This is a genomic window from Pseudomonas sp. MYb185, assembly GCF_002979975.1.
Taxonomy (GTDB): Bacteria; Pseudomonadota; Gammaproteobacteria; order Pseudomonadales; family Pseudomonadaceae; genus Halopseudomonas.
The window spans coordinates 56,599-110,602 of record NZ_PCQD01000011.1 but is presented as its reverse complement, the minus strand read 5'-3'; the positions used below and the strand labels follow the sequence as shown (position 1 = coordinate 110,602).

Genomic DNA, 54,004 nt, shown 5'->3' with positions numbered 1-54,004 from the left:
CTATGCCGATACTGCCCGGTTGGGCATGGATCGCTGGCTGGCCCTGGTGGCCGGTTATCAGCTGTGTGGGCGAGCCTGTGTAGTGATCGACCTGGGTACGGCGGTGACCACCGATTTCGTCGATGCCGGCGGCCGCCACCTTGGTGGCTATATTGCGCCCGGCAGCAAGCTGTTGCGCAGTAGTCTGCTCAATCATACGCGCCTGATACGCTATGGCGACAGCGTGCATGGGAACCTGGCCGAGCCGAGCCCTGGTACCACTACCGCGGAGGCGGTGGAGTTCGGCTGCGGATTGATGCTGTCAGGCTTCGTTCGTGAACAGTTGCGCATAGCCCACCAGCTGCTGGGGGACGATCCGGCGATCATTCTCACCGGGGGGGATGCGGCAAGCATGGCGCAAATCCTGCCGGAAGGGGCGCTGGTGATATCGGATCTGGTTTTCCGTGGCCTGGCCCTGGCCTGTCCCATGGAACTCGGACCATGAAATATGTATTCCTGTCGTTGTTGTTGCTGAATATCCTGTATGCCCTCTGGCAGTTGCAGGGCCGGCCGGATGACGGTCAGGAGCCAGTAGCGATCTCCTCGCCTGCTGCAGAGGTGACGCCGGTTGAGTCGCCGGTGGTGCAGGGAGAGCCGCAGCCGCGTTCCGCTGCTGCGCTATGCGTCAGGCTGGGTCAGTTCGAGACGATGGGGGAGGCTGAGCAATTGCGTCAGCGTCTGCTTGCTCTGGATATCGCCTCGCAGGTTCAGCCAAGGGAGGTGGTCAGTGGCACCGACTATTGGCTGGTGATGCCGGTGGTGGGAGGCGAGCGGCACGCCGTGATCCAGCTCTCGGCATTGCAGGAGCAGGGCATCGACAGTTTCCTCATCACCCGGGGTGAGTTGGCTGGCCAGTTGTCGCTCGGGGTATTCTCCCGGGAGGAGTATGCTCAGCTTCGGCAGGAACAGCTGCGTGAGCTGGGTCATGAGGTGCATCTGCACGCCATGAGCAAGAAGGATCAGCAGTTTGTGGTGGAAGTGAGCAGCGCAGCCAGGCGTTTGGTAGACCAGGCCATGCTCTCGCGCCTGCGTGCCGACTTCCCGTCGCTGCAGCATCAGTATCAACCGTGTACAGGCGTTGCTAATAGCCCGCGTATCCCCTAGAATAGCGGCCGCTCCAGCGTGGCATCCGGGAAATCGGAATGATGCGACTGGGCAAAGCCCTGAAACTTTTCAAGTTGCGGTTTTTTCTAAGAAAAGTGTTGACAGGGCGGCGCCAAGTGATGAAAATGGCGCCTCTTTTACGGAGGGGTTCCCGAGCGGTCAAAGGGATCAGACTGTAAATCTGACGGCTTAGCCTTCGAAGGTTCAAATCCTTCCCCCTCCACCAGATTTAGTATTGCCGGGCACAGGCTCTTGGCGGGTATAGTTCAACGGTAGAACCTCAGCCTTCCAAGCTGATGGTGCGGGTTCGATTCCCGCTACCCGCTCCAGTCCGGTAATGCGACGGTGTAAGCTCATGTAGCTCAGCTGGTAGAGCACACCCTTGGTAAGGGTGAGGTCAGCGGTTCAATTCCGCTCATGAGCTCCAGTAATAAGGCAGATATGCAAATATCTGCCTTTTATTTAATGGTCGCGTGACTCGCGCATTGCATTCAGCATAGGGGATCTCTCGAGATGGCTAAAGAGAAGTTCGAACGCAGCAAACCGCACCTGAACGTGGGCACCATCGGTCACGTTGACCATGGCAAGACCACTCTGACCGCTGCCCTGACCCGCGTTTGCGCCGAAGTGTTCGGCAGCGCCGGCACCTCCAAGGGTTACGATCAGATCGATAACGCCCCTGAAGAAAAGGCGCGCGGTATCACCATCAACACCTCGCACGTAGAGTACGATTCCCCGACTCGTCACTACGCGCACGTTGATTGCCCCGGTCACGCCGACTACGTCAAGAACATGATCACCGGTGCTGCCCAGATGGACGGCGCGATCCTGGTCTGCTCCGCTGCTGACGGCCCCATGCCGCAGACTCGCGAGCACATCCTGCTGTCCCGTCAGGTAGGCGTACCTTACATTGTCGTGTTCCTGAACAAGGCCGACATGGTTGATGACGAAGAGCTGCTGGAACTGGTTGAGATGGAAGTGCGCGATCTGCTGAGCACTTACGACTTCCCCGGTGACGACACTCCGATCATCGTTGGTTCGGCCCTGATGGCGCTGAACGGTCAGGACGACAACGGCATGGGCACCACTGCGGTCAAGACTCTGGTCGAGACCCTGGACAGCTACATCCCCGAGCCTGAGCGTGCCATCGACAAGCCGTTCCTGATGCCGATCGAAGACGTATTCTCCATTTCCGGTCGCGGTACTGTTGTGACTGGTCGTGTTGAGCGCGGTATCGTTCGCGTCCAGGAAGAAGTGGAAATCGTTGGTATCAAGGACACCGTCAAGACTACCTGTACTGGTGTCGAGATGTTCCGCAAACTGCTCGACGAAGGTCGTGCCGGTGAGAACGTCGGTGTTCTGCTGCGTGGTACCAAGCGTGAAGACGTAGAGCGTGGTCAGGTTCTGGCCAAGCCGGGCACCATCAAGCCGCACACCCAGTTCGAAGCTGAAGTGTACGTGCTGGGCAAGGACGAAGGTGGTCGTCACACTCCGTTCTTCAAAGGCTACCGTCCGCAGTTCTACTTCCGTACTACTGACGTGACCGGTTCCTGCGAACTGCCGGAAGGCGTGGAAATGGTCATGCCGGGCGACAACGTCAAGCTGGTTGTCACCCTGATCGCTCCGATCGCCATGGAAGACGGTCTGCGTTTCGCGATTCGCGAAGGCGGCCGTACCGTTGGCGCCGGCGTGGTTGCCAAGATCATCGCTTAATTAGCGATTGATCTTGAGAGGTTGAGCCGGTATGATTGCCGGCTCAACTGCGATTACAGGCCAGTAGCTCAATTGGCAGAGCGGCGGTCTCCAAAACCGCAGGTTGGGGGTTCGATTCCCTCCTGGCCTGCCAGATTATCTGGCAAAGACAAAACAGGATTGTACGATTGATGAGCACCAAGGCAGAAACTCACGATAGCCGCTTAGATGTCCTCAAGTGGATTGTCGTGGCTATACTCGTTTTTGTCGGCGTATACGGTAATCATTATTTCGCGGCTGAATCTGTTTTGTATCGTGCCGTAGCACTGGTTGTGCTCGGTTTGGTCGCTGGCTTCGTGGCCCTGCAGACCGAAAAAGGCAAGGCATTCTGGTCGCTGCTTAAAGAAGCGCGTATTGAAATACGCAAAGTGGTCTGGCCAACGCGTACGGAAACTACTCAGACAACCCTCATCGTCGTTGCAGTTGTGCTGATCATGGCCCTGGTCCTGTGGGGGCTCGATACCCTCCTGGGTTGGATTATTTCTAAGTTCATTGGCTAAAGGTGTTTCCGTGTCTAAGCGTTGGTACGTCATACATGCCTACTCGGGTTTCGAGAAGCACGTAATGCGCTCCCTGCAGGAGCGCATCAAGCTGGCCGGCATGGAAGATCAGTTTGGTGAAATCCTGGTGCCCACCGAGGAAGTGGTGGAAATGCGTAACGGGCAGAAGCGCAAGAGCGAGCGCAAGTTCTTCCCCGGTTACGTCCTGGTTCAGATGGAAATGAATGAAGGTACCTGGCACCTGGTCAAGGATACCTCTCGTGTACTTGGTTTTATCGGTGGTACTGCCGATAAGCCGGCCCCCATTACTGATCGCGAGGCGGAAGCCATTCTGCGTCGCGTGGCTGACGGCAGCGACAAGCCGAAGCCGAAGACACTGTTCGAGCCGGGTGAGGTGGTCAGGGTTACTGACGGTCCGTTCGCCGACTTCAATGGTGTTGTTGAAGAAGTGAACTATGAGAAGAGCCGTGTTCAGGTGGCTGTTCTCATTTTTGGTCGCCCCACGCCAGTGGAGCTCGAATTCGGCCAGGTCGAAAAAGGCTGAGTTCCATCGCCCGCCTGAACCCTGCAGTGCCTGAAGGCAGTGCGGGGTTTTGTTGTCAGTGGGCAATACATTAAGACGGGGAGCCGCGAGGCGTTATTACCCATTGGAGAAAACAGATGGCAAAGAAGATTCAGGCTTATATCAAGCTGCAAGTCAAGGCCGGTCAGGCTAACCCGAGTCCGCCGGTAGGTCCGGCCCTGGGTCAGCACGGCGTCAACATCATGGAATTCTGCAAGGCGTTCAACGCCAAGACCCAGGGTATGGAGCCCGGTCTGCCGACTCCCGTGATCATCACTGTCTACAGCGATCGCAGCTTCACTTTTGAAACCAAGAGTACTCCTGCTGCCGTTCTGCTGCTGAAAGCCGCAGGCGTCAAGAGCGGTTCTGCGCGTCCGAACAGCCAGAAAGTGGGTACCGTTACCCGCGCTCAAATCGAAGAGATCGCCAAGACCAAACAGGCTGATCTGACCGCTGCCGACATGGAAGCAGCTGTGCGCACCATCGCGGGCTCGGCCCGTAGCATGGGTCTGACTGTGGAGGGTGTGTAATGGCTAAGCTGACCAAGCGTCAAAAGGCGATCAACGAGAAGATTGATAGCACCAAGGTATACAGCTTTGAAGAAGCTGCCGCCCTGCTGGCCGAGGTTTCCAGCGTCAAGTTCGTCGAGTCCGTTGACGTAGCCGTCAACCTCGGTGTCGACCCGCGCAAATCCGACCAGGTTGTACGTGGCGCCACTCTGCTGCCCCACGGCACTGGCAAGACCGTTCGTGTTGCCGTATTCACCCAGGGTGCCAACGCTGAAGCTGCTCTGGCAGCCGGCGCCGACAAGGTCGGTATGGACGATCTGGCCGCTGAAATGAAAGCTGGTGATCTGAACTATGACGTAGTCATCGCTTCTCCTGATGCGATGCGTGTCGTTGGCCAGCTGGGTCAGGTACTGGGTCCGCGCGGCCTGATGCCGAACCCGAAGGTCGGCACTGTATCCGCCGATGTGGCCACCGCGGTAAAAAATGCCAAGGCTGGTCAGGTGCGCTACCGTACCGACAAGAACGGTATCATTCATTGCTCCGTAGGCAAGGTCGGTTTCGAGCCGGTCAAGCTGAAGGAAAACGTCGAAGCCCTGCTGGCTGACCTGAAGAGGGCCAAGCCGTCCACCTCCAAGGGTATCTACCTGCAGCGCGTGTCCCTGAGCACCACCATGGGTCCGGGCGTTCAGGTTGATCATGCTTCGCTGAACATCTGATTCAACGACGCGCCGCTTGCGGCGCGTCAACTATTGGGGTCCCTGCCAGTTGGGGGCTGTCCAAGACCGTAGGTGGCGCAAGCCTTAAACCCGGAGCAATCCCAGGCCTACGCAGATGGTGCTCACGATTCAGTGCAGGCTGGATCAGACACCAAAACATATCGCCTTAGGGCGATCAATGGTAAATCCAGGAGTAGAACCCGTGGCAATTAAGCTCGAAGACAAAAAGGCCATCGTCGCTGAAGTCAACGAAGCTGCCAAAGGTGCGCTGTCTGCCGTTGTGGTTGATGCCCGCGGTGTGAGCGTTGCTGCCATGACTGGTCTGCGCAAAGATGCACGTGAAGCTGGTGTTTATGTACGTGTTGTACGTAACACCCTGCTGCGTCGTGCCGTTGAAGGTACTCAGTACGATTGCCTCAACGACGTCTTTGTTGGTCCGACTCTTATCGCTTTCTCCAACGAACATCCGGGCGCTGCCGCTCGCCTGTTCAAGGAGTTCGCCAAAGGTCAGGACAAGTTTCAGATCAAGGCTGCATCGTTCGAAGGCAACTACCTTTCAGCTGAACAGATCGACATTCTGGCTACACTGCCGACTTACGACGAGGCAATCAGCCAGCTGATGAGCGTGATTCAAGGCGCTACCAGCAAGTTTGTTCGTACTTTGGCCGCTGTCCGCGATCAGAAGGAAGCCGAAGCAGCCTAATCGGCGCGCTGAATGCTTTTTCGTTTGCTTTTAATGTTTTGACGACCCAAGGGTTGTCCCCCAATACAGGAATATAGAGTCATGGCTCTGACCAACGAAGATATCATCAACGCAGTATCTGAAATGTCCGTTATGCAGGTCGTTGAACTGATCAGCGCAATGGAAGAGAAGTTCGGTGTATCCGCCGCTGCAGCCGTTGCTGCTGGCCCGGCTGCTGGTGGCGCTGCTGCCGCTGAAGAGCAAACCGAATTCAACGTTATTCTGACCGGCGCTGGCGAGAAGAAAGTCAACGTGATCAAGGCTGTTCGCGAGCTGACCGGTCTGGGTCTGAAAGAAGCCAAAGCCATGGTTGACGGCGCTCCGTCCACCATCAAGGAAGGTGTATCCAAGGACGAAGCCGAAGCAGCCAAGAAGTCGCTGGAAGAGGCTGGTGCAGCGGTCGAGCTCAAGTAAGCTTGCGCGACCTTGCACCGACAGTCTGATCAACGGTCAGATTGATGGCTGGTGGCCTGTGTGCCACCGGCCTTTTTCCGTTGCAGCACGATGTCTGGCTGCACGGATCCACTCCAGGCGAGTGAGCAAGACGAGGTCTTGCAAGCATTTTCAGGCTTTCCCGTCAGGGGGAGCCAATCAAGCAGGTGACCAAGCTGGGGAACGCTGATGGCTTACTCATATACTGAGAAAAAACGTATCCGCAAGGACTTTGGCAAACTGCCGCATGTGATGGATGTGCCCTACCTGCTGGCTATTCAGCTGGATTCCTACCGGGAATTCCTGCAAGCCGGCGTGGATAAGGATAACGTTCGTGATATCGGTCTGCACGCGGCCTTCAAATCTGTCTTCCCCATTATCAGCTATTCCGGTAATGCGGCGCTCGAATATGTCGGTTACCGGTTGGGTGACCCGGCTTTCGATGTAAAGGAGTGTGTGCTGCGCGGCGTGACCTATGCGGTCCCGCTGCGGGTAAAAGTGCGCCTGATCATCTTTGATCGCGAATCAGCCAGCAAGGCGATCAAGGATATCAAGGAGCAGGAAGTCTACATGGGTGAAATACCCCTGATGACCGAGAACGGTACCTTCGTGATCAATGGTACCGAGCGTGTGATCGTCTCCCAGCTGCACCGCAGCCCGGGTGTGTTCTTCGACCATGACCGTGGCAAGACGCACAGCTCCGGCAAGCTGCTGTATTCCGCCCGCGTGATTCCCTACCGCGGCTCCTGGCTGGACTTCGAGTTCGATCCCAAGGATGCGGTCTTCGTCCGTATCGACCGTCGCCGCAAGCTGCCGGCATCGGTACTGCTGCGCGCGCTGGGTTATCAGACCGAGGAAATCCTCGACATCTTCTACGATACCAACAAGTTCGAGGTGCATGGCGAGAGCCTGCAGCTGGAGCTGGTACCGCAGCGCCTGCGCGGTGAGATCGCCACCTTCGACATTACCGATGGCAAGGGCAAGGTGATTGTCGAGAAGGGTCGCCGGATTACCGCGCGTCACATCAACCAGCTGGAAAAGGCCGGCATCAACAGCCTGGAAGTCCCCTACGACTACCTGCTTGGCCGCACCATCGCCAAGACTGTGGTACATCCGGCGACCGGCGAGATCATCGTTGATTGCAATACCGAGATCAGCGTTGACCTGATCGATAAGCTGGTCAAGGCGCAGATCTCCCAGATCGAAACGCTGTACACCAACGATATCGATTGCGGTCCGTTCATCTCCGATACCCTGCGCATCGATACCACCACCAGCCAGCTTGAAGCCCTGGTGGAGATCTACCGGATGATGCGCCCCGGCGAGCCGCCGACCAAGGACGCCGCCGAGACCCTGTTCGGCAACCTGTTCTTCAGCAGCGACCGCTACGACCTGTCCGCAGTGGGCCGCATGAAGTTCAACCGCCGGATCGGCCGCGAGGAAATCGAAGGCGCCGGTGTGCTGAGCAAGGAAGACATCATCGAGGTCCTCAAGACCCTGGTGGATATCCGTAACGGCAAGGGCGTGGTCGACGATATCGATCACCTGGGCAACCGTCGCATCCGCTCCGTTGGCGAAATGGCCGAGAACCAGTTCCGTGTCGGTCTGGTGCGTGTCGAGCGCGCGGTCAAGGAGCGTCTGTCCATGGCCGAAAGCGAAGGCCTGATGCCGCAGGACCTGATCAACGCCAAGCCGGTTGCGGCGGCGGTGAAAGAGTTCTTTGGCTCCAGCCAGCTGTCGCAGTTCATGGACCAGAACAACCCGCTGTCCGAGATCACCCACAAGCGCCGTGTGTCCGCGCTTGGGCCGGGCGGTCTGACCCGTGAGCGTGCCGGCTTCGAAGTGCGCGACGTGCACCCGACCCACTATGGTCGCGTATGTCCGATCGAGACCCCTGAAGGTCCGAACATCGGTCTGATCAACTCGTTGGCTACCTACGCGCGGACCAATGAATACGGCTTCCTCGAAAGCCCGTACCGTCGGGTCAAGGACGCCCTGGTTACCGACGAGATCGTGTTCCTGTCGGCCATCGAAGAGTCCGACCACGTCATCGCCCAGGCCAGTGCCGAAGTGCGTGATGGTCGCCTGGTCGAAGAGCTGGTTGCCGTTCGCCACATGAACGAATTCAGTGTCAAGGCGCCGGAAGAAGTCACCCTGATGGACGTATCGCCGCGTCAGGTTGTGTCGGTTGCCGCCTCGCTGATTCCGTTCCTCGAGCATGACGATGCCAACCGTGCACTCATGGGTTCGAACATGCAGCGCCAGGCCGTACCGACCCTGCGTGCCGAGAAGCCGCTGGTGGGTACCGGTATGGAGCGCAACGTGGCACTGGATTCCGGTGTCTGCGTTACCGCCCGCCGCGGTGGTGTGGTCGACTCGGTCGATGCCAGCCGTATCGTTATTCGCGTGAATGATGACGAGGTCGAGGCCGGTGAGGCCGGTGTGGATATCTACACCCTGACCAAGTACACCCGCTCCAACCAGAACACCTGCATCAACCAGCGTCCGCTGGTGAAGAAAGGCGATGTGGTGGCGATCAAGGACATCCTCGCCGACGGCTCTTCCGTCGACATGGGTGAGCTGGCCCTGGGTCAGAACATGCGCGTGGCGTTCATGCCGTGGAACGGCTACAACTTCGAGGACTCCATCCTCGTATCCGAGCGTGTGGTTCAGGAAGACCGCTTCACCACCATCCACATCCAGGAACTGACCTGCGTATCGCGTGACACCAAGCTGGGGCCAGAGGAAATCACCTCGGACATCCCCAACGTCGGTGAAGCGGCGCTGGGCAAGCTGGATGAAGCCGGCATCGTCTACGTGGGCGCCGAAGTGGGCCCGGGCGACATTCTGGTCGGCAAGGTCACGCCCAAGGGCGAGACTCAGCTGACGCCGGAAGAGAAGCTGCTGCGCGCGATCTTCGGTGAGAAGGCTTCCGATGTGAAGGACACCTCCCTGCGCGTGCCGACCGGCACCAAGGGCACCGTCATCGACGTGCAGGTATTCACCCGTGACGGCGTCGAGCGTGACAGCCGTGCGCTGGCCATCGAGAAGCAGCAGCTGGACGAGATCCGCAAGGATCTGCAGGAAGAGTTCCGTATCATCGAAACCGCGGCGTTCGAGCGCCTTGGTAGTGCGCTGATCGGGCAGGCCGCCGAAGGCGGTGCCGGCCTGAAGAAGGGCACCGAACTGACCGCCGAGATCCTCGAGAGTATCGAGCGGGGCCAGTGGTTCAAGCTGCGCATGAGCGATGACGTTCTCAACGAGCAGCTGGAACGTACTCAGGCCTACCTGATCGATCGCCGCAAGATGCTCGACGAGAAGTTCGAAGACAAGAAGCGCAAGCTGCAGCAGGGCGATGACCTGGCGCCGGGCGTACTGAAGATCGTCAAGGTCTACCTGGCAATCAAGCGTCGCATCCAGCCGGGTGACAAGATGGCTGGTCGTCACGGTAACAAGGGTGTCATTTCGGTGATCATGCCGATCGAAGACATGCCCCATGACGAGAACGGCACGCCGGTGGATATCGTGCTCAACCCGCTGGGTGTACCGTCGCGGATGAACGTCGGTCAGATCCTCGAAACCCACCTGGGCCTGGCGGCCAAGGGCCTGGGCGAGAAGATCAACCGCATGCTGGAAGAGCAGCGCAAGGTGGCCGAGCTCCGCGAGTTCCTGGACGAGGTGTACAACAAGGTTGGTGGTCGTCAGGAGAACCTGGATGCCCTCAGCGACCAGGAGATTATCGACCTGGCCGACAACCTGCGTGCCGGTGTGCCCATGGCCACAGCGGTATTTGACGGTGCTGAAGAGCATGAGATCAAGCATATGCTGCGCCTGGCAGACCTGCCGGACAGTGGTCAGATGCGTCTGTACGACGGCCGTACCGGCAATGCCTTCGACCGTCCGGTGACTGTCGGTTACATGTACATGCTCAAGCTGAACCACCTGGTTGACGACAAGATGCACGCCCGTTCGACCGGTTCCTACAGCCTGGTAACACAGCAGCCGCTGGGTGGTAAGGCTCAGTTCGGCGGTCAGCGTTTCGGTGAGATGGAGGTCTGGGCCCTGGAAGCCTACGGCGCGGCCTACACCCTGCAGGAAATGCTGACTGTGAAATCGGATGACGTGAACGGCCGTACCAAGATGTACAAGAACATCGTGGATGGCGACCATCGCATGGAGGCCGGCATGCCCGAGTCCTTCAACGTGCTGGTCAAGGAGATCCGTTCGCTGGCCATCGATATCGACCTGGAATCCGAATAACCACCGACTGCCCACGTCTCGGGCGGAGTTGCTCCGCCCTTGAGACACTGCGAGGAGTATAGGCCTTGAAAGACTTATTGAACCTGCTCAAGTCCCAAGGACAGATTGAAGAGTTCGATTCCATTCGAATCGGCTTGGCATCGCCGGAGATGATCCGGTCCTGGTCCTACGGCGAAGTGAAGAAGCCGGAGACCATCAACTACCGTACGTTCAAGCCCGAGCGTGACGGCCTGTTCTGCGCCAAGATCTTTGGCCCGGTCAAGGACTACGAGTGCCTGTGCGGCAAGTACAAGCGCCTCAAGCACCGTGGCGTGATCTGTGAAAAGTGCGGTGTGGAAGTGGCCCTGGCCAAGGTGCGTCGCGAGCGCATGGGTCACATCGAACTGGCTTCCCCGGTCGCCCATATCTGGTTCCTGAAATCCCTGCCGTCCCGTATCGGTCTGCTGCTGGACATGACCTTGCGTGATATCGAGCGGGTGCTGTACTTTGAAAGCTATGTGGTGATCGAGCCCGGTCTGACCACGCTGGAGAAGGGCCAGCTGCTGAATGACGAGCAGTATTTCGAAGCGCTGGAAGAGTTCGGTGACGAATTCGACGCGCGCATGGGTGCCGAGGCGGTATTCCAACTGCTGACCGCCATGGATCTGGACCACGAGATCAGCCGGCTGCGCGAGGAAATTCCGCAGACCACCTCGGAAACCAAGATCAAGAAGCTGTCCAAGCGTCTGAAGCTGATGGAAGCCTTCCATGGTTCCGGCAACAAGCCGGAGTGGATGGTCATGACCGTACTGCCAGTGCTGCCGCCGGACCTGCGTCCGCTGGTGCCGCTGGATGGTGGTCGTTTTGCCACTTCCGACCTGAACGACCTGTACCGTCGGGTGATCAACCGTAACAACCGTCTGAAGCGGCTGTTGGATCTGTCCGCGCCGGACATCATCGTGCGCAACGAAAAGCGCATGCTGCAGGAGTCGGTTGATGCGCTGCTGGACAACGGTCGCCGTGGCCGGGCCATCACCGGTACCAACAAGCGTCCGCTGAAATCCCTTGCCGACATGATCAAGGGTAAGCAGGGTCGTTTCCGTCAGAACCTGCTCGGTAAGCGTGTCGACTACTCCGGTCGTTCGGTGATCGTGGTGGGTCCGACCCTGCGTCTGCACCAGTGCGGTCTGCCGAAGAAAATGGCCCTGGAGCTGTTCAAGCCGTTCATCTTCGGCAAGCTGGAACATCGTGGCCTGGCGACCACCATCAAGGCCGCCAAGAAGATGGTCGAGCGTGAATTGCCAGAAGTGTGGGATATCCTCGCTGAGGTGATTCGCGAGCACCCGGTACTGCTCAACCGTGCGCCGACCCTGCACCGTCTGGGTATCCAGGCGTTCGAGCCGGTACTGATCGAAGGCAAGGCGATTCAGCTGCACCCGCTGGTCTGTGCCGCCTACAACGCCGACTTCGACGGTGACCAGATGGCCGTACACGTGCCGCTGACCCTGGAAGCCCAGCTGGAAGCGCGCGCGTTGATGATGTCGACCAACAACATCCTGTCCCCCGCCAGCGGTGAGCCGATCATCGTGCCGTCGCAGGACGTGGTACTGGGGCTGTACTACATGACCCGCTCGCGCATCAATGCCAGGGGCGAGGGCATGGCGTTCAGCAGCATCGCGGAAGTCGAAATGGCCTACCGCAGCGGCCAGATCGAGCTGCATGCCATGGTCAAGGTGCGCATCACCGAGACCGTCAAGCACAAGGATGACAGTCTCGTCACCGAAACCCGTATCGTCGACACCACTGTCGGCCGTGCGCTGCTGTTCCAGGTGCTGCCATCCGGTCTGCCCTTCGCGCTGGTCGATCAGCCGCTGAAGAAGAAGGCGATCTCCAAGCTGATCAACACCAGCTACCGGGTGGTCGGTCTGAAGGAGACCGTGATCTTCGCTGACCAGCTGATGTATACCGGGTTCGCCTATTCGACCGTTTCCGGTGCCTCGATCGGTGTCAACGACTTCGAGATCCCGCAGGAGAAGGCGGAAATCATCGATCGCGCCACTGCTGAAGTGAAGGAAATCGAGGATCAGTACGCTTCCGGTCTGGTTACCGCCGGTGAGAAGTACAACAAGGTCATCGACTTGTGGTCCCGTGCCAACGATGAGATCTCCAAGGCGATGATGGACAACCTGAAGGTTGACCGGGTCATCGACCGGGAAGGCAACGAAGTGGACCAGGAGTCCTTCAACTCCATGTACATGATGGCCGACTCCGGTGCCCGGGGTTCCGCGGCGCAGATTCGTCAGTTGGCCGGTATGCGTGGTCTGATGGCCAAGCCGGACGGCTCGATCATCGAGACGCCGATCATCGCCAACTTCCGTGAAGGTCTGAACGTACTGCAGTACTTCATCTCCACCCACGGTGCCCGTAAGGGTCTGGCCGATACGGCATTGAAGACTGCCAACTCCGGTTACCTGACCCGTCGTCTGGTCGACGTGGCCCAGGATCTGGTGATCACCGAGGTCGATTGTGGTACTGACCAGGGTCTGGTCATGAAGCCGCATATCGAAGGTGGCGACATCGTCGAGCCGCTGGGTGAGCGCGTATTGGGGCGTGTCATTGCCCGCGATGTGTTCAAACCGGGTACCGAGGAAGTGATCGTCTCCGGTGGCACGCTGATTGACGAGCAGTGGGTTGAATTCCTGGAGCTGAACAGTGTGGACGAGGTGATTGTCCGCTCGCCCATTACCTGTGAAACCCGCTACGGTGTATGTTCCACCTGCTACGGCCGTGACCTGGCCCGCGGGCACCAGATCAACATCGGTGAGGCGGTGGGTGTCATCGCGGCCCAGTCGATCGGTGAGCCGGGTACCCAGCTGACCATGCGTACGTTCCACATCGGTGGTGCCGCCAGCCGGACCGCCGCCCAGGACAGTATTCAGGTCAAGAGTGCCGGTACCATCCGTCTGCACAACCTGAAGCACGTAACCCGCGACGACGGCGCACTGGTGGCGGTGTCCCGCTCCGGTGAGCTGGCTCTGGCGGACGAGTTCGGTCGTGAGCGCGAGCGCTACAAGCTGCCCTACGGTGCGGTGATCTCCATCCATGAGGGTGATCAGGTCCAGGCCGGCCAGGTAGTTGCCAAGTGGGATCCGCACACTCACCCGATCGTGACCGAGATCGCCGGTACCGTGCAGTTCGTGGGGATGGAAGAGGGTATCACCATCCGTCGCCAGACCGACGAGCTGACCGGTCTGAGCAACATCGAAGTGATGGCGGTGCACGAGCGGCCCTCGGCTGGTAAGGATATCCGTCCGACCATCAAGCTGATCGGCACCGATGGCAAGGAATTGATGCTGCCGGGCACCGACGTGCCGGCACAGTACTTCCTGCCGGAGAAGACCCAGGTCAACCTGTCCGATGGCGTTGAAGTAACCATCGGTGACGTTATCGCGCGTATTCCGCGTGAAACTTCCAAGACCCGGGACATCACCGGTGGTCTGCCGCGCGTGGCCGACCTGTTCGAGGCGCGGCGTCCGAAGGAGCCGTCCATCCTGGCGGAAGTCAGCGGCACCATTTCCTTCGGCAAGGAAACCAAGGGCAAGCGTCGTCTGGTGATTACCCCCACCGACGGTAGCGATCCGTACGAGGAACTGATTCCGAAGTGGCGCCACCTGAACGTGTTCGAAGGTGAACAGGTCACCAAGGGTGAAGTCATCTCCGATGGTCCGAGCAACCCGCACGATATCCTGCGTCTGCTGGGTGTCAGCGAGCTGGCCAAGTACATCGTCAACGAGATCCAGGACGTTTACCGCCTGCAGGGCGTGAAGATCAACGACAAGCATATCGAAGTGACCATCCGCCAGATGCTGCGCAAGGTCGAGATCAGCGAGTCCGGTGATTCCAGCTTCATCAAGGGTGACCAGGTCGAACTGACCCAGGTGCTTGAAGAGAACGAAGCGCTGGCAGGGCAGGACAAGTTCCCGGCCAAGTACGAGCGCGTGCTGCTGGGTATCACCAAGGCATCGCTGTCGACCGAGTCGTTCATCTCCGCGGCCTCCTTCCAGGAGACCACGCGGGTACTGACCGAGGCTGCCGTCACCGGCAAGCGCGATCACCTGCGCGGTCTGAAGGAGAACGTGGTGGTTGGTCGTCTGATCCCGGCCGGTACCGGTCTGGCCTACCACGCCGAGCGCAAGCGTCAGCGCATGGCCGACAAGCCGACCAAAGTAAGTGCAAGTGAAGTCGAGCAGGCACTGTCCGACGCGCTGAATTTCAGCGGCAACTAGGCAGTGTCACTCGTCGCGGACCGCGGCGGGTGTGCTTGACGCTCAGGGGCGGTGTCTATAGAATTCCGTACCCCTAAAATAGGCGGGGCATTTTGCCCTGCCGTTTTATTTAATATGTCCCAGGGACATCTATGGAGTTTTGCTAGATGGCAACAATCAACCAGCTGGTTCAAAAGCCGCGTAAGCGTGTTGCTGAAAAAAGCGACGTGCCCGCGCTGCAGAACTGCCCGCAGCGTCGTGGTGTATGTACTCGCGTATATACCACCACGCCGAAGAAGCCGAACTCGGCTCTGCGTAAGGTCTGCCGCGTACGCTTGACCAACGGCTTTGAAGTTTCTTCCTATATCGGTGGTGAAGGCCACAACCTGCAAGAGCACAGCGTCGTTCTGATTCGCGGCGGCCGTGTAAAAGACTTGCCGGGTGTGCGTTACCACACTGTTCGCGGTTCGCTGGACACCTCCGGTGTCAAAGACCGTAAGCAGGGTCGTTCCAAGTACGGCGCCAAGCGTCCGAAGTAATTTTGAATTCATCTAACCTGAGTCGATAAGAGTAAGGTCAGGCGTAACGAAAATGTTGCAGTCCTGAGCTAACCTGAAGACCGTTTGAGGGCTTATCATGCCAAGACGTCGTGTAGCGGCAAAACGTGAGATCCTGCCAGAACCAAAGTATGGCAGCCAGATTCTCGCCAAATTCATGAACCATGTAATGGAAAGCGGCAAGAAATCCACCGCTGAGCGCATCGTGTACGGTGCTCTGGAAAAGGTTAAAGAGCGCACCAAGACTGATGATCCGGTCGAGCTGTTCGAAAAGGCGCTCGATGCCATCGCTCCGCTGGTCGAGGTCAAATCTCGCCGTGTAGGTGGTGCCACCTACCAGGTTCCGGTTGAAGTGCGTCCCTCCCGCCGCAATGCCCTGGCAATGCGTTGGTTGGTAGATGCTGCCCGTAAGCGTGGCGAGAAGTCGATGGATCTGCGTCTTGCTGGTGAGCTGATGGATGCATCAGAAGGCAAGGGCTCTGCGGTCAAGAAGCGTGAAGACGTGCACCGTATGGCTGAAGCGAACAAAGCTTTCTCCCACTATCGCTTCTAAACAACGACTCAGGAGACTATCGTGGCTCGTACAACCCCGATCAATCTATACCGCAATATCGGTATTTGTGCGCACGTCGATGCGGGCAAAACCACAACCACGGAACGGATCCTGTTCTACACTGGCGTCAACCATAAAATGGGTGAGACCCATGATGGCGCCAGTACCACTGACTGGATGGCCCAGGAGCAGGAGCGTGGTATTACCATTACTTCTGCTGCGGTCACCGCGTTCTGGCAGGGTTCCGAGAAGCAGTACAAGCAGCACCGTGTAAACGTTATCGACACCCCCGGCCACGTTGACTTCACCATTGAAGTAGAGCGCTCCCTGCGCGTGCTCGACGGCGCTGTCGTGGTGTTCTGCGGCACCTCCGGTGTTGAGCCGCAGTCCGAGACCGTATGGCGTCAGGCCAACAAGTACGGCGTGCCGCGTATCGTTTACGTGAACAAGCTGGACCGCCAGGGTGCCAACTTCCTGCGCGTGGTCGAGCAGATCAAGAAGCGTCTGGGGCACACTCCGGTGCCGCTGCAGCTGCAGATCGGTTCTGAAGAGAACTTCGCTGGTCAGGTCGACTTGCTGCGCATGAAGGCCATCTACTGGAACGATGCCGACATGGGCATGACCTTCCGCGAGGAAGAGATCCCGGAAGATATGGTCGAGCTGGCCAATCAGTACCGCGAAAACCTGGTTGAAGCAGCTGCCGAAGCCAACGAAGAGCTGATGAACAAGTACCTGGAAGAGGGCGACCTGACTCTGGAAGAGATCAAGGCCGGTCTGCGTCAGCGTACCCTCGCCAGCGAAATCGTTCCTGCTGTCTGCGGCTCCTCGTTCAAGAACAAGGGTGTGCCGCTGGTGCTGGACGCCGTTATCGACTTCCTGCCGGCTCCTGACGAGGTCGCGGCCATCAAGGGCGTGCACCCGGATGACGACGAGAAGACCGATCAGCGTATTTCCAGTGACGACGAGCCTTTCGCTGCGCTGGCATTCAAGATCGCTACCGACCCCTTCGTTGGTACCCTGACCTTCGTTCGCGTGTACTCGGGCGTGCTGTCTTCCGGCGACTCGGTGATGAACTCGGTCAAGGGCAAGAAAGAGCGTGTCGGTCGTATGGTGCAGATGCAGGCCAACAACCGCGAAGAAATCAAGGAAGTACGCGCTGGTGACATCGCTGCCCTGATCGGCATGAAGGATGTGACCACGGGTGACACCCTGTGTGATCTGGACAAGCAGATCGTGCTGGAGCGCATGGAATTCCCCGAGCCGGTGATCCACGTTGCCGTCGAGCCGAAAACCAAGGCTGACCAGGAGAAGATGGGTGTGGCACTGGGCAAGCTGGCCCAGGAAGATCCGTCCTTCCGTGTGCGTACCGACGAAGAATCCGGTCAGACCATCATCGGCGGTATGGGTGAGCTGCACCTGGACATCATCGTTGACCGCATGAAGCGTGAGTTCAACGTTGAGGCCAATATCGGCAAGCCGCAGGTGGCCTATCGCGAAGCGATTCGCAATACCTGCGAGATCGAAGGCAAGTTCGTGCGTCAGTCCGGTGGCCGTGGTCAGTTCGGTCACGTCTGGATTCGCTTCGAGCCGGCTGAAGAGAGTGCCGAAGGTCTGGTTTTCGCCAGCGAAGTCGTTGGTGGTGTGGTACCCAAGGAATACATTCCTGCGGTACAGAAGGGCATTGATGAGCAGATGAAGAACGGTGTTCTCGCCGGTTACCCGCTGCTCAGCCTCAAGGCAACCATCTTTGATGGTTCTTATCATGATGTGGACTCGAACGAAATGGCGTTCAAGATCGCCGCTTCCATGGCCACCAAGCAGTTGGCCCAGAAAGGCGGTGCTGTTCTGCTCGAGCCGATCATGAAAGTTGAAGTAGTGACCCCTGAGGACTACATGGGTGACGTGATGGGTGACCTCAACCGTCGTCGTGGTCTGGTCCAGGGTATGGAAGACTCTCCCTCCGGGAAGGTCATCCGTGCTGAGGTTCCGCTGGGTGAGATGTTTGGTTACGCCACGGATGTACGCTCCATGTCCCAGGGACGCGCGAGCTACTCCATGGAGTTCTCCAAATACGCCGAGGCTCCCTCGAACATCGTTGACGCTATTATCAAGAAGCAAGGTTGATTGCTTCCTGGCTAATTCAAGAGGTTACTAATCGTGGCAAAAGAAAAGTTTGAACGTAATAAACCGCACCTGAACGTGGGCACCATCGGTCACGTTGACCATGGCAAGACCACTCTGACCGCTGCCCTGACCCGCGTTTGCGCCGAAGTGTTCGGCAGCGCCGGCACCTCCAAGGGTTACGATCAGATCGATAACGCCCCTGAAGAAAAGGCGCGCGGTATCACCATCAACACCTCGCACGTAGAGTACGATTCCCCGACTCGTCACTACGCGCACGTTGATTGCCCCGGTCACGCCGACTACGTCAAGAACATGATCACCGGTGCTGCCCAGATGGACGGCGCGATCCTGGTCTGCTCCGCTGCTGACGGCCCCATGCCGCAGACTCGCGAGCACATCCTGCTGTCCCGTCAGGTAGGCGTACCTTACATTGTCGTGTTCCTGAACAAGGCCGACATGGTTGATGACGAAGAGCTGCTGGAACTGGTTGAGATGGAAGTGCGCGATCTGCTGAGCACTTACGACTTCCCCGGTGACGACACTCCGATCATCGTTGGTTCGGCCCTGATGGCGCTGAACGGTCAGGACGACAACGGCATGGGCACCACTGCGGTCAAGACTCTGGTCGAGACCCTGGACAGCTACATCCCCGAGCCTGAGCGTGCCATCGACAAGCCGTTCCTGATGCCGATCGAAGACGTATTCTCCATTTCCGGTCGCGGTACTGTTGTGACTGGTCGTGTTGAGCGCGGTATCGTTCGCGTCCAGGAAGAAGTGGAAATCGTTGGTATCAAGGACACCGTCAAGACTACCTGTACTGGTGTCGAGATGTTCCGCAAACTGCTCGACGAAGGTCGTGCCGGTGAGAACGTCGGTGTTCTGCTGCGTGGTACCAAGCGTGAAGACGTAGAGCGTGGTCAGGTTCTGGCCAAGCCGGGCACCATCAAGCCGCACACCCAGTTCGAAGCTGAAGTGTACGTGCTGGGCAAGGACGAAGGTGGTCGTCACACTCCGTTCTTCAAAGGCTACCGTCCGCAGTTCTACTTCCGTACTACTGACGTGACCGGTTCCTGCGAACTGCCGGAAGGCGTGGAAATGGTCATGCCGGGCGACAACGTCAAGCTGGTTGTCACCCTGATCGCTCCGATCGCCATGGAAGACGGTCTGCGTTTCGCGATTCGCGAAGGCGGTCGTACCGTTGGCGCCGGCGTGGTTGCCAAGATCATCGCTTGATGATCTGAGTCATAAGCAAAAGCCCCCGGTGATCGGGGGCTTTTGTATTATGGTTGACACTGGGCGGGTGCATCAGTAGAATTGCGCCTCCCTTGGATGGGCCTGCCCAGCTGGGTATGCTCTGAAGAATTGAAGCTTGGAGTTTCTGGTCAAATGCAGAACCAACAGATTCGTATTCGGTTGAAGGCTTTTGACCATCGCCTGATAGATCAATCAACCCAGGAAATCGTGGATACCGCGAAACGTACTGGGGCTCAGGTGCGTGGTCCGATACCTTTGCCGACACGCAAAGAGCGTTTTACCGTGCTGATTTCTCCGCACGTCAACAAAGATGCCCGGGATCAATATGAAATCCGTACCCATAAGCGGGTACTGGATATCGTTCAGCCCACCGACAAAACTGTCGATGCGCTGATGAAACTGGACCTTGCAGCTGGCGTTGAGGTTCAGATCAGCCTCGGCTGATAGCCCCACACGACGGGGGCTATCCAGCCGTGTAACGCCCTGAAATGGGCGGCCATAGCGGGTAATAGCCCCGTGCACTCATGAGGTTTACAACATGACTATTGGTGTAGTCGGCCGGAAATGCGGTATGACCCGCGTTTTCACTGAAGATGGTGTTTCCATTCCTGTTACGGTGGTTGAGGTCGAGCCAAACCGTATCACTCAAGTCAAGTCCCTTGAAAAGGACGGCTATCAGGCCGTTCAGATCACCGTGGGCGAGCGTCGCGCCAGTCGCGTCAGCAAGCCGATGGCCGGGCATTTTGCCAAAGCCAATACTGCTGCAGGTCGCAGCGTATGCGAGTTCCGCCTGGAAGAGGGTGCTGAATTCGACGCGGGTGCAGAAATCAACGTTGGCATTTTCGAAGCGGGCCAGAAAGTAGACGTTACCGGTCAGTCCAAAGGTAAGGGCTTCGCCGGTACCATCAAGCGCTGGAACTTCCGCGGACAGGATGCCACCCACGGTAACTCCCTGTCCCACCGTGTTCCCGGTTCCATTGGCCAGTGCCAGACCCCGGGTCGCGTATTCAAGGGCAAGAAGATGGCCGGTCACATGGGTGCCAGACAGGTGACGGTGCAGACCCTGGAAATCGTACGTGTTGACGCCGAACGCAACCTGTTGCTCATCAAGGGCTCGGTTCCCGGCGCGCCCGGCAGCGACGTCATTGTCCGCCCGGCAGTCAAGGCCAAGGGTTAAGGGGGAGTTAGCATGAATTTGAATGTAGCTGGTGCGAGCGCGATCGAAGTTTCCGATCTGGCCTTCGCCACCGAGTTTAACGAAACCCTGGTTCACCAAGCCGTTGTTGCCTACATGGCTGGTGGTCGTCAGGGCACCAAGCAGCAGAAGACCCGTTCCGAAGTCTCCGGTGGCGGCAAGAAGCCCTGGCGCCAGAAAGGCACCGGTCGCGCTCGTGCCGGTACCATCCGCAGCCCGATCTGGCGCGGGGGCGGTACCACTTTTGCAGCTCGTCCGCGTAACCATGAGCAGAAGCTGAACCGGAAGATGTACCGTGGCGCCATGCGCTCGATCCTGTCCGAGCTGGTGCGTCTGGAGCGGCTGGTCGTGGTTGAGAGCTTCGCTGTCGATGCGCCCAAGACCAAGGCCCTGGTTGGCAAGCTCAAAGAGCTTAACCTGGAAAACGTGCTGATCGTTACCGATAGCCTGGATACCAACCTGTATCTGGCTGCGCGCAACCTGCCGCATGTCGATGTACGTGATGTGCAGGGTTCAGATCCGGTCAGCCTGATCGCTTACGACAAGGTACTGATCACCGTGCCTGCTGTTAAGAAGTTCGAGGAGATGCTGGGATGAACCAGGAGCGCATTTTCAAAGTACTGCTTGGCCCGCATGTATCCGAGAAGGCTACCGTGCTGGCTGACAGCAAGAACCAGATTGTCTTCAAGGTGGATACCACTGCGACCAAGCTGGAAATCAAGAAAGCCGTTGAGCAGCTGTTCAACGTCAAGGTCGACAGCGTGTCGACTCTGAATGTCAAAGGCAAGACCAAGCGAACCGTTCGCGGCCTGGGCAAGCGTAATGACTGGAAGAAGGCCTATGTCAGCCTGCAGCCCGGTCAGGACATCGACTTTGCCAGCGCTGAATAAGAAAGGGGTACATCATGGCAATTGTTAAATGTAAACCTACTTCCGCTGGCCGCCGCTTCGTTGTAAAGGTCGTAAGCTCGGACCTGCACAAGGGTGCTCCTTATGCACCTCTGCTCGAGAAGCAAGGCAAGTCTGGTGGACGTAACAATAATGGTCGCATCACCACGCGTCATCGTGGGGGCGGTCATAAGCAGCACTATCGTCTGGTCGATTTTCGTCGCAACAAGGATGGCATTCCCGCCACCGTTGAGCGTATCGAATACGATCCGAACCGTACCGCTCATATTGCTCTGCTGAAGTATGCCGATGGCGAGCGCCGTTACATCATCGCCCCCAAGGGCGTGAGTGCTGGCGATCAACTGGTCTCGGGTGCCGATGCACCGATCAAGGCTGGTAACGCTCTGCCGCTGCGCAACATTCCGGTGGGTAGCACCATCCACGCGATCGAACTGAAGCCGGGTAAAGGCGCTCAGGTTGCTCGCAGTGCCGGTGCCGCCGTACAGCTGGTAGCCCGCGAAGGCGCCTATGTCACCGTTCGCCTGCGTTCCGGCGAAATGCGCAAGGTCCTTGGCGAGTGCCGTGCCACCCTGGGTGAAGTATCCAACGGTGAACACAGCCTGCGCTCCCTGGGCAAAGCCGGTGCCACTCGCTGGCGTGGTGTGCGTCCGACCGTTCGTGGTGTTGCCATGAACCCGGTTGACCACCCGCATGGTGGTGGTGAAGGGCGTACTTCTGGTGGTCGTCATCCGGTGTCGCCGTGGGGCTTCCCCACCAAGGGTGCCAAGACTCGGTCCAACAAGCGCACTGACAACATGATTGTCCGTCGTCGCAGCAAGTAATAGAGGGGAAACGACGTGCCGCGTTCTCTGAAGAAAGGTCCTTTTATCGATCTTCACCTGTTGAAGAAGGTCGAAACAGCAGCAGAAAAGAATGATCGCAAGCCGGTTAAAACCTGGTCGCGCCGTTCCATGGTTCTGCCGCAGATGGTCGGTCTGACCATCGCTGTACACAACGGTCGTCAACATGTACCGGTCATCGTTACCGAAGACATGGTCGGCCACAAATTGGGCGAATTCTCTGCCACGCGTACCTATCGCGGTCACGCGGCAGACAAGAAAGCCAAGCGCTAAGGGGTTAGAAAGATGGAAGTAGCCGCTACCGTTAAGGGCGCCCGACTCTCTGCCCAGAAAGCTCGCTTGGTCGCCGATCAGATCCGCGGGAAGAAGGTGGACGAGGCCCTGAATCTGCTGACTTTCAGCAACAAGAAGGCCGCTGACGTCATCAAGAAAGTACTCGAGTCGGCGATTGCCAACGCAGAGCACAATGATGGCGCGGACGTGGATGACCTGAAGGTCTCCACCGTGTTTGTCAACGAAGGTCGCTCCCTGAAGCGCATCATGCCGCGGGCCAAGGGCCGTGCTGATCGCATCATCAAGCGGTCTTGCCATATCACGGTCAAGGTTGCTGACAAGTAGGAGTCGATCACATGGGTCAGAAAGTACATCCGACAGGCATCCGCCTCGGTATCGTTAAACAGCACACTTCGGTGTGGTACGCAGATGGTCGCACTTATGCGGACTATCTGAACACTGATCTGAAAGTACGCGAGTACATTCAGGACAAATTGAAAAGCGCTTCCGTCAGCCGCGTTGATATTCAGCGCCCGGCGCAGACCGCTCGCATCACCATTCACACTGCCCGTCCGGGCATCGTGATCGGCAAGAAGGGCGAGGACGTCGAGAAGCTGCGTCAGGAACTGACCAGCCAGATGGGTGTTCCGGTGCACATCAACATCGAAGAGATCCGCAAGCCGGAGCTCGACGGTGCCCTGGTGGCCCAGAGCGTTGCCCAGCAGCTCGAGCGTCGGGTCATGTTCCGCCGCGCGATGAAGCGTGCTGTACAGAACGCCATGCGTATTGGTGCCAAGGGTATCAAGATCCAGGTCAGCGGCCGTCTCGGCGGCGCCGAGATCGCCCGTACCGAATGGTACCGTGAAGGCCGTGTGCCGCTGCACACTCTGCGTGCCGACATCGACTACGCAACGGCTGAAGCCCACACCACTTATGGTGTGATCGGTGTGAAGGTTTGGATTTTCAAAGGCGAGATCATTGGTGGTCAGCCCGAAGAAGTCAAAACCGTCGCGACCAAGAAAAAAGCTGCTAAGTAAGGGGTACGCACATGTTACAACCCAAGCGTACGAAGTTCCGCAAGCAGATGACCGGCCACAACCGTGGTCTGGCGCATCGCGGCAGTAAAGTGAGCTTTGGCGAATACGCACTCAAATCCGTCAGCCGCGGTCGTTTGACCGCCCGTCAGATTGAAGCGGCACGTCGTGCTCTGACTCGTCACGTCAAGCGTGGCGGTAAAATCTGGATCCGTGTCTTCCCTGACAAGCCGATCTCCAAGAAGCCTCTCGAGGTGCGGATGGGTAAAGGTAAGGGTAACGTCGAATACTGGGTAGCCCAGATTCAGCCGGGCAAGGTCCTGTATGAGATTGAAGGTGTTTCCGAAGAGCTGGCGCGCGAGGCTTTTGCCCTGGCCGCTGCCAAGCTGCCGCTGGCAACCACCTTTGTTAAGCGGACGGTGATGTGATGAAAGCGACAGAACTTCGTGAAAAATCTGCCGAGCAGCTGAACGAGCAGCTGCTCACCCTGCTGCGTGACCAGTTCAACCTGCGCATGCAGAAGGCAACCGGTCAACTCGGCCAGAGTCACCTGCTGAAGCAGACCAAGCGTGACATCGCTCGAGTCAAGACCGTGCTCAATCAGAAAGGTGGTAACTGATCATGGCCGAGAACACTACAGTTCGTACCGTTACTGGCCGTGTGGTCAGCGACAAGATGGAAAAAACCGTTACTGTGCTCATCGAGCGCCAGGTAAAGCACCCGCTGTACGGCAAGTACGTACGTCGGTCTACCAAGCTGCATGCGCATGACGAGAACAACGAATGCCGCATCGGCGATATGGTAACCATTCGGGAAACCCGTCCCTTGGCCAAAACCAAGAGCTGGACCCTGGTACAGATCGACGAGCGCGCGGCGCAAGTCTAAGCCCCGCGCTGTTATAGCGGATTATTTAAGGGTCGGAGAAAGTTATGATTCAGACTCAATCCATGCTGGATGTGGCTGACAACAGTGGTGCACGTCGCGTTATGTGTATCAAGGTTCTGGGCGGTTCTCACCGTCGCTACGCTGGCATTGGCGATATCATCAAAGTGACCGTGAAGGAAGCGATTCCCCGCGGCAAAGTAAAGAAAGGCCAGGTGCTGAATGCGGTCATCGTGCGTACCCGTCACGGCGTTCGCCGTACTGACGGTTCGCTGATCCGTTTCGATGGCAACGCTGCTGTTCTGCTCAACAACAAAAATGAGCCGATCGGTACCCGCATCTTTGGGCCAGTGACGCGTGAACTGCGTAACGAGCAGTTCATGAAGATCGTTTCCCTCGCGCCCGAAGTGCTGTAAGGAGCCCGGTCATGCAAAAGATCAAACGTGACGACGACGTAATCGTCATCGCCGGTAAAGACAAAGGCAAGCGCGGCAAGGTCCTCAAGGTCCTGGTCGACAACCGCCTGATGATTTCCGGCGTCAACATTATCAAGCGCCACACCAAGCCGAATCCAATGGCTGGTGTACAGGGCGGTATTGTTGAGAAGGAGGCGCCTATCCACGTCTCCAACGTGGCTATCTTCAACCCTGAGACCAGCAAGGCCGATCGCATCGGCTTCAAGGTCGAAGACGGTAAGAAGGTTCGTATTTTCAAGTCGACCCAAAAAGCCGTCGACGCTTGAGAATCTAGGTGCTTACCATGGCAAGATTGAAAGAACATTATCGGGACACCCTGGTTCCGCAGCTCAAGGAACAACTGGGCCTGCAGAACGTGATGGAAGTTCCGAAAATCACCAAGATCACCCTGAACATGGGCCTTGGTGAAGCAGTAGGTGACAAGAAAGTCATTGAAAACGCATTGGCTGACCTGGAAAAGATCACTGGCCGTAAGGGCATTGTGACCTATTCCCGCAAGTCGATTGCCGGCTTCAAGATTCGTGACGGCTGGCCGATCGGTGTCAAGGTGACCCTGCGTCGTGAGCAGATGTACGAATTCCTGGATCGCCTGCTGTCGATCTCGCTGCCGCGCGTACGTGACTTCCGTGGTCTGAATGCCAAGTCCTTCGACGGTCGTGGCAACTACAGCATGGGTGTCAAGGAGCAGATCATCTTCCCGGAAATCGATTACGACAAGATCGATGCCCTGCGTGGTCTGGACATTACCCTGACCACCACCGCCCGGACTGACGACGAAGGTCGCGCGCTGCTGCGTGCGTTCAACTTCCCGTTCCGCAACTAGGAGTCAGGCAATGGCCAAAATCAGCATGAAGAACCGCGAGGCCAAGCGCGCTCGTCTGGTTGCCAAGTACGCTGCCAAGCGTGCTGAACTCAAGGCGCTGGTCGGCAACGTCAACGCGTCCGTCGAGGACCGTTGGAATGCCCAGGTAGCCCTGCAGAAACTGCCGCGTGATGCGAGCCCTGTGCGTCAGCGTAACCGCTGCCGCATCACTGGCCGCCCACACGGCGTATACCGCAAATTCGGTCTTTCCCGCATCAAACTGCGCGAAGCTGCCATGCGCGGTGATGTACCCGGTCTGGTCAAGGCCAGCTGGTAAACAAGACCTTAATTACTCAGTTTCAGGAGCACAAAGCCCATGAGTATGCAGGACCCGTTAGCAGATATGCTGACCCGTATCCGTAATGCCCAGATGGCTGAAAAGTCCAGTGTCAGCATGCCTTCGGCAAAGCTGAAGGTGGCTGTCGCCAAAGTACTTAAAGAAGAAGGCTATGTTGCCGGTTATGAAGTTCAGGGCGATGCCAAGCCTGTTCTGTCGATCGAGCTCAAGTACTTCGAGGGCAAGCCGGTAATTGAAGAGCTGAAGCGTGCCAGTCGTCCCGGCCTGCGTCAGTACAAGTCCGTTGACCAGCTTCCCAAGGTCAAGGGTGGACTGGGTGTGTCGATCGTCTCCACCAACAAGGGTGTGATGACGGATCGTGCCGCTCGCGCTGCCGGTATCGGCGGTGAAGTGCTCTGCACCGTATTCTGATAGGGGGTTACGATGTCTCGCGTCGCTAAGAACCCTGTCAAATTGCCGCAGGGTGTAGAAATTAAAATTGATGGCCAGGATGTTTCCGTCAAGGGACCCAAGGGTGCCCTGAGTCTGAGCATGCATCCTGCCGTTGAAATGGTTCAGGAAGAGGGCGAACTGCGTTTCGCACCCCGTCCTGGCAGTGTCAATGCAGCCATGGCCGGTACCACGCGTGCTCTGGTCAACAACATGGTTGTCGGCGTCAGCCAAGGCTTCGAGCGCAAGCTGCAGCTGGTCGGGGTAGGTTACCGGGCGCAGGCCAAAGGGCAGGTTCTGTCCCTGGCTCTGGGCTTCTCCCACCCGATCGACTATCAGCTGCCCGAGGGTGTTTCGGTTGAAACCCCCAGCCAGACTGATATCGTCATCAAAGGTATCGACAAGCAACTGGTCGGCCAGGTAGCCGCGGAGATCCGTGATTTCCGTCGCCCCGAACCCTACAAGGGCAAGGGTGTTCGCTACGCCGATGAGATCGTGCGTCGTAAAGAAGCCAAGAAGAAGTAGGGCATAGCAAAATGAGCGATAAAAAAGTTATTCGTCTCCGTCGAGCTCGTCGTTCGCGTCTGAAACTGCGCGAGCTGGAAGCCGTACGTCTGTGCGTGTACCGTTCTTCGCAGCACATGTACGCGCAAGTGATCTCGGCCGATGGTTCCAAGGTGCTGGCCAGTGCCTCCACTCTTGACGCCAGTCTGCGCGGTGGCAGCACCGGCAACAAGGAAGCCGCCAAGCAGGTTGGGCTTCTGGTCGCTGAGCGTGCCAAGGCCGCCGGTGTAACTCAGGTCTCCTTCGACCGTTCCGGCTTCAAGTATCATGGCCGCGTGCAAGCGCTGGCCGACGCCGCTCGTGAAGGCGGGCTGGAATTCTAAGGGTAGAGCTATGGCTAATTTCGATCAAAAGCGTGACGAAGGTTACATCGAGAAACTGGTTCAGGTTAACCGCGTCGCCAAAGTAGTTAAGGGCGGTCGGATCTTTGCCTTCACAGCGCTGACAGTTGTCGGCGATGGCAATGGTCGCGTGGGCTTCGGTCGTGGCAAGGCGCGTGAAGTGCCTGCCGCCATCCAGAAGGCCATGGAAGCCGCACGTCGTAACATGATCCAGGTGGACCTGAATGGCACCACCATTCAGTATCCGCTGCGTGCCGCTCATGGCGCCTCCAAGGTGTTCATGATGCCGGCTTCCGAAGGTACCGGTGTTATCGCCGGCGGTGCGATGCGCGCCGTTCTGGAAGCTGCAGGCATTCATAACGTACTGGCCAAGTGTTACGGTTCCACTAATCCGGTCAACGTCGTTCAGGCTACCTACAAGGGCCTGAAGTCAATGCAGTCTCCCGAGTCTGTTGCGGCCAAGCGTGGCAAGACCGTTGAAGACATCGTGGGGTAAACTGTGATGGCTAATGCAAAAATTAAAGTGACCCAGTTCAAGAGCGTGATCGGGCGTCTGCCGAGCCACAAGGCCAGCATCAAGGGTCTGGGCCTGCGTCGCATCGGTCATACCGTCGAAGTCGAAGATACTCCGGCTATCCGTGGGATGATCAACAAGGTCTCCTACATGGTCCGGGTAGAGGGTTAAGACATGAAACTGAATGATCTGCGTTCCGCGCCCGGTGCACGCCCTGCGAAGCTGCGTGTCGGTCGTGGTATCGGTAGCGGCCTGGGCAAGACTGCCGGCCGTGGCCACAAGGGTTTGACTTCGCGCTCCGGCGGTAAGGTCGCTCCGGGTTTCGAGGGTGGTCAACAGCCGTTGCACCGTCGTCTGCCGAAGTTCGGCTTCACCTCCAGAATTGCTATGGTCACTGCCGAAATCCGCACCAGCGAGCTGAACAAGCTGGACGTTGATGTCATTGATCTGCAGGCATTGAAAGATGCCAACATCATTGGCAACAAGTTTGTACGGGCCAAAGTCGTTCTGTCCGGTGACGTAACCAAGGCGGTTACGATCAAGGGGCTGATGGCTACCAAGGGTGCCCGTGCAGCGATCGAGGCAGCTGGCGGCAAGATCGAGGAATAAGGACTACATGGCTAAGCAAGGCGCTCTCTCTGGAATGAATCAAGGCGGCCTGACCGAACTGTGGGGGCGCTTGCGCTTCCTGTTCCTGGCAATCATCGTTTACCGAATCGGCGCGCATATACCGGTGCCCGGTATCAATCCTGATCGCCTGGCTGATATGTTCAGACAGAATGAGGGAACCATTCTTAGCCTGTTCAACATGTTCTCGGGTGGCGCCCTGGAGCGGATGAGTATCTTCGCTCTGGGGATCATGCCGTACATTTCTGCATCCATCATCATGCAGCTGATGACGGCGGTCAGCCCCACCCTTGAGCAGTTGAAGAAGGAAGGTGAGTCCGGACGCCGCAAGATCAGCCAGTACACCCGCTATCTCACATTGGTTCTGGCGTTTATCCAGGCGGTGGGGATGTCGGTTGGCCTGGCCAGCCAGGGCGTGGCCTTCGCTAGCGGTTTTGGCTTCTATTTCATAGCGGTCACGACCTTTGTAGCCGGCGCCATGTTCATGATGTGGCTGGGTGAGCAGATCACCGAGCGGGGTGTCGGCAACGGTATCTCCATGCTGATCTTCGCCGGTATCGTCGCTGGCTTGCCGAGTGCCATCGGGCAGTCCTTCGAGGCTGCGCGGCAGGGGGATATCAACATCTTCGCCCTGATCGCCATCGCTCTGCTGGCGATAGCGATGGTTGCCTTCGTGATCTTTGTCGAGCGTGGCCAGCGGCGGATTACCGTCAACTATGCCAAGCGTCAGCAAGGTCGCAAGGTATTTGCCGCACAGACCAGTCACCTGCCGTTGAAGGTGAACATGGCCGGTGTGATTCCGGCAATTTTCGCCAGCAGCATCCTGCTGTTCCCGGCATCGCTGGGAACCTGGTTCGGCCAGGGTGAAGGTATGGGTTGGTTGCAGAGCCTGTCCCAGGCGATCGCACCGGGCCAGCCGTTGAATATCATTCTGTTCAGTGCAGGGATCATTTTCTTCTGCTTCTTCTATACAGCCTTGATGTTCAACCCCAAGGACGTGGCAGACAATCTGAAGAAGTCAGGCGCCTTCATTCCGGGTATTCGCCCGGGTGAGCAGTCCGCCCGTTATATCGACGGTGTACTGACCCGCCTGACCATGTTCGGTGCGCTGTACATGACTGCGGTCTGCTTGCTGCCGCAGTTCCTGGTGGTTTCGGCCAACGTGCCGTTCTACCTGGGTGGGACTTCGCTGCTGATCGTCGTAGTGGTTGTGATGGACTTCATGTCACAAGTACAATCGCACCTCGTTTCACAGCAGTACGAGTCTCTTTTGAAGAAATCGAACCTGAAAGGTTACGGCAGCGGCATGCTGCGCTGATATTTCAGGATTCTGGAGAACGATATGAAAGTTGCAGCATCAGTCAAGAAGCTTTGCCGTAACTGCAAAGTGATTCGTCGCAATGGTAGCGTACGGGTTATTTGCAGCGCTGAGCCCCGTCACAAGCAGCGCCAGGGTTGATCATCAACCTGCTCTGATTGAAGACTACGTCTCAGGATAACCGCCGCCCGGCCAGTTGATTGGCCGGGTGGTTGATTTTTTTATATGTTAGCGCTACCCTACTGCACCCTTTTTCACGCAACCTTGTTACGTTTGGGTTGAGTCAGGTAGCTGTCAGACGGAGTAAATTTGGATGGCCCGTATTGCAGGCGTCAACATCCCGGATAACAAGCATGCTGTTATCTCTCTGACCTATATTTTTGGTATCGGTCAAACCAAGGCACAGCAGATCTGTGCCGCCACTGGCATTGAGCCCAGTGTAAAAATCAAGGATCTGAGCGAGGAGCAGATTGATCTGCTGCGTAACGAGGTTGCCAAGAGTAACACCGAAGGTGACCTGCGCCGCGCGATCAACATGAACATCAAGCGTCTCATGGATCTGGGTTGCTATCGTGGTCTGCGTCATCGTCGTGGTCTTCCGGTTCGCGGCCAGCGCACCAAGACCAATGCTCGTACCCGCAAGGGTCCGCGCAAGCCGATCCGTAAGTAATCGCGAAGGAATATACAGATATGGCTAAGCCTGCTGCTCGTGTTCGTAAGAAAGTAAAAAAGACAGTGGTTGATGGGATCGCCCACATCCATGCGTCTTTCAACAACACCATCATTACCATCACCGACCGTCAGGGCAATGCTCTGAGCTGGGCGACTTCCGGTGGTTCCGGTTTCCGTGGTTCGCGTAAAAGCACTCCGTTTGCTGCCCAGGTGGCCGCAGAACGTGCTGGTCAGGCGGCCCTGGAATACGGCCTCAAAAACCTCGACGTTAATGTGAAGGGCCCTGGCCCGGGTCGTGAATCTGCAGTGCGTGCGCTGAACTCTTGTGGTTACAAGATCAGCGGCATCACAGATGTCACCCCCATCCCACATAACGGCTGTCGCCCGCCCAAGAAGCGCCGCGTGTAATCAGGAGACGGTAAAATGGCTAGATATATTGGTCCCAAGTGTAAGCTGTCTCGTCGCGAAGGCACTGACCTGTTCCTCAAGAGCGGCGTACGCGCTCTCGATTCCAAGTGCAAGCTGGAGAGTCCTCCTGGCGTGCATGGTCAGCGTCGCGGTCGTCTCTCCGAGTACGGCACCCAGTTGCGCGAGAAGCAAAAAGTTCGTCGTATCTATGGCGTACTCGAACGTCAGTTCAGCAACTACTACAAGGAAGCTGCCCGTCTGAAGGGGGCTACCGGTGAGAACCTGCTGCAACTGCTCGAGCGTCGTCTGGACAACGTGGTTTACCGCATGGGCTTCGGCTCCACTCGTGCCGAAGCGCGTCAGCTGGTTTCCCACAAGGCCATCAGCGTCAATGGCAAGACCGTGAACATTGCGTCCTACCTGGTATCCCCGGGTGATGTGGTTGCCGTTCGCGAGAAGGCCAAGAACCAACTGCGCATCGGTGGCTCCCTGGAGCTGGCGGCTCAGCGCGGTCAGGCCGAATGGCTGCAAGTGGATGCTGCCAAGAAGGAAGGTGTCTTCAAGAACCTGCCCGCACGGAGTGATCTGTATGCCGACATCAACGAGAACCTGATCGTCGAGCTCTACTCCAAGTAAGCGATAGTCAGCAAAAGGTGCCTTTCATGCAAAATTCGGTTGCCGAGTTTCTTACACCACGTCATATCGACGTTCAAGAAGCCTCGCCCACGCGTGCCAAGATCACTCTTGAACCGCTGGAACGTGGCTTTGGTCATACCCTGGGCAATGCGCTGCGGCGCATTCTGCTCTCCTCCATGCCCGGTTGTGCCGTGGTAGAGGCGGAAATCGATGGCGTTTTGCATGAGTACAGCGCCATCGAAGGCGTTCAGGAAGATGTCATCGAGATCCTGCTTAACCTGAAAGGGCTGGCAGTCAAGATGCATGGTCGTGATCACGTCACCCTGACCCTTTCCAAAAAGGGCGCGGGTGTGGTCACCGCTGGCGATATCCAGCTGGATCACGATGTGGAGATCGTCAATCCCGATCACCACATCGCCACGCTGTCCGACAACGGTGCGCTGAACATGAAGCTGACCGTGGCTCGTGGTCGCGGCTATGAGCCGGCGGATTCGCGTCAGTCGGATGAAGATGAAAGCCGTTCCATCGGCCGTCTGCAGCTCGATGCCACCTATACCCCGGTTCGCCGTGTGGCCTACGTGGTCGAGAGTGCGCGTGTCGAGCAACGTACCAACCTGGACAAACTGGTCATCGACCTGGAAACCAACGGTACGCTGGATCCGGAAGAGGCGATTCGTCGCGCTGCCACCATCCTGCAGCATCAACTGGCTGCCTTCGTTGATCTGAAGAGCGATCAGGAACCGGTAGTGGAACAGCAGGAAGACGAGATCGATCCGATCCTGCTGCGCCCGGTTGACGACCTGGAGCTGACTGTTCGTTCGGCCAACTGTCTGAAGGCTGAAAACATTTACTATATTGGCGATCTGATCCAGCGTACCGAAGTGGAGCTGCTGAAGACCCCGAACCTGGGCAAGAAATCCCTGACCGAGATCAAGGATGTTCTGGCTTCGCGTGGTCTGTCACTGGGTATGCGTCTGGACAACTGGCCGCCTGCAAGCTTGAAGAAGGACGACAAGGTTACCGCCTGATCGTCTGACACCGAGGAATTGAGAGATGCGTCATCGTAAAAGTGGTCGTCACCTGAGTCGGACCAGCTCGCACCGCAAGGCCATGTTCCAGAACATGGCGGTGTCGCTGTTCGAGAACGAACTGATCAAAACCACTCTGCCCAAGGCCAAGGAATTGCGCCGTGTTGCAGAGCCGCTGATCACTCTGGCGAAAGAAGATACTGTAGCCAACCGCCGTCTGGCGTTTGACCGCACCCGCAGCAAAGAAGCTGTTGGCAAGCTGTTCAACGACCTGGGCAAGCGCTACGCAGACCGTCCCGGCGGCTATGTCCGTATCCTGAAGTGCGGTTTCCGCGCTGGCGATGCGGCTCCCATGGCTTACGTGGAACTGGTTGATCGCCCTGAGCTGGCTGCTGCTTCCGAAGAGTAAGCTGTAGACAGTTCAAGAAAACCGGGCCTTGGCCCGGTTTTTTATTGCCTGCTGAAAACCCCTCATCCAGATCTGTATCTCACGTCCGAGCCGTTGATTCGAAAATTCTATCGGGTGGGTTGACCCAAATCATTAGGGCTATTCACCTTGTCCTTTTATCATTGCTCCAACGCCACCGGTTCGCTGCCGCTGGCCACCGCATTTGACCCAAGGAGAGAGCAATATGACTGACAAGCCAAGACTTACCACGGTAGCGGGTGCCCCGGTAGCCGAGAACCAGAACGTCATGACCGCTGGCCCGCGCGGCCCGATGCTGTTGCAGGATGTATGGTTCCTGGAAAAGCTCGCGCACTTCGACCGTGAGGTGATCCCCGAGCGGCGCATGCATGCCAAGGGTTCCGGTGCGTTCGGTGAGTTCGTTGTAACCCAGGATATCAGCCGGTACACCAAGGCACGGATCTTTTCCGACATCGGCAAGAAGACCCCCATGTTCGCCCGTTTCTCCACTGTTGCCGGTGAGCGTGGCGCGGCGGATGCCGAGCGGGATATTCGTGGTGCGGCACTGAAGTTCTATACCGAGCAGGGCAACTGGGATCTGGTGGGTAACAACACGCCGGTATTCTTCTTCCGTGATCCGCTGAAGTTCCCCGACCTGAACCACGCGGTCAAGCGTGATCCGCGCACCAATATGCGCAGTGCCAACAACAACTGGGACTTCTGGACCGGCTTGCCGGAGGCGCTGCACCAGGTGACCTATGTGATGGGCGACCGTGGCATTCCCGATGGCTACCGCCATATGCACCTGTTCGGCTCGCACACCTACAGCTTCATCAGCGCCGACAATCAGCGCTACTGGGTCAAGTTCCACTTCAAGACCCAGCAGGGCATCAAGAACCTGACCGATGAGCAGGCTGCGGCGGTAGTTGCCGGTGACCGCGAGAGCTCCCAGCGCGACCTGTACGACGCCATCGAGAACGGTGACTTCCCGCGCTGGACCATGTATGTGCAGATCATGCCGGAGACCGATGCGGCGAACTACCGCTTCCATCCGTTCGATCTGACCAAGGTCTGGTCGAAGCAGGACTACCCGCTGATCGAGGTGGGTTACATGGAGTTGAACCGCAACCCGGACAACTACTTCCAGGATGTGGAGCAGGCTGCCTTCACCCCGGCCAACGTGGTGCCCGGCATCAGCTTCTCACCGGACCGCATGCTGCAGGGCCGTCTGTTCTCCTACGGTGATGCACAGCGCTACCGCCTGGGCGTCAACCACCACCAGATTCCGGTCAACGCGCCGCGCTGCCCGGTACACAGCTACCACCGTGATGGTGCCATGCGGGTGGACGGCAACCAGGGCAGCCGGTTGCATTACGAGCCGAACACCTACGGTGAATGGCAGGAACAGCCGGACTTCAGCGAGCCGCCGATGGCCCTGGAAGGTGCCGCCGCACACTATGACTTCCGTGCCGATGACGCTGACTACTTCACCCAGCCGGGCGATCTGTTCCGTCTGATGTCGGCTGACGAGCAGCAGCGGCTGTTCGAGAACACCGCGCGGGCGATGAATGGTGTTGAGCGTCACATCATGATTCGCCACATCACCCACTGCTACAAGGCTGATCCGGCCTACGGCAAGGGGATTGCAGCAGCACTTGGAGTACCGATGGCCGACGTGCCGGTCTGACAGGACAGGTAGTTGGGAACAGCCCGCGACGTGGTATTAGTCGCGGGCTTTTTGTTGGACGGTTGGGATGAGTTGCTGCTTGCTGGTTGGGGAGCAGCCTCTGCGGCAGGGTGGCCCTGCCACAGGTTCCGCTAATCAGAACGCCGGAACCACAGCCCCCTTGTACTTCTCCTCGATAAACTGCTTCAGCTCCGCACTGTGCAGCGCTTCTACCAGCTTCTGTACCGCAGGCGCGTCCTGGTTATCGGCACGGGTTACCAGGATGTTGACATAGGGCGAGTCGTCACCTTCGATGGCCAGTGCGTCGCTGGTCGGGTTCAGGCCGGCTTCCAGGGCGTAGTTGGTATTGATCAGGGCCAGATCCACCTGATCCAGCACGCGGGGCAGGGTGGCGGCTTCCAGTTCGCGGATGCGCAGATTGTGCGGGTTCTCGGCGATGTCGCGGGGCGTGGCGAGGATGTTGCTGTTGTCCTTCAGGCTGATCAGGCCCGCCTTGTCCAGCAACAGCAGGGCGCGGCCGCCATTGGTGGCGTCGTTGGGGATGGCGACGGTGGCCCGGTTGGGGATATTGTCCAGCGAGGTCAGCTTGCTGGAATAGATGCCGAAAGGCTCGACGTGCACGCCAGCGACACTGGTCAGGTCGGTACCACGGCCCTTGTTGAACTCGTCGAGATAGGGCTTGTGCTGGAAGAAGTTGGCATCCAGACGGCCTTCGGCGACCTGCAGGTTGGGCTGTACATAATCGGTGAAGACCTTGATATCCAGATTGACACCCTGGCTGGCCAGGCCGGGTTTGACGAACTCGAGGATATCGGCGTGGGGAACGGCAGTGGCGGCGATGCTCAGCTTGTCTGCCGCATGGGCGCCGAAGGCGGTGGTCAGGGCCAGGATAGCGAAAATCTTTTTCATGATGGAGCTCCGAAGTGAACGGTATGCAGGTTGTCGCCCTGCTTATTTACGCGAATAGTGCACGACGAGGCGATCGCCGATGCTTTGCAGAATCTGCACCAATACCAGCAGCAACACAACGGTGACCACCATCACATCGGTCTGGAAGCGCTGATAGCCATAGCGGATGGCGAGGTCGCCGAGACCGCCGCCACCGACCACGCCGGCCATCGCCGTATAGGAGACCAGGGTGATGGCAATGACGGTCACGGCAGCGATGATGCCGGGGCGTGCTTCCGGTAGCAATGCCCGGGTGATGATCTGGCGGGTGGTGGCCCCCATCGACTGGGTGGCTTCAATGATGCCCTTATCCACCTCCCGCAATGCGGTCTCCACCAGCCTGGCAAAGAACGGCGTTGCCCCGACCACCAGTGGCGGTATGGCGCCGGCGACACCCAGCGACGTGCCGGTGATCAGCTTGGTGAACGGGATCATCACGATCAGCAGAATGATGAAGGGTAGCGAGCGCAGGGCATTGACGACCAATGACAGTACGGCATACAGGCCGTTGCGCTGGAACATCTGCCGCGGGCCGGTAAGGAACAGCAGGATCCCCAGTGGCAGGCCCAGCAGCACGGTGAAGAACAATGAGCCGCCGAGCATCAGCAGGGTATCCAGGGTGGCGACCCAGATGTCATACCAGTCGATATTGCTGAACAGTTCGCTCATCCGCGCAGTACCTCAACGTGAACCTCGGCTGCTGCCAGGTGGGTCATGGCGGCATCCACATCGCCACCGATCAGCGCCAGCGTGAGCTGGCCGCAGGGTTGATCGCGGATGCGGTCGATGCGCCCGGCCAGAATGCTGTAATCCACTCCGGTGGCCCGGGCCACCTGCCCGAGCAGCGGGGCGAAGGTGGCTTCGCCGAGGAAGGTCAGGCGCAGGATGCGACCCGGTACATGGGCGAAATCCTCGGCCTGCTCCTCGTCGCTTTCATCATCGAATACGAAGCTGCGGGTGGTTGGGTGCTGCGGGTGCAGGAACACATCGCTGACCTTGCCCTGTTCGACGATGCGGCCACCATCCATGACCGCCACCTGGTCGCAGACCCGGCGAATCACGTCCATCTCGTGGGTGATCAGCACGATGGTCAGCTTCAGTTCCTGGTTGATCTGCGCCAGCAGTTGCAGCACCTGGCGCGTGGTATGTGGATCCAGGGCGCTGGTGGCTTCGTCGCACAGCAGGATGCTCGGCTCGGTGGCCAGCGCGCGGGCAATGCCGACGCGCTGTTTCTGGCCGCCGGACAACTGCGCCGGATACTTGTTGGCGTGCTCGCTGAGGCCGACCCGGGCCAGCAGGGACTTGACCCGCTCATTGATCTGCCGGCGCTCGACCGTGCCGGCCAGGCGCAGCGGTAGGGCCACGTTGTCGGCGACGGTAGCCGAGGACAGCAGGTTGAAATGCTGGAAGATCATGCCTACCCGCTGGCGGAAGCGCCGCAGCCCCGGCGCATCCAGCGCGGTAATGTCTTCACCGGCTACGACGATGCGGCCGCTGCTGGGTTCTTCCAGGCGGTTGATCAGCCGCAGCAGGGTGCTCTTGCCGGCGCCCGAGTGGCCGATGATGCCGAATACCTGCCCGGGCTCTATGCTCAGATCGGTGCTGTGCAGGGCGGGGATGTCCCGCCCGGCGACCCGATATGCCTTGGTTACCTGCTGAAATTCGATCACGTGTCTGTTCGCAGCAAAAGTGTGAATGATACGGGGCGTCACCCCGGTTACGCCCTAGCGCTCGCGGTCGCGCTCCAGCAGTGGCCCGAGGAACCGGCCAGTGTGTGAGTGCGCAGCCTCGGCGACCTGTTCCGGCGTGCCGGTAGCGATGATCTGGCCACCCTTGGAGCCGCCCTCGGGGCCAATATCGACGATCCAGTCAGCGGTCTTGATCACATCCAGATTATGCTCGATCACCACCAGGGTGTTGCCGTGGTCGCGCAGCCGATGCAGCACGTCCAGCAACTGCTGGATATCGGCGAAATGCAGACCGGTGGTCGGCTCGTCGAGAATGTACAGGGTCTTGCCGGTATCGCGCTTGGACAGCTCGCGGGCCAGCTTGACGCGTTGCGCCTCGCCACCGGACAGGGTGGTGGCCGATTGGCCGAGGCGCACATAGGACAGGCCCACGTCGATCAGCGTCTGCAGCTTGCGCGCCAGTGCCGGCACCGCATCGAAGAAGGCGCGGGCCTCCTCGATGGTCATCTCCAGCACTTCGTGGATGCTCTTGCCCTTGTACTTGATCTCCAGTGTCTCGCGGTTGTAGCGCTTGCTCTTGCACACATCGCAGGGCACGTAGATATCCGGCAGGAAGTGCATTTCCACCTTGATCAGGCCATCACCCTGGCATGCCTCGCAGCGCCCACCCTTGACGTTGAAGGAGAAACGCCCGGCCTTGTAGCCGCGCGAGCGGGCCTCCTGGGTGCCGGCGAACAGTTCACGGATCGGGGTGAACAGGCCGGTATAGGTGGCCGGGTTGGAGCGTGGTGTGCGACCGATCGGGCTCTGGTCGATGTCGACCACCTTGTCCAGGTGCTGCAGGCCGTCGAAGCTGGCATAGGGCGCGGCATCCAGGGTGGTGGCGCCGTTCAGTGCGGTGGCGGTGATAGGATACAGCGTGTTGTTGATCAGCGTCGACTTGCCCGAGCCGGACACCCCGGTCACGCAGGTGAACAGGCCCACCGGAATCTCCAGGTTGACCTTCTGCAGGTTATTGCCGCTGGCACCCTTCAGGCGCAGCCACTGGTCCTTGCGCACCGGGGTACGCTTGGCCGGCACCGGGATCTTCACCGCGCCGGACAGGTACTGGCCGGTCAGTGAAGCAGGGTCATTCATCACCTGTTCCGGTGTGCCGTGGGAGACGATGCGCCCCCCGTGCACGCCGGCGCCCGGGCCGATATCCACCACATGGTCGGCCAGGCGGATGGCGTCCTCGTCGTGCTCGACGACGATCACCGTGTTGCCCAGGTCGCGCAGGTGGATCAGGGTGCTGAGCAGGCGTTCATTGTCACGCTGGTGCAGGCCGATCGAGGGTTCGTCGAGGATATACATGACCCCGACCAGGCCGGCGCCGATCTGGCTGGCCAGGCGGATACGCTGGGCCTCGCCCCCGGACAGGGTGTCAGCGCTGCGGTCCAGGGCCAGGTAGTCGAGTCCGACATTGACCAGGAACATCAGCCGTGCGCGGATTTCCTTGAGGATCTTCTCGGCGATCTCGCCGCGGCTACCAGCCAGGCTCAACTGGGTGAAGTACTCCGCCGCCGCGCCGACCGGCATGGTGGTGATGCCCGGCAGGTTGCGCCCATCGATGAACACGTGGCGCGCCTCGCGGCGCAGGCGGGTGCCGTGGCAGTCGGGGCAGGGCTGGGTGCTGAGATACTTGGCCAGCTCCTCGCGCACGCTCTGGGATTCGGTTTCCCGGTAGCGGCGCTCCAGGTTCGGCACGATGCCCTCGAACGGGTGCTCGCGCTTGACGATATCGCCGCGGTCATTGAGGTAGCGGAACGGTACCTTGTCGTTGCCGGTACCCTGCAGGATCAGCTTGCGATGCTTGTCGCTGAGATCGTCGAAGGGCTGGTCCAGGTCGATGCCGTAGTGCTCGGCCAGCGAGCTGAGCATCTGGAAATAGTAGACGTTGCGCCGGTCCCAGCCGCGAATCGCCCCTTCGGCCAGGGTCAGCTCGCCATTGACCAGCCGACGGTTGTCGAAGAACTGCTTGACCCCCAGGCCGTCACAGCCGGAGCAGGCGCCGGCCGGGTTGTTGAAGGAGAACAGCCGCGGTTCCAGCTCGCTGATCGAGTGGCCGCAGGCGGGGCAGGCAAAGCGTGCGCTGAAGGTGATCTCGGCGCCTTCCTCGCCCTCCATGGGCGCGACGATAGCGATGCCGTCGGCCAGGTTCAGGGCGGTCTCGAAGGACTCGGCCAGGCGCAGCTGCAGATCCTCGCGGACCTTGAAACGGTCGACCACCACCTCGATGGTGTGCTTGCGGTTCTTCTCCAGCGCTGGCGCTTCGTCGAGGTCGTGGATGCGACCGTTGATCCGTGCGCGGACAAAGCCCTGGGCGCGCAGCTCATCGAGCAACGCCAGGTGCTCGCCCTTGCGCTCGCGCATCACCGGTGCCAGCAGCATCAGCTTGCTGCCCTCGGGCAGTGCCAGCACCTGGTCGACCATCTGGCTGACGGTCTGCGCGGCCAGCGGCAGGTCATGGTCCGGGCAGCGCGGCTCGCCGACCCGGGCGAACAGCAGCCGCAGGTAGTCGTAGATTTCGGTAATGGTGCCGACGGTGGAACGCGGGTTATGCGAGGTGGACTTCTGCTCGATGGAGATCGCCGGCGACAGCCCTTCGATATGATCGACGTCGGGCTTTTCCATCATCGACAGGAACTGCCGGGCGTAGGCTGACAGCGACTCGACGTAGCGGCGCTGGCCTTCGGCATAGAGTGTATCGAACGCCAGGGACGACTTGCCCGAACCGGACAGCCCCGTGATCACGATCAGTTTGTCGCGGGGTAGATCCAGATCGATGTTTTTCAGGTTGTGGGTACGAGCCCCACGTATCAGGATTGTATCCAAAGCGCACCACCCGGCAGACGGCAAAGCTGATAAGTATACGTGTTTCGCGGCTATCCCGGCAAAATCACCGGCTAGGCAGCGGACGAACAGCAGGGCGTATCGTCACGGCGCCGCTGGCCAGCGCCGACTCGGCTGCGGCATGGACGCACGGCTTCTGTTCTGACCCCCCAAGCATGCTAAAATGCCGCCTTTTGTTCATTTGTTCATCAGCGGAGAATCCATGTACCAGGCAGACAGCATGTCGTCTGATGAGCGCCGTGCGGCCTCATCGCTGGCCACCGTGTTCGCTTTTCGCATGCTCGGGCTGTTCATGGTACTGCCGGTACTGGCGACCTACGGCCAGGAATTGCAGGGCGCCACACCGTTGCTGATCGGTATGGCCATCGGTGCCTATGGTTTCACCCAGGCGTTTCTGCAGATCCCCTTCGGCATGCTGTCCGATCGCATCGGACGCAAACCGGTGATCATCGGCGGTCTGCTGCTGTTCGCCCTCGGTGGCCTGGTGGCGGCGCAGGCCGATAGCATCTTCGGCGTGGTCGCCGGGCGCGTGCTGCAGGGTGCAGGGGCCATCGCCGCAGCGATCATGGCGCTGGTCGCCGACCTGACCCGTGATCAGCATCGGACCAAGGCCATGGCGATGATCGGCATGAGCATCGGCCTGTCCTTCGCCCTGGCCATGGTCGCCGGCCCGCTGATCGCTGGCGCTGCCGGACTGGCTGGCGTGTTCTACACCACCTCGGTGCTGGCGCTGGTCGGTATTGCCCTGGTCGCCCTGGTGGTGCCGTCGCCGACCCGGGCATTGCACCATCGCGATGCCGGGGTGGCCAGCGGTGCCTTCCTGCCGGCCCTGGCCAATACCAATTTGCTGCGGCTGAACTATGGCATCGCGGTGCTGCACGCACTGCTGATGGCCTGTTTCGTGGCCTTGCCGCTGGCACTGCAGGAGCAGGCCGGGCTGCCGCGGGAGAGCCACTGGTGGGTCTATCTCACCGCGCTGGGGATTTCCTTCGTCGCCATGGTGCCGCTGATCATCTACGCCGAACGTCGGCGCCAGATCAAGCGCGTGGTATTGAGCGCTGTCCTGCTGCTGGCACTGGTGCAACCGATGATATGGCTGAGCATGGGCTCGCTGCCCTGGCTGGTGACCGCCATCGTACTGTTCTTCATCGCTTTCAACTTGCTCGAGGCCACCCTGCCGTCCATGCTCAGCAAGATCGCCCCGGCGGGCAGCAAGGGCACCGCGATGGGCATCTATTCGACCAGCCAGTTCGCCGGGGCCGCCATTGGTGGTGTGCTGGGCGGCGCGGTCTATGGCAGTTTCGGGCTGGGCGGGGTGTTCGTCTGTTGTGCGCTACTCGCCATTTCCTGGTTCGTGATTGGTGTTACCATGGCGGAGCCTCCGTATGTCACCAGCTACCGCCTGGCCATAGCCCCGACGCTGGTCAGGGATGAGGCGTTGCTCCGGAGAGTGCTGGACGTACCGGGAGTGGCCGAGGCAATCATCGTGGCTGAGGAAGCAGCTGCTTATATCAAAGTCGATACACAGGTGCTGGATCGCGAGCAACTGGATCGGGTCCTGAACCCGGTTTGAATACACCAGACACCCGAGGAGAGTGAGAATGGCCAGAGGCGTAAACAAAGTAATCCTGATCGGTAACGTGGGCGGCGACCCGGAAGTGCGCTATCTGCCCAACGGCAACGCGGTGGCGAATGTCACCCTGGCTACCTCCGACAGCTGGAAAGACAAGCAGACCGGTCAGCAGCAGGAACGTACCGAGTGGCACCGGGTGGTGTTCTTCGGTCGCCTGGCGGAAATCGTCGGTGAATACGTGCGCAAGGGCTCCAAGCTGTACATCGAAGGCCGCCTGCAGACCCGCGAGTGGGAAAAGGACGGCGTCAAGCGTTACACCACCGAGATCGTGGTGGACATCGGCGGACAGATGCAACTGCTCGACAGTCGCGGCCAGGGTGGCGGCGAAGGCATGGCACCACGCCCGCAGCAGTCACGCCCGGCCCCCCAGCGCCCGGCGCAACAGCAACAACAGCAGCCGGCCCAACCGCAGGCGCAGCAGATGCCGGATTACGACAGCTTCGATGACGATATTCCGTTCTGAGCGGAGATTGAGCTGGATGTAGCCAAAAGCCCTGATTTTCAGGGCTTTTTTGGTTATTGAGCGCCTCCATTAACCTCTAGTTTCCAGTGAGCCTCAGAATGGCTTTTCCCCTCTCCCTCTTGTGGGAGAGGGTTGGGGGGAAGGGGTAGCTTGGCCGGCTACGCTTGGGACGGGTTCCTGCAAGGTAGCGGCAGGCCGGCAGGGCTGTGCCGACACGCTGCAAGTACATCCCTGTAAGCTCGCGGTCGCCATCCGTGGCGACATGACGGTCGGCCCAACCCTGCCGGCCTTCCACTACCGGGAGGGTTTGAGCTGGCGGTCAGCTCGCAGGCGTAGCGCAGGGGCGCTACACCCCGGGACTCGTCGTTCCGTGCCGGGCGTCCTCAGAGTCTGACACTGCTGGGAGCGTAGCGCGCCCGCGCTACGCTTGCCGCCTGAGACGCACCGATCGCTGACAATTCAAGCAGCCGAAGCCGGCGTCAGCCTGAATAGGCTGATCGCAAGCAGGTTGCATTGACTGACAACAGGTTAGCCAGAGCTGCTCCAGCGATCAGTGAACCAGCACCCTGCCCACCATACCGGCTTCGGAATGCCCCGGAATCAGACAGGCATAATCGACCGTGCCTGCCTGGTCGAATTGCCAGACAAGGCTGCCGCGCTGGCCGGGCTCGAGTGTGAGCATATTGGGCTCGGCATGCGGCGCCGCATGGGGCATCTGCCGCATTTCCTCGGCATGGGCCTGGAGCTCGGCCATCGAGCCAATCACCATTTCATGGGGGAGCTGCCCTGAGTTTTTCAGCAGGAAGCGCACCGTCTCTCCCTTGTCGACATGGATATCGGCTGGGGTAAACCGCATGCGGTCATCCATATCTACCTCTATGGTGCGAGTGACCTGACCGGCGTCCCCTGGCTGACCGATCTGTGCGGCGGAATGCGACATGTCATGCATATCATGGCCGCCGCTATGGTTGCCCGCCGCAATGGCCACAGTGGACAGTGCGCTCAAGGCCAACATGGGCAATATTTTTTTCATCCGGTGTATCCTCTCCAGTCAAATGTAAGGAAAGCTCTGCCGCCAGTATCGCAGTTCCTGTTTCCCGGTGTCTCCGTCATCCTTGGCGGAGAATGACGGTGTGGCGAGGTCAAGGCGGTAACTACCGGATTACGACAGCTTTGATGCCGGTATTCCGTTCTGAAATAGAGCTGTCTGATCAAACCGGTATGGCCGAGGATGACTATATCCAAGGTCAACCGGGTTTTTATTGCCCCAGCACAAGAGAAGCATGCATGTCGGAAATCTATTTTGTACGCCACGGCCAGGCTTCATTCGGCTCCAGCAACTACGATCAGCTGTCGGAGCTGGGGCACGAGCAGGCGCGTTTGCTGGGTGAGTATTTCCGCGAACGGGACATGCTCTTCGACCACATCATTACCGGCGACATGGTGCGTCACCGCGAGACCGCCGAGGGCATCTGCGTGGGCATGGGGCTGGATGCGCGGGACTTCGAGGTATATCCGGAGCTCAACGAGTTCGATTTCCACTCGGTGCTGAAGGCCTACACCACCCAGTTCCCCGAGCATGCGCTGCCGGAAAGGCCGGTAGCGGCGGACTTCTTCCGACGCCTGAAACAGGGCATCCTGTTGTGGTCCAGTGGCGAGCTGGAGGGCGAACTGCCGGAGACCTGGGCCAGTTTCGAGCAGCGTCTCGGCGCATTCCGCGAGAGCGTCATGCAGCGCCATGCCGGCCAGCGCGTGCTGGCGGTCAGCTCCGGTGGTGCCATCGCCATGCTGATACGGCAGTTGCTGCAGGCGCCGGAATCGGTGATGGTCGAGCTCAATCTGCAGACCCGCAATACCGCACTTACCCATTGCCGCTTCAACAGCCGGGCGATGCGCCTGAGCAGCTTCAACAATGTACCGCATCTGGATCGGCCGGACCGCCAGTCGATGATCACCTACACCTGAGCCGGATACGCTGCGCTGATGACGGGAACCGCTGAACGTTGCACAATGCAGCATCTCAACAGTATCGACAGGTTTATGTGAATGCGAATGCGGGTATTGCTGCTCGGCGGGGAGAATCCACTGGCACAGGCGCTGCTGGCCCAGGCGGCGGGTGAATTCATCCAGCTGGAAGCGGTCGAGCGTCCGGCCCAGGGCTGGCTGCCGGAGATGGCGGATCAATTGCTGGCCGGTGCCAAGCCGGATCTGATATTGAATCTGGCGTTCTACCGCGAACAGTTTCAGCTGGGGCTGGAAGATGCGCAGCTGTTGCAGGCCCAGCAGGAATTCACCGAGCGGCTGATCCAGGGCTGCGCCGCCAACGCTACCACCCTGGTGATGCTGTCCAGCGCCCGGGTATTCGATGGCAGCAAGGCTTCGGCCTATATCGAGAAGGATGAGGAAAAGCCGGTCGGTGCATTGGGGTGCCTGCAGGCGGAGCTGGAGCGCAGCCTGCGCACGCAGTGCCCGCGGCATGTCATCCTGCGTTTCAGCTGGTTGCTCGACTACTCGCCCGAAGGGCCGCTGGCGCAACTGGTCGGGGAGCTGAAACGCTCGCCCTCACTGGAACTGGCCGAGGAGTGGCGCGGCAATCCGACGCCGGTAACCGATGCCGCTCGGGTCATCCTGTCGGTGCTCAAGCAACTGGATTGCGCCGCGCCGCTGTACGGCACTTACCACTATGGCAGCAGCGAGTCGGCTACCTGGATCAGCTTCGTTCAGTACGTGATTCAGGAGCTGATCGGGCGTGGCGAGCTGGCGGGGGACGCGGCGATACAGCCGGTGCCCTTCGACAGCCTGTCGGCGCTGGCTGGCCAGCCGCAGAACGCGGTATTGCTCGGGCGCAAGTTGCTGCTGGTATTCGGGATCAAGCCGCGTAGCTGGCGCAGCATGGTGCCGGCGTTGCTGGATGAGTTGCAGAGCTGAGCGATGCGCAAATGAAAACGGCCGCGAATGCGGCCGTTTTCCGTTGGGACAGAGGTCAGAACTTGTAGCCCAGGCCGACCATGTAGACCCAGGGGTCGACGTCGACGTTGACCTTCACCGGAGCGCCACCAAGGCTGGTTTTGCCTGTGGTCTCGATGTCGATATAGCGCACCTGGGCGTTGACCATCCAGTTGTCGTTCAGCATATAGTCCGCGCCGATCTGGGCTGCCAGACCCCAGGAGTTCTCCAGACTGAGGCCATCGAAGCCGGCACCCTTGGCCGCGCCGCTGAGCGATTCGTCAAAGAACCAGGTGAAGTTGACGCCGGCACCGACATAGGGCTGGAAGGCCGAGGCATTGTCCAGTGGGTAGTAAACCAGGCTGACAGTCGGCGGCAGGTGCTTGATGCTGCCCAGCTTGTCGATGACTCCGGTAACGCCAACATCATGGCTGAACGGAGTGGCCGCCAGCAGCTCGACACCAACCTTGTCGGTCAGCATATAGGCAAAGTTCAGACCCAGCTGGGTGTCGCTGTCCAGAGTGGCACCGGTCCCGGGCAGGGCTGCGCCCGCTACTTTTACCGGACCGCTGTCCTCACGCGGGTCAACCGTTACCGCACCGGCGCGAACGATGATGTCGCCAGCCTGGTGAGCCTGGGCAATGGACGCGGCCAGCAGGGCGGGGGCCAGCAGCAGGCAGGCGGAGATTCTGGATACAGTGCGTGACATTGATAATGTCTCCTTGGTGTGTCGATAGGGTTACTGTAAGGACCCTGCCGTGCATGGATATTGATCTGGGGCAATTGTTTGATGGGTGTGATTGCGACGGGATGTCGCGGTTGAATTATTTTGGGATGAAGATGATAATGCTTCTCTTTTGTGGCGAGGTCCGGACCTCGTCGTTCCTCTGGAGATACTGGATGAGAGCGGTTTGGATAATCTTGATGGCAGGACTGTTGCCTGCCATGGCGCTGGCGCAGGGTGCGGCAGAGCAGGCGCTGACCGAGGGAGAGGCGCTGATGACCGATGCACAGCGCTCCCAGCAACGCATCGATCAACTGGATGACGCAACGCGCGAGTCGCTGAACCGCTACCGCCAGGCCATCCAGCAGAAGGAGCAGCTGACTGAATACAGCAAGCAGCTGAGCGATATGGTGCAGTCCCAGCGCCGCGAGCTGGAGGACCTGCAGGCCCAGCTGGCGACCATTGAAGAGACCCAGGCCGAAGTCATGCCGCTGTTGCAGCGCATGCTCAACTCGCTGGAGCAGTTCATCGAGCTGGATCTGCCGTTCCTGGAAGACGAACGGGCAGACCGGCTGGCACAACTCAAGGCGGTGATGGTCCGGCCGGAGGTGACCGTCGCCGAGAAATACCGGCGGGTGCTCGAGGCCTACCAGATCGAAAGTGATTACGGCCGCACCCTGGAAGCCTGGCGCGGCAGCCTGGAGGTCGATGGCAGTCAGCGGGTGGTCGAGTTCCTGCGGCTGGGTCGGCTGATGCTGTTCTACCAGACCCTGGACGGCCATACGCAGGGCTACTGGAATGCCACTGCGCAGCAATGGGAGGCATTGCCGGGCGGTTACAACCGCGCCCTCGCACAGGGGCTGGGTATCGCCCGTCAGCAGCAGACCGCTGCCATGCTGCGACTGCCTTTGCCGCCGGTCAGTGAACAGGGAGCTGCACAATGAAACGTCTGTTGATCGCTTTTATCATGGTACTGGCCAGCCCCATGGCGCTGGCCCAACCGGCTTCCCTGGATCAGTTGCTGCAGGACATCCGCGAGATCCGCAGCAGCGAGCAGGCCGCGATGCGTGAGCGCGAAACGCAATTTCTGCGTGAACGGGACAACCAGCAGCGCCTGATGGCCCAGGCTGAACGCGAGCTGGCCCCGATCAAGGCCGAAGCCGATCGGCTCAAGGCCGAGTTCGACAGCCTGGAGCAGGCTCTGGCCGATACCGAAGCGGAAATGAAACAGCGCAGCGGTTATCTTGGCGAGCTGTTCGGTGTGGTGCGTCATGTGGCTTCCGATACCCATAGCCAATGGCAGGATTCCCTGCTGAACATGCAGTTCCCCGAACGTTTGCAGCAACTCGACCAACTGAGTTCCGCCGCGCAGATTCCGACGGTGGAGACCCTGGAACAGTTCTGGTTCATGCTCCAGGAAGACATGACCGCCAGCGGCAAGGTCAGTCGCTTCAATGCCCCGGTGATCGACCGGGATGGCCAACAGCAGGAGATGCCGGTCGTGCTGGTTGGACCTTTCGTGGCGTTGGGCGGTGAGCGCTACCTCAGCTACCAGCCGGAGGCCGCTACCCTGCAGGTGGCGAGCAACCAGCCGGACGGGCGTGGCCTGATCGGTGATTTCCTGGCCCCGCGCACCGGGCTGGCCGACCTGATGGTCGATCCCACACGTGGCACCGTGCTGGCGCAGATGCAGCAGACCCCCTCGTTCATGGACCGGGTGCATCAGGGTGGGCTGGTCGGCTATGTGATCATGGTGTTGGGCGCCCTGGGTGTGGTACTGGCGCTGGGCAAGCTGGCCTGGCTGCTGGCGCTGTCGAAGAAGGTCGACCGCCAGGCCAATGAACTGGACAACCTGCGTGATGACAACCCGCTGGGCCGCATCCTCGGGGTGATCGGTACCCAGCCCAAGCTGGAAGAGCTGGAAACCCTGGAGCTCAAGCTGGACGAAGCCATTTTGCGCGAAACCCCGGCGATGGAGCGCGGCAACGGTCTGATCAAGTTGCTCGCCGCCGTGGCGCCGCTGCTCGGGTTGCTGGGTACCGTGACGGGCATGATCGCCACCTTCCAGGCCATCACACTGTTCGGTACCGGTGATCCGAAGCTGATGGCCGGGGGTATCTCCCAGGCATTGGTGACCACGGTACAGGGCCTGGTAGTGGCCATTCCGCTGCTGTTCCTGCATGCCACCCTGGCGGCCCGCAGCAAAGGCCTGATCCAGGTGCTGGAACAACAGAGTGCGGGCCTGATCGCGCTGCACCTGGAACCCGGAGCAAGGCGCGGTGAGTGAAGCCTTCTGGTTGCTCAAGGACTTTCTCGACAGCGGCGGCTGGGTGCTGTGGACCATCCTGGGTTTCACCATAGTGCTGTGGACGCTGATGGTCGAACGCTTGTGGTACCTGTGGCGAATCTTCCCCAAGCGCTCGGCCAGCCTGGAACGGCACTGGCAGCAACGCAGTGACCGCAGCAGTACCACCGCGCGCTATGTGCGCCAGGCCTGGCTGTCGGTAGCGCGGCAACGGCTGGAGCGCTTCATGCCGTTGATCCGGGTACTGATCGCCATGTGTCCGCTGCTCGGCCTGCTGGGTACGGTGAGTGGCATGATCCAGGTGTTCGATGTGCTGTCGGTCAGTGGTACCGGCAACCCCAGGGCAATGGCTGCCGGGGTGTCCCGGGCCACGGTGCCGACCATGGCCGGCATGGTGATCGCCATCAGTGGATTGTTTTTTCTGGCGCGGCTCGATGCCCAATCGCGGCTGGCCATGCAACGGCTGACTGACCGTCTGCATCACGAATAGGAACTCTTGAACATGCGCATGCGCAGACATTCGGCAGGAAACGACGATGAGGCCGGCATTGACCTGACCCCCATGCTCGACGTGGTGTTCATCATGCTGATCTTCTTCATCGTCACCAGTACTTTCATCAAGACCACCGGCATCGAGATCAACACGCCGACCGCCGATAGTGCCGAGCAGCAGCCCAAGGGCAACATCCTGATCGGTATCGACCCCAACGGGGAAATCTGGATCGATCGCCAGCAGGTGGATATCCGCGGAGTGCGCGCTGCGGTGGAACGCATGCGCGTGGACCAGCCCGAGAGCAGCGTGGTGGTACAGGCCGATCAGGACGCCCGTAGTGGTGTGGTGATCCGGGTCATGGACCAGGTACGCATGGCCGGCGTGGCGGATGTGGCACTGGCTGCCACGGCGGGAGATAACTGATGCGCCTGCTGGTCAGCTTTGCCGGTGGCTTGCTGGTGACGCTGGCGTTGTTCGCCATCATGATCGTGCTGGTCATGCCGCCGCGGGACAACCGGGAGTTGGGTGAGGAGCTGGCGCGTGTCAGCTTCGTGCGCAGCGTCGCCGACTCGTCCAGCGACAGCCGCCAGCGCCAGCAGCGGCAGCCACCGGAACAGCCGCAGCCACCGGAGATGCCGACGCCTCAGCAGGCGCCAGCGCAGCCGCAGGTCAGCACCAACGTACAATTGAACATCGCCGTACCGAATTTGCCGACGCCCGGCATCAGTATCGCGGTGACGCCGACCCTGGCTGGCCTCACTGCCGCCGAGGCGCCGGCTGTCGCTGCTGCTGCACCGTCTGCCCCGGCAGCACCGGCGGCCTCGGGTCCATCGACCGCTGAAGAGGTCTCGCCGCTGGTGGATATTCCACCGAACTATCCGCAGCGCGCCCTGGCGGCGGGTATCGAGGGTGAGGTAACCCTGGCCTTCACCATCACGCCCGACGGGCGGGTGGAGAACCTGCGGGTTACCCACGCCCAGCCCAAGGGCGTGTTCGAGCGTGAGGCCCGCCGTGCGGCCAGCCGCTGGCGCTTCGCACCGCGCCGGGAGAATGGTCAACCGGTGGCTCGCGAGGCAACCAAAACCTTGTATTTCCGTCTGGAGGGAAGGTGATCATGGGCTCTGCCAATTTCTACCGTAGTGCTGCATTGTGCCTGGCGCTGCTGGCGCCGGGGCTGGTGGCTGCCCAGCAGGCCATCGACCCGATGGTGTTCATGGCATTGAACAGTGCGCAGAAGGCCCAGGAAAAAGGTGACCTCGGTGAGGCGCGCAAGCTGCTGAATCAGGCACTGGACAAAGCCAGGTCCGGCAGTCTGGAACTGGCGCTGATCGAGCAGCGGCTTGGCTACCTGGCGATCAACGCCGGGCAGAACCAGCAGGCGATCGAGTGGCTGAACAAGGCGTTGGCACACGACAAGCTGGAAGCCAAGGCGGCCCGCCAGGATCGCCTGAATCTGGCCCAGTTGCTGGCAGTGGAGGGGCGCTATCGGGAGGCGGCCGGGCTGCTGGAGCGCGAACAGCGCGATGCAGCGCTGAGCCTGGAGCAGAAGCAGTTGCTGGTACAGTGCTACAGCCAGACGCGCGACTATGCCAAGGCTGTTCCGCTGGCCGAACAGGTAGTGCGAGCCAACGCCGGGGCGGATGATATCTGGTATCAGTTGCTGGTCGGCATGACCTACCAGCAGGGGCAATACGAGCGTGCCGCCCAGTGGCAGAAAGTGCTGCTGCGGCGCCACCCGCAGAAAAGCGAGAACTGGCGGCAACTGGCCGGACTGCAGAGCCAGGCCGGCAAGCAACGCGCAGCAGCGGCCACCCTGCGCCTGGCCCACGAGGGCGGTGTCGGGCTGACCCAGACCGATCTGGATAATCTGGTGGCGCTGCAGGTCAATGCCGGTGCCCCGTGGCAGGCGGCGCGCCTGCTGGAAGCATTGATGGCCCAGCAACTGCTGCCGAGCGACGCGGCGCGCCAGGAGCGCCTGGCCCAGCTGTGGACGCTGGCCCGTGACCGCAGCCGTGCCCGGGACGCCTGGGCGGCACTGGCCAATGGCAGCAATCGTGCCGACCATTGGCTGCGGTTGGCGGGTATCCAGCTGGAGGAGGGTGACTGGTCGGAACTGCTGGCCACGCTCAAGCGCGCGCAAAGTGGTGCCAGCAACCAGCAGCGCCAGTTGATCCGGCAGTGGGAAGGCTATGCCCGTTCAGCGATCGAGAACAACAGCTGAATGCGCTGCTGATCAATACACATAGGGCTCAATGCTGGCTGCATCGATGCGGTAGCCAGCATTGGCCAGTTCATTTTCCATGTGCTCTACCTGCATGGTGCCGCTGATCCAGAACGGTTGGTACAGATCCCGCAGCTTGATCCCGGATGTGCTGCGCACATGCACGACCTGGTTGGACGGCGGTGGCGGGACATGGATGCAGGCGCCGAAATAGGGCACCAGTAGAAACTCCTCCACCTCCATCGCCTCGGTGATGCCGAGCGGCACCACATAACCGGGCAGCTTGACCTCCCTGCCATCCAGTTCCTGCACCACCGGAGCATTGGTTTCCATCTGCACCGCCGGGTCACCCAGCTCCGCGTCCATCTCGCCCAACAGCGACAGGTCATGCACCGGCAGGGGGATTTCCTGCAGTTCGCGCAGCTCTGCTGGCAGCAGCTCATCCCAGGCGATTTCCTCTGCCGCGTTGGCCGTTGCCATTGCGAGCAGCACCAAGCCGGTGAGCAATAATCGTGAACCCATGTGCATGTCCCGTTCCGGTCAGGTGCGGATCGACAGACCGTCGATCAGCGATTGGCGATAGGCGCGCCAGGCCGGCACGCAGCCCATGATGATGGCTGCCAGCAGTATGGCACCCAGCAGGCTCCAATCCCATAGGCCGGGTGCGGTGATCGGAATGAACAGGCCGTAGCGTGACAGGATTACCGGTTGGGCCAGCCACACCGTCAGGTACATCAGCCCCAGCCCCAGCAGTATCCCCGCCAATGCCAGGCCGGCGGCCTCCAGCAACAGCAGGCCGAACACATGCCGCGGGCGGGCGCCTACCGAACGCAGGATGGCCATCTCCCGGCGCCGTTCGTTGAGGCTGGCGAGGATCGCCGTGAGCATGCCGACCAGTCCGGTCAGCACGACGAATACCGAGACGATGAACAGCGCCTGTTCCGCCACCCCGAGCAGGCTCCACAACTCCTGTAGCGCGACCCCGGGCAGCACCGCCATCAGCGGTTCGCTGGGGAAGCGATTGATGTCCCGTTGCACGGCAAAGGTGGCGACCCGGCTATCCAGCCCGAGCAGCATGGCCGTGATGGTGGTGGGGGTCAGATCCAGGCTGCGGGCCTGTTCGGCATCGACGCGTGCTGCGCCGCGGGCCGGCATTCCCTGCTGCCAGTCCACATGCAGCGCCTCCATGCCCTGCAGGCTGATATGGATGGTCCGGTCCACCGGCGTACCGGTCTTGGCCAGTATGCCGCTGACCTGGAACGGCTTGTCGGCATGCTCGACGAAGCTCACTGCGCCGGTACCATGGGCCAGCACCAGTTCGCTGCCCAACTGATAACCCAGCTCCCGGGCGATATCCGCGCCGATCACCGCATCGTACAGGTCATCGAATGCGCGGCCCTCGGCGAACAGCAACTGGCGATCACGGCCGTGGCGAAAGTGGGTGAAATAGTCATCGGTAGTCCCCATCACCTTGAATCCGCGATGCGAATCACCCAGCGAGATGGGAATGGCCCAGTCTACCCGGGGATGCTCGGCGATCTTCTGGTAGCTATCCCAGCGCATATTGCTGGTGGCATTGCCGATACGGAACACCGAATACAGCAGCAGTTGCACCGAGCCGGTGCGCGGGCCGACGATCAGGTCGGTACCGGAAATGGTTCCGGCAAAACTGGCGCGGGCTTCATTGCGGATCTTCTCCACGCCGAGCAGCAGGGTTACGCTCAGGGCGATGGCCAGTACCGTCAGCAATGCGGAAAAGCGTCGATTGAGCAGACTGCGCAAGGCCAGTGGAAACAGGTACATCAGATCACCTCGGGGTTGACGACGGCACGGTTGAGTTCGCGCAGCGACAGGCTGCGATCGAACAGCGGCTCCAGCGCGGCGTCATGGCTGACGAACAGCAAGCTGCTGCCCAGCGCCTCGCATTCGCTGAATAGCAGTTGCAGAAACACCTCCCGGGTATCGGCATCGAGCGCCGAGGTGGGCTCGTCGGCGATGATCAGCTCGGGGCTGCCAATCAGCGCCCGGGCGGCGGCCACGCGCTGCTGCTGGCCGATCGATAGCTCGGTCACCGGCTGCTTGTGCAGTGCCGGCTGGTCCAGCCCCAGGTGGGCCAGCAGATGCAGTGCGGCAGCCTGCACACTGCCGTGACGCTGGCTGGCGCGCTGTTGACGCCGGCTGGAAAAGTGGCAGGGCAGGGTGATGTTCTCCACTACCGACAGATACGGCAGCAGGTTGAACATCTGGAAGATATAACCTGTGTGATCGGCACGAAAACGGTCGCGTGCCGAGCCGGACATGCCGGCCAGATCTTCACCGAGCAGCCGGATACGACCGCTGGCTGGCAGCTGAACGCCGCCCAGCAGCCCCAGCAGGGTGGTCTTGCCGCTGCCGGAAGGGCCCTTGAGAAACACCCGCTCGCCCGCCTGCAGGGTGAAACTGTCGATGTCCAGCAGGGTGGCCCGGCCGGGCCAGGCAAAGGTGATCTGCTCGAGTTGTATTACCGGTTCGGCCATCAGAGGTTCCGTTGGAGTATTCAGAAGCGCACGCGTCTGTCGGTGACTGTCAGCTCACCGCCCTGCTGGCCCTGCGGTGTGATCGCCTGCAGGATCAGTTTCTCGCTGCCGGGGAACAGATCGAACAGGGTGACGTCCAGATGCTCCAGGCGTGTCGGAGTGATGCAGGAGTAGCTGTATTGCGCGGTGATATCAGCATGCTCGTGTTGGTGCTCATCATCATGCCCATGGTGATGCTCATGTTGGGCATGGGCATCATCGCTTGAATGTTCATGCAGGGCAAACAGGGGACTATGCAGCTCCGCCGAATCCAGACTGCATTGCGCGGCAGCGGGCAGGGCAAACAACTTTTCCGGCTGGCGCAGCGTGTTCATCAGACTGTCGAGCTGATCACGTTGCGTCTGGTTATGCGGTGCATGCTCGAAGCCGA

Annotated in this window: 65 protein-coding genes and 4 tRNA genes (2 of these 69 running past the window's edge); 59 read left to right on the top strand and 10 right to left on the bottom strand. The window is 59.7% G+C overall.

The window, feature by feature from the left end:
• The 48 genes from CQ007_RS15710 to CQ007_RS15475 all read left to right on the top strand — a co-directional run.
• Positions 1–484, top strand: partial view of a type III pantothenate kinase gene (locus CQ007_RS15710; RefSeq protein ID WP_105646785.1) — the 3' portion only. It extends 269 nt beyond the left edge of the window; the window shows 484 of its 753 coding nt (coding positions 270–753); its start codon lies beyond the left edge, outside the window; it ends in the stop codon at positions 482–484.
• Complete coding sequence (locus CQ007_RS15705) at positions 481–1,143, top strand: hypothetical protein (RefSeq protein ID WP_105646773.1); 663 nt, start codon at positions 481–483, stop codon at positions 1,141–1,143. Before CQ007_RS15710 ends, CQ007_RS15705 begins: the two co-directional genes overlap by 4 nt.
• A 141-nt stretch (positions 1,144–1,284) precedes the next feature.
• A tRNA-Tyr gene (locus CQ007_RS15700) sits at positions 1,285–1,369 on the top strand.
• 29 nt (positions 1,370–1,398) lie between these two features.
• A tRNA-Gly gene (locus CQ007_RS15695) sits at positions 1,399–1,472 on the top strand.
• A gap of 22 nt (positions 1,473–1,494) precedes the next feature.
• Positions 1,495–1,570: transfer RNA gene (locus CQ007_RS15690), tRNA-Thr, on the top strand.
• An 86-nt stretch (positions 1,571–1,656) separates the two neighbouring features.
• Positions 1,657–2,856, top strand: a complete 1,200-nt coding sequence (gene tuf, locus CQ007_RS15685) for an elongation factor Tu (protein ID WP_105646772.1) — start codon at positions 1,657–1,659, stop codon at positions 2,854–2,856.
• 57 nt (positions 2,857–2,913) lie between these two features.
• Positions 2,914–2,989, top strand: a tRNA-Trp gene (locus CQ007_RS15680).
• 37 nt (positions 2,990–3,026) lie between these two features.
• Positions 3,027–3,395 (top strand): preprotein translocase subunit SecE, encoded by a 369-nt coding sequence (gene secE, locus CQ007_RS15675; protein ID WP_105646771.1) that lies wholly within the window; start codon positions 3,027–3,029, stop codon positions 3,393–3,395.
• A 10-nt stretch (positions 3,396–3,405) separates the two neighbouring features.
• Entirely contained in the window at positions 3,406–3,939 is a 534-nt protein-coding gene (nusG, locus tag CQ007_RS15670; RefSeq protein ID WP_105646770.1) for a transcription termination/antitermination protein NusG, read from the top strand.
• A 116-nt stretch (positions 3,940–4,055) separates the two neighbouring features.
• A complete protein-coding gene (rplK, locus tag CQ007_RS15665) occupies positions 4,056–4,487 on the top strand; it encodes a 50S ribosomal protein L11 (protein ID WP_105646769.1) in 432 nt (143 codons plus the stop codon).
• Positions 4,487–5,182 carry a 50S ribosomal protein L1 gene (gene rplA, locus CQ007_RS15660; protein ID WP_105646768.1) on the top strand — a complete coding sequence of 232 codons (696 nt, stop codon included), beginning with the start codon at positions 4,487–4,489 and terminating at the stop codon, positions 5,180–5,182. The genes rplK and rplA overlap by 1 nt, the downstream gene beginning before the upstream one ends.
• 202 nt (positions 5,183–5,384) lie before the next feature.
• Positions 5,385–5,885, top strand: coding sequence for a 50S ribosomal protein L10 (gene rplJ / locus CQ007_RS15655; RefSeq protein WP_105646767.1), 501 nt, complete (start codon positions 5,385–5,387; stop codon positions 5,883–5,885).
• 81 nt (positions 5,886–5,966) lie between these two features.
• Positions 5,967–6,338, top strand: coding sequence for a 50S ribosomal protein L7/L12 (gene rplL / locus CQ007_RS15650; protein ID WP_105646766.1), 372 nt, complete (start codon positions 5,967–5,969; stop codon positions 6,336–6,338).
• A gap of 207 nt (positions 6,339–6,545) precedes the next feature.
• The gene (gene rpoB, locus CQ007_RS15645; protein ID WP_105646765.1) at positions 6,546–10,616 is read left to right on the top strand and encodes a DNA-directed RNA polymerase subunit beta; all 4,071 of its coding nucleotides are present in this window, start codon (positions 6,546–6,548) and stop codon (positions 10,614–10,616) included.
• Positions 10,617–10,681: 65 nt separating this feature from the next.
• On the top strand, positions 10,682–14,881 hold the full coding sequence (gene rpoC / locus CQ007_RS15640; protein ID WP_105646764.1) for a DNA-directed RNA polymerase subunit beta': 4,200 nt from the start codon (positions 10,682–10,684) through the stop codon (positions 14,879–14,881).
• Positions 14,882–15,027: 146 nt separating this feature from the next.
• Positions 15,028–15,399: a 30S ribosomal protein S12 gene (gene rpsL, locus CQ007_RS15635; RefSeq protein WP_036993737.1), complete on the top strand. Its 372-nt coding sequence runs from the start codon at positions 15,028–15,030 to the stop codon at positions 15,397–15,399.
• Between the two features lie 97 nt (positions 15,400–15,496).
• Positions 15,497–15,970, top strand: coding sequence for a 30S ribosomal protein S7 (gene rpsG, locus CQ007_RS15630; RefSeq protein WP_105646763.1), 474 nt, complete (start codon positions 15,497–15,499; stop codon positions 15,968–15,970).
• A gap of 21 nt (positions 15,971–15,991) precedes the next feature.
• The gene (gene fusA, locus CQ007_RS15625; RefSeq protein WP_105646762.1) at positions 15,992–18,094 is read left to right on the top strand and encodes an elongation factor G; all 2,103 of its coding nucleotides are present in this window, start codon (positions 15,992–15,994) and stop codon (positions 18,092–18,094) included.
• Between the two features lie 33 nt (positions 18,095–18,127).
• Positions 18,128–19,327: an elongation factor Tu gene (gene tuf / locus CQ007_RS15620; RefSeq protein ID WP_105646761.1), complete on the top strand. Its 1,200-nt coding sequence runs from the start codon at positions 18,128–18,130 to the stop codon at positions 19,325–19,327.
• 153 nt (positions 19,328–19,480) lie between these two features.
• Positions 19,481–19,792: a 30S ribosomal protein S10 gene (gene rpsJ, locus CQ007_RS15615; protein WP_044501102.1), complete on the top strand. Its 312-nt coding sequence runs from the start codon at positions 19,481–19,483 to the stop codon at positions 19,790–19,792.
• A 94-nt stretch (positions 19,793–19,886) separates the two neighbouring features.
• Positions 19,887–20,525, top strand: a complete 639-nt coding sequence (gene rplC / locus CQ007_RS15610) for a 50S ribosomal protein L3 (RefSeq protein ID WP_105646760.1) — start codon at positions 19,887–19,889, stop codon at positions 20,523–20,525.
• 12 nt (positions 20,526–20,537) lie between these two features.
• A complete protein-coding gene (gene rplD, locus CQ007_RS15605; protein ID WP_105646759.1) occupies positions 20,538–21,140 on the top strand; it encodes a 50S ribosomal protein L4 in 603 nt (200 codons plus the stop codon).
• Positions 21,137–21,433 carry a 50S ribosomal protein L23 gene (rplW, locus tag CQ007_RS15600; RefSeq protein WP_105646758.1) on the top strand — a complete coding sequence of 99 codons (297 nt, stop codon included), beginning with the start codon at positions 21,137–21,139 and terminating at the stop codon, positions 21,431–21,433. Before rplD ends, rplW begins: the two co-directional genes overlap by 4 nt.
• Positions 21,434–21,447: 14 nt before the next feature.
• The gene (rplB, locus tag CQ007_RS15595) at positions 21,448–22,272 is read left to right on the top strand and encodes a 50S ribosomal protein L2 (RefSeq protein ID WP_105646757.1); all 825 of its coding nucleotides are present in this window, start codon (positions 21,448–21,450) and stop codon (positions 22,270–22,272) included.
• A gap of 15 nt (positions 22,273–22,287) precedes the next feature.
• A complete protein-coding gene (gene rpsS, locus CQ007_RS15590) occupies positions 22,288–22,563 on the top strand; it encodes a 30S ribosomal protein S19 (protein ID WP_105646756.1) in 276 nt (91 codons plus the stop codon).
• A 12-nt stretch (positions 22,564–22,575) separates the two neighbouring features.
• Complete coding sequence (gene rplV, locus CQ007_RS15585; RefSeq protein WP_036993718.1) at positions 22,576–22,908, top strand: 50S ribosomal protein L22; 333 nt, start codon at positions 22,576–22,578, stop codon at positions 22,906–22,908.
• Positions 22,909–22,919: 11 nt separating this feature from the next.
• Positions 22,920–23,600 carry a 30S ribosomal protein S3 gene (rpsC, locus tag CQ007_RS15580; RefSeq protein WP_105646755.1) on the top strand — a complete coding sequence of 227 codons (681 nt, stop codon included), beginning with the start codon at positions 22,920–22,922 and terminating at the stop codon, positions 23,598–23,600.
• Positions 23,601–23,611: 11 nt separating this feature from the next.
• Positions 23,612–24,025: a 50S ribosomal protein L16 gene (gene rplP / locus CQ007_RS15575; protein WP_036993714.1), complete on the top strand. Its 414-nt coding sequence runs from the start codon at positions 23,612–23,614 to the stop codon at positions 24,023–24,025.
• Positions 24,025–24,216 carry a 50S ribosomal protein L29 gene (gene rpmC / locus CQ007_RS15570; protein WP_036993711.1) on the top strand — a complete coding sequence of 64 codons (192 nt, stop codon included), beginning with the start codon at positions 24,025–24,027 and terminating at the stop codon, positions 24,214–24,216. The genes rplP and rpmC overlap by 1 nt, the downstream gene beginning before the upstream one ends.
• 2 nt (positions 24,217–24,218) lie before the next feature.
• Positions 24,219–24,482 carry a 30S ribosomal protein S17 gene (gene rpsQ, locus CQ007_RS15565; RefSeq protein ID WP_105646754.1) on the top strand — a complete coding sequence of 88 codons (264 nt, stop codon included), beginning with the start codon at positions 24,219–24,221 and terminating at the stop codon, positions 24,480–24,482.
• A 44-nt stretch (positions 24,483–24,526) separates the two neighbouring features.
• Positions 24,527–24,895, top strand: coding sequence for a 50S ribosomal protein L14 (rplN, locus tag CQ007_RS15560; protein WP_088277353.1), 369 nt, complete (start codon positions 24,527–24,529; stop codon positions 24,893–24,895).
• 11 nt (positions 24,896–24,906) lie between these two features.
• Positions 24,907–25,221, top strand: coding sequence for a 50S ribosomal protein L24 (gene rplX / locus CQ007_RS15555; protein ID WP_105646753.1), 315 nt, complete (start codon positions 24,907–24,909; stop codon positions 25,219–25,221).
• A gap of 17 nt (positions 25,222–25,238) precedes the next feature.
• Positions 25,239–25,778 (top strand): 50S ribosomal protein L5, encoded by a 540-nt coding sequence (gene rplE / locus CQ007_RS15550; RefSeq protein ID WP_105646752.1) that lies wholly within the window; start codon positions 25,239–25,241, stop codon positions 25,776–25,778.
• A gap of 10 nt (positions 25,779–25,788) precedes the next feature.
• Complete coding sequence (rpsN, locus tag CQ007_RS15545; RefSeq protein ID WP_105646751.1) at positions 25,789–26,094, top strand: 30S ribosomal protein S14; 306 nt, start codon at positions 25,789–25,791, stop codon at positions 26,092–26,094.
• A gap of 39 nt (positions 26,095–26,133) precedes the next feature.
• Positions 26,134–26,526 carry a 30S ribosomal protein S8 gene (gene rpsH, locus CQ007_RS15540; protein WP_105646750.1) on the top strand — a complete coding sequence of 131 codons (393 nt, stop codon included), beginning with the start codon at positions 26,134–26,136 and terminating at the stop codon, positions 26,524–26,526.
• Positions 26,527–26,538: 12 nt separating this feature from the next.
• Positions 26,539–27,069 (top strand): 50S ribosomal protein L6, encoded by a 531-nt coding sequence (gene rplF, locus CQ007_RS15535; protein WP_105646749.1) that lies wholly within the window; start codon positions 26,539–26,541, stop codon positions 27,067–27,069.
• A gap of 11 nt (positions 27,070–27,080) precedes the next feature.
• Positions 27,081–27,431, top strand: coding sequence for a 50S ribosomal protein L18 (gene rplR, locus CQ007_RS15530; protein ID WP_105646748.1), 351 nt, complete (start codon positions 27,081–27,083; stop codon positions 27,429–27,431).
• Positions 27,432–27,441: 10 nt separating this feature from the next.
• Positions 27,442–27,945, top strand: a complete 504-nt coding sequence (rpsE, locus tag CQ007_RS15525) for a 30S ribosomal protein S5 (protein WP_105646747.1) — start codon at positions 27,442–27,444, stop codon at positions 27,943–27,945.
• Between the two features lie 6 nt (positions 27,946–27,951).
• Positions 27,952–28,134 (top strand): 50S ribosomal protein L30, encoded by a 183-nt coding sequence (rpmD, locus tag CQ007_RS15520; RefSeq protein WP_105646746.1) that lies wholly within the window; start codon positions 27,952–27,954, stop codon positions 28,132–28,134.
• A 3-nt stretch (positions 28,135–28,137) separates the two neighbouring features.
• The gene (gene rplO, locus CQ007_RS15515; protein WP_105646745.1) at positions 28,138–28,572 is read left to right on the top strand and encodes a 50S ribosomal protein L15; all 435 of its coding nucleotides are present in this window, start codon (positions 28,138–28,140) and stop codon (positions 28,570–28,572) included.
• Positions 28,573–28,579: 7 nt separating this feature from the next.
• Entirely contained in the window at positions 28,580–29,908 is a 1,329-nt protein-coding gene (gene secY, locus CQ007_RS15510) for a preprotein translocase subunit SecY (protein WP_105646744.1), read from the top strand.
• Positions 29,909–29,932: 24 nt separating this feature from the next.
• Positions 29,933–30,049 (top strand): 50S ribosomal protein L36, encoded by a 117-nt coding sequence (gene rpmJ / locus CQ007_RS15505; RefSeq protein WP_074781302.1) that lies wholly within the window; start codon positions 29,933–29,935, stop codon positions 30,047–30,049.
• Positions 30,050–30,221: 172 nt separating this feature from the next.
• Positions 30,222–30,578 carry a 30S ribosomal protein S13 gene (gene rpsM, locus CQ007_RS15500; RefSeq protein WP_105646743.1) on the top strand — a complete coding sequence of 119 codons (357 nt, stop codon included), beginning with the start codon at positions 30,222–30,224 and terminating at the stop codon, positions 30,576–30,578.
• 20 nt (positions 30,579–30,598) lie between these two features.
• The gene (rpsK, locus tag CQ007_RS15495; RefSeq protein ID WP_022962893.1) at positions 30,599–30,988 is read left to right on the top strand and encodes a 30S ribosomal protein S11; all 390 of its coding nucleotides are present in this window, start codon (positions 30,599–30,601) and stop codon (positions 30,986–30,988) included.
• A gap of 15 nt (positions 30,989–31,003) precedes the next feature.
• Positions 31,004–31,624 carry a 30S ribosomal protein S4 gene (gene rpsD, locus CQ007_RS15490; RefSeq protein WP_105646742.1) on the top strand — a complete coding sequence of 207 codons (621 nt, stop codon included), beginning with the start codon at positions 31,004–31,006 and terminating at the stop codon, positions 31,622–31,624.
• A gap of 26 nt (positions 31,625–31,650) precedes the next feature.
• Entirely contained in the window at positions 31,651–32,652 is a 1,002-nt protein-coding gene (rpoA, locus tag CQ007_RS15485) for a DNA-directed RNA polymerase subunit alpha (RefSeq protein WP_105646741.1), read from the top strand.
• 25 nt (positions 32,653–32,677) lie between these two features.
• On the top strand, positions 32,678–33,061 hold the full coding sequence (gene rplQ, locus CQ007_RS15480) for a 50S ribosomal protein L17 (protein ID WP_036993680.1): 384 nt from the start codon (positions 32,678–32,680) through the stop codon (positions 33,059–33,061).
• 223 nt (positions 33,062–33,284) lie between these two features.
• Positions 33,285–34,745 (top strand): catalase, encoded by a 1,461-nt coding sequence (locus CQ007_RS15475; protein WP_105646740.1) that lies wholly within the window; start codon positions 33,285–33,287, stop codon positions 34,743–34,745.
• A gap of 135 nt (positions 34,746–34,880) precedes the next feature.
• On the opposite strand, the gene CQ007_RS15470 is transcribed toward CQ007_RS15475, so the two are convergent.
• The 4 genes from CQ007_RS15470 to uvrA are packed head-to-tail and all read right to left on the bottom strand — an operon-like array spanning position 34,881 to position 40,255.
• Positions 34,881–35,654: a MetQ/NlpA family ABC transporter substrate-binding protein gene (locus CQ007_RS15470; RefSeq protein WP_105646739.1), complete on the bottom strand. Its 774-nt coding sequence runs from the start codon at positions 35,652–35,654 to the stop codon at positions 34,881–34,883.
• A 42-nt stretch (positions 35,655–35,696) separates the two neighbouring features.
• On the bottom strand, positions 35,697–36,362 hold the full coding sequence (locus tag CQ007_RS15465) for a methionine ABC transporter permease (RefSeq protein ID WP_105646738.1): 666 nt from the start codon (positions 36,360–36,362) through the stop codon (positions 35,697–35,699).
• The gene (locus tag CQ007_RS15460; RefSeq protein WP_105646784.1) at positions 36,359–37,363 is read right to left on the bottom strand and encodes a methionine ABC transporter ATP-binding protein; all 1,005 of its coding nucleotides are present in this window, start codon (positions 37,361–37,363) and stop codon (positions 36,359–36,361) included. Before CQ007_RS15460 ends, CQ007_RS15465 begins: the two co-directional genes overlap by 4 nt.
• Positions 37,364–37,417: 54 nt before the next feature.
• Positions 37,418–40,255, bottom strand: coding sequence for an excinuclease ABC subunit UvrA (uvrA, locus tag CQ007_RS15455; protein WP_105646737.1), 2,838 nt, complete (start codon positions 40,253–40,255; stop codon positions 37,418–37,420).
• Between the two features lie 220 nt (positions 40,256–40,475).
• Here uvrA and CQ007_RS15450 point away from each other — a divergent pair, with 220 nt between their 5' ends.
• The 3 genes from CQ007_RS15450 (at position 40,476) to CQ007_RS15440 (ending at position 42,886) form a co-directional block, all read left to right on the top strand.
• Positions 40,476–41,846, top strand: a complete 1,371-nt coding sequence (locus CQ007_RS15450) for an MFS transporter (protein WP_105646783.1) — start codon at positions 40,476–40,478, stop codon at positions 41,844–41,846.
• Positions 41,847–41,874: 28 nt separating this feature from the next.
• A complete protein-coding gene (gene ssb / locus CQ007_RS15445; protein WP_105646736.1) occupies positions 41,875–42,369 on the top strand; it encodes a single-stranded DNA-binding protein in 495 nt (164 codons plus the stop codon).
• Positions 42,370–42,796: 427 nt separating this feature from the next.
• A complete protein-coding gene (locus CQ007_RS15440; RefSeq protein WP_105646735.1) occupies positions 42,797–42,886 on the top strand; it encodes a toxin-antitoxin system HicB family antitoxin in 90 nt (29 codons plus the stop codon).
• Positions 42,887–42,919: 33 nt separating this feature from the next.
• Here the strand turns inward: CQ007_RS15440 and CQ007_RS15435 are convergent, their stop codons facing one another.
• A complete protein-coding gene (locus CQ007_RS15435; protein ID WP_105646734.1) occupies positions 42,920–43,402 on the bottom strand; it encodes a plastocyanin/azurin family copper-binding protein in 483 nt (160 codons plus the stop codon).
• A gap of 254 nt (positions 43,403–43,656) precedes the next feature.
• Between CQ007_RS15435 and CQ007_RS15430 the strand changes: the two genes are divergently transcribed.
• Complete coding sequence (locus CQ007_RS15430; RefSeq protein WP_105646733.1) at positions 43,657–44,334, top strand: histidine phosphatase family protein; 678 nt, start codon at positions 43,657–43,659, stop codon at positions 44,332–44,334.
• An 87-nt stretch (positions 44,335–44,421) separates the two neighbouring features.
• A complete protein-coding gene (locus CQ007_RS15425) occupies positions 44,422–45,297 on the top strand; it encodes a sugar nucleotide-binding protein (RefSeq protein WP_158256784.1) in 876 nt (291 codons plus the stop codon).
• Between the two features lie 55 nt (positions 45,298–45,352).
• Here the strand turns inward: CQ007_RS15425 and CQ007_RS15420 are convergent, their stop codons facing one another.
• Positions 45,353–46,024, bottom strand: coding sequence for an OmpW family protein (locus CQ007_RS15420; protein WP_105646731.1), 672 nt, complete (start codon positions 46,022–46,024; stop codon positions 45,353–45,355).
• A gap of 215 nt (positions 46,025–46,239) precedes the next feature.
• On the opposite strand from CQ007_RS15420, the gene CQ007_RS15415 reads away from it, so the two are divergent.
• The 6 genes from CQ007_RS15415 to CQ007_RS15390 are packed head-to-tail and all read left to right on the top strand — an operon-like array spanning position 46,240 to position 51,058.
• Complete coding sequence (locus CQ007_RS15415; protein WP_256582306.1) at positions 46,240–46,983, top strand: DUF3450 domain-containing protein; 744 nt, start codon at positions 46,240–46,242, stop codon at positions 46,981–46,983.
• Complete coding sequence (locus CQ007_RS15410; protein WP_105646729.1) at positions 46,980–48,326, top strand: MotA/TolQ/ExbB proton channel family protein; 1,347 nt, start codon at positions 46,980–46,982, stop codon at positions 48,324–48,326. The genes CQ007_RS15415 and CQ007_RS15410 overlap by 4 nt, the downstream gene beginning before the upstream one ends.
• A complete protein-coding gene (locus CQ007_RS15405; protein WP_256582304.1) occupies positions 48,319–48,834 on the top strand; it encodes a MotA/TolQ/ExbB proton channel family protein in 516 nt (171 codons plus the stop codon). The genes CQ007_RS15410 and CQ007_RS15405 overlap by 8 nt, the downstream gene beginning before the upstream one ends.
• Before the next feature lie 12 nt (positions 48,835–48,846).
• Positions 48,847–49,260, top strand: a complete 414-nt coding sequence (locus CQ007_RS15400) for a biopolymer transporter ExbD (protein WP_105646728.1) — start codon at positions 48,847–48,849, stop codon at positions 49,258–49,260.
• Positions 49,260–49,949 carry an energy transducer TonB gene (locus tag CQ007_RS15395; protein ID WP_105646727.1) on the top strand — a complete coding sequence of 230 codons (690 nt, stop codon included), beginning with the start codon at positions 49,260–49,262 and terminating at the stop codon, positions 49,947–49,949. Before CQ007_RS15400 ends, CQ007_RS15395 begins: the two co-directional genes overlap by 1 nt.
• Before the next feature lie 2 nt (positions 49,950–49,951).
• Positions 49,952–51,058, top strand: coding sequence for a lipopolysaccharide assembly protein LapB (locus tag CQ007_RS15390; protein WP_105646726.1), 1,107 nt, complete (start codon positions 49,952–49,954; stop codon positions 51,056–51,058).
• Between the two features lie 12 nt (positions 51,059–51,070).
• Here the strand turns inward: CQ007_RS15390 and CQ007_RS15385 are convergent, their stop codons facing one another.
• The 4 genes in view from CQ007_RS15385 to CQ007_RS15370 are tightly spaced (at most 20 nt apart) and all read right to left on the bottom strand, a layout consistent with a single transcriptional unit that may run on beyond the window.
• Complete coding sequence (locus CQ007_RS15385; protein ID WP_105646781.1) at positions 51,071–51,580, bottom strand: DUF3299 domain-containing protein; 510 nt, start codon at positions 51,578–51,580, stop codon at positions 51,071–51,073.
• An 18-nt stretch (positions 51,581–51,598) separates the two neighbouring features.
• Positions 51,599–52,861: an ABC transporter permease gene (locus CQ007_RS15380; protein WP_105646725.1), complete on the bottom strand. Its 1,263-nt coding sequence runs from the start codon at positions 52,859–52,861 to the stop codon at positions 51,599–51,601.
• Positions 52,861–53,574, bottom strand: a complete 714-nt coding sequence (locus tag CQ007_RS15375) for an ATP-binding cassette domain-containing protein (RefSeq protein ID WP_105646724.1) — start codon at positions 53,572–53,574, stop codon at positions 52,861–52,863. The genes CQ007_RS15380 and CQ007_RS15375 overlap by 1 nt, the downstream gene beginning before the upstream one ends.
• A 20-nt stretch (positions 53,575–53,594) precedes the next feature.
• Positions 53,595–54,004, bottom strand: partial view of a DUF2796 domain-containing protein gene (locus CQ007_RS15370; protein ID WP_105646723.1) — the 3' portion only. 193 nt of this gene lie beyond the right edge of the window; the window shows 410 of its 603 coding nt (coding positions 194–603); the start codon falls outside the window, past its right edge; it ends in the stop codon at positions 53,595–53,597.

What these genes read in the sequence shown, in the direction of transcription:
- CQ007_RS15705 (WP_105646773.1), top strand. Translation starts at nt 481, where the DNA reads ATGAAATATGTATTCCTGTCGTTGTTGTTGCTGAATATCCTGTATGCC.
- tuf (WP_105646772.1), top strand. Translation starts at nt 1,657, where the DNA reads ATGGCTAAAGAGAAGTTCGAACGCAGCAAACCGCACCTGAACGTGGGC.
- secE (WP_105646771.1), top strand. Translation starts at nt 3,027, where the DNA reads ATGAGCACCAAGGCAGAAACTCACGATAGCCGCTTAGATGTCCTCAAG.
- rplK (WP_105646769.1), top strand. Translation starts at nt 4,056, where the DNA reads ATGGCAAAGAAGATTCAGGCTTATATCAAGCTGCAAGTCAAGGCCGGT.
- rplA (WP_105646768.1), top strand. Translation starts at nt 4,487, where the DNA reads ATGGCTAAGCTGACCAAGCGTCAAAAGGCGATCAACGAGAAGATTGAT.
- rplL (WP_105646766.1), top strand. Translation starts at nt 5,967, where the DNA reads ATGGCTCTGACCAACGAAGATATCATCAACGCAGTATCTGAAATGTCC.
- rpoB (WP_105646765.1), top strand. Translation starts at nt 6,546, where the DNA reads ATGGCTTACTCATATACTGAGAAAAAACGTATCCGCAAGGACTTTGGC.
- rpsL (WP_036993737.1), top strand. Translation starts at nt 15,028, where the DNA reads ATGGCAACAATCAACCAGCTGGTTCAAAAGCCGCGTAAGCGTGTTGCT.
- rpsG (WP_105646763.1), top strand. Translation starts at nt 15,497, where the DNA reads ATGCCAAGACGTCGTGTAGCGGCAAAACGTGAGATCCTGCCAGAACCA.
- rpsJ (WP_044501102.1), top strand. Translation starts at nt 19,481, where the DNA reads ATGCAGAACCAACAGATTCGTATTCGGTTGAAGGCTTTTGACCATCGC.
- rplC (WP_105646760.1), top strand. Translation starts at nt 19,887, where the DNA reads ATGACTATTGGTGTAGTCGGCCGGAAATGCGGTATGACCCGCGTTTTC.
- rplD (WP_105646759.1), top strand. Translation starts at nt 20,538, where the DNA reads ATGAATTTGAATGTAGCTGGTGCGAGCGCGATCGAAGTTTCCGATCTG.
- rplW (WP_105646758.1), top strand. Translation starts at nt 21,137, where the DNA reads ATGAACCAGGAGCGCATTTTCAAAGTACTGCTTGGCCCGCATGTATCC.
- rplB (WP_105646757.1), top strand. Translation starts at nt 21,448, where the DNA reads ATGGCAATTGTTAAATGTAAACCTACTTCCGCTGGCCGCCGCTTCGTT.
- rplV (WP_036993718.1), top strand. Translation starts at nt 22,576, where the DNA reads ATGGAAGTAGCCGCTACCGTTAAGGGCGCCCGACTCTCTGCCCAGAAA.
- rpsC (WP_105646755.1), top strand. Translation starts at nt 22,920, where the DNA reads ATGGGTCAGAAAGTACATCCGACAGGCATCCGCCTCGGTATCGTTAAA.
- rplP (WP_036993714.1), top strand. Translation starts at nt 23,612, where the DNA reads ATGTTACAACCCAAGCGTACGAAGTTCCGCAAGCAGATGACCGGCCAC.
- rpmC (WP_036993711.1), top strand. Translation starts at nt 24,025, where the DNA reads ATGAAAGCGACAGAACTTCGTGAAAAATCTGCCGAGCAGCTGAACGAG.
- rpsQ (WP_105646754.1), top strand. Translation starts at nt 24,219, where the DNA reads ATGGCCGAGAACACTACAGTTCGTACCGTTACTGGCCGTGTGGTCAGC.
- rplN (WP_088277353.1), top strand. Translation starts at nt 24,527, where the DNA reads ATGATTCAGACTCAATCCATGCTGGATGTGGCTGACAACAGTGGTGCA.
- rplX (WP_105646753.1), top strand. Translation starts at nt 24,907, where the DNA reads ATGCAAAAGATCAAACGTGACGACGACGTAATCGTCATCGCCGGTAAA.
- rplE (WP_105646752.1), top strand. Translation starts at nt 25,239, where the DNA reads ATGGCAAGATTGAAAGAACATTATCGGGACACCCTGGTTCCGCAGCTC.
- rpsN (WP_105646751.1), top strand. Translation starts at nt 25,789, where the DNA reads ATGGCCAAAATCAGCATGAAGAACCGCGAGGCCAAGCGCGCTCGTCTG.
- rpsH (WP_105646750.1), top strand. Translation starts at nt 26,134, where the DNA reads ATGAGTATGCAGGACCCGTTAGCAGATATGCTGACCCGTATCCGTAAT.
- rplF (WP_105646749.1), top strand. Translation starts at nt 26,539, where the DNA reads ATGTCTCGCGTCGCTAAGAACCCTGTCAAATTGCCGCAGGGTGTAGAA.
- rplR (WP_105646748.1), top strand. Translation starts at nt 27,081, where the DNA reads ATGAGCGATAAAAAAGTTATTCGTCTCCGTCGAGCTCGTCGTTCGCGT.
- rpsE (WP_105646747.1), top strand. Translation starts at nt 27,442, where the DNA reads ATGGCTAATTTCGATCAAAAGCGTGACGAAGGTTACATCGAGAAACTG.
- rpmD (WP_105646746.1), top strand. Translation starts at nt 27,952, where the DNA reads ATGGCTAATGCAAAAATTAAAGTGACCCAGTTCAAGAGCGTGATCGGG.
- rplO (WP_105646745.1), top strand. Translation starts at nt 28,138, where the DNA reads ATGAAACTGAATGATCTGCGTTCCGCGCCCGGTGCACGCCCTGCGAAG.
- secY (WP_105646744.1), top strand. Translation starts at nt 28,580, where the DNA reads ATGGCTAAGCAAGGCGCTCTCTCTGGAATGAATCAAGGCGGCCTGACC.
- rpmJ (WP_074781302.1), top strand. Translation starts at nt 29,933, where the DNA reads ATGAAAGTTGCAGCATCAGTCAAGAAGCTTTGCCGTAACTGCAAAGTG.
- rpsM (WP_105646743.1), top strand. Translation starts at nt 30,222, where the DNA reads ATGGCCCGTATTGCAGGCGTCAACATCCCGGATAACAAGCATGCTGTT.
- rpsK (WP_022962893.1), top strand. Translation starts at nt 30,599, where the DNA reads ATGGCTAAGCCTGCTGCTCGTGTTCGTAAGAAAGTAAAAAAGACAGTG.
- rpsD (WP_105646742.1), top strand. Translation starts at nt 31,004, where the DNA reads ATGGCTAGATATATTGGTCCCAAGTGTAAGCTGTCTCGTCGCGAAGGC.
- rpoA (WP_105646741.1), top strand. Translation starts at nt 31,651, where the DNA reads ATGCAAAATTCGGTTGCCGAGTTTCTTACACCACGTCATATCGACGTT.
- rplQ (WP_036993680.1), top strand. Translation starts at nt 32,678, where the DNA reads ATGCGTCATCGTAAAAGTGGTCGTCACCTGAGTCGGACCAGCTCGCAC.
- CQ007_RS15475 (WP_105646740.1), top strand. Translation starts at nt 33,285, where the DNA reads ATGACTGACAAGCCAAGACTTACCACGGTAGCGGGTGCCCCGGTAGCC.
- CQ007_RS15470 (WP_105646739.1), bottom strand. Translation starts at nt 35,654, where the DNA reads ATGAAAAAGATTTTCGCTATCCTGGCCCTGACCACCGCCTTCGGCGCC.
- CQ007_RS15465 (WP_105646738.1), bottom strand. Translation starts at nt 36,362, where the DNA reads ATGAGCGAACTGTTCAGCAATATCGACTGGTATGACATCTGGGTCGCC.
- CQ007_RS15450 (WP_105646783.1), top strand. Translation starts at nt 40,476, where the DNA reads ATGTACCAGGCAGACAGCATGTCGTCTGATGAGCGCCGTGCGGCCTCA.
- ssb (WP_105646736.1), top strand. Translation starts at nt 41,875, where the DNA reads ATGGCCAGAGGCGTAAACAAAGTAATCCTGATCGGTAACGTGGGCGGC.
- CQ007_RS15435 (WP_105646734.1), bottom strand. Translation starts at nt 43,402, where the DNA reads ATGAAAAAAATATTGCCCATGTTGGCCTTGAGCGCACTGTCCACTGTG.
- CQ007_RS15430 (WP_105646733.1), top strand. Translation starts at nt 43,657, where the DNA reads ATGTCGGAAATCTATTTTGTACGCCACGGCCAGGCTTCATTCGGCTCC.
- CQ007_RS15425 (WP_158256784.1), top strand. Translation starts at nt 44,422, where the DNA reads ATGCGGGTATTGCTGCTCGGCGGGGAGAATCCACTGGCACAGGCGCTG.
- CQ007_RS15420 (WP_105646731.1), bottom strand. Translation starts at nt 46,024, where the DNA reads ATGTCACGCACTGTATCCAGAATCTCCGCCTGCCTGCTGCTGGCCCCC.
- CQ007_RS15415 (WP_256582306.1), top strand. Translation starts at nt 46,240, where the DNA reads ATGGCAGGACTGTTGCCTGCCATGGCGCTGGCGCAGGGTGCGGCAGAG.
- CQ007_RS15410 (WP_105646729.1), top strand. Translation starts at nt 46,980, where the DNA reads ATGAAACGTCTGTTGATCGCTTTTATCATGGTACTGGCCAGCCCCATG.
- CQ007_RS15400 (WP_105646728.1), top strand. Translation starts at nt 48,847, where the DNA reads ATGCGCATGCGCAGACATTCGGCAGGAAACGACGATGAGGCCGGCATT.
- CQ007_RS15395 (WP_105646727.1), top strand. Translation starts at nt 49,260, where the DNA reads ATGCGCCTGCTGGTCAGCTTTGCCGGTGGCTTGCTGGTGACGCTGGCG.
- CQ007_RS15390 (WP_105646726.1), top strand. Translation starts at nt 49,952, where the DNA reads ATGGGCTCTGCCAATTTCTACCGTAGTGCTGCATTGTGCCTGGCGCTG.
- CQ007_RS15385 (WP_105646781.1), bottom strand. Translation starts at nt 51,580, where the DNA reads ATGGGTTCACGATTATTGCTCACCGGCTTGGTGCTGCTCGCAATGGCA.
- CQ007_RS15380 (WP_105646725.1), bottom strand. Translation starts at nt 52,861, where the DNA reads ATGTACCTGTTTCCACTGGCCTTGCGCAGTCTGCTCAATCGACGCTTT.
- CQ007_RS15375 (WP_105646724.1), bottom strand. Translation starts at nt 53,574, where the DNA reads ATGGCCGAACCGGTAATACAACTCGAGCAGATCACCTTTGCCTGGCCC.